Here is a 52,490-nt window from a genome sequence, read left to right on the forward strand (position 1 = left end):
GAGGCGGCGGATTGGCTGGTGGACCGGTTCTCCCGACTGGTACCGGGGCTGCCGGTGACTGCCGACATCGAGCCGGGCGGCGGCCAGTTCCTCGTCATCCTGACCGCCGGCCGCCGCTGACCAGGGATCGGCGGCGCACACGCGCGTCGAGCTGATTTCTCCCGTGCCTGTCCGCGGCCGCCCGATTGCCGGATTCCGGCCCGTTCGACCCCAACGCGGCGAAGAACCAGGGACTATGCTGGCGAACGGACGCCCAGGACCCCGGTGAACGCACGGCCTGCTGACCGCAGTGACATGGGAGCGGATGCTCGTCCGGGCCCATGGCATCTTCGAGGAGGTTCCATCAGGTGCCGATCCTCGGGGCGCGGAACTCCGACCTGGTGACACACTCACGCCCTCGTACACCCTGACCTCGGTCGCACCTCGCCGGGCAGGAAGCCCGTCGCATCGCCTCCGGTGCCCGGTAGCGGTTCCGCGAACGCCTGAACGGCTGGAACAGAGGTGTCATGTCCACTCCGCGGCTGTCCATCCACCCGCAGGGCTCGCGTCCGTTCGCGCCGACGCGTCTCCTGCGGCGGGCGGGGGCGTGCCGTGACCACCCCGCCGGCCGCGCCTTCGCCGGGCTCCTGGCTCACCCGCACGTACGGCACGGGGTTGTGGCTGGTGCATACGGCGGCGAGGGTGGGCGGGCCTGATCGCCGCGACAGGACTCGGTGGCCACCGTGGTCCCCGGTAGCCGCTCGGTACGGACCCAGGCTCTTGTGGTCCCCGGTAGCCGCCCGGCGCGGATCCAGGCTCTTGTGGCCGAGCAGGCGGCCCTGCGCGGCGCCGGGACCGGCCACCGCCACCCCCTTCGCACAGGCACTTGCCGACGTCGCCACCATCGGCCTGCCGCAGCAACGCACCACCGAGCACAGCGCACTCCTCGACGAACGGCCGCAGACCGCCCTCAACAGCCGCGTCCTGATCGAACGGCCAAGGGAAAGCCGGCCGGACGCCGCCACACGGACCGGGAACGGGCCTTCACGACGCCGCGCGCCCACCACCGCCGCCTGGCGCATGCCGCCCGCGCCTTCCTCGACGACACAGCGCGCCTTCCCGGTCCCAGTTCCGGAAGTTCCTGATCAGGCCCCTACAAGAAGGGTTCGTCATGCCATTCGACCCCCCTCCCGCGAACTCCCCCGTCGCTGCCGGCGCCCCCGCCTGCCCGGACCGCCTCGACGGAGAGGAACTGAGCGCGCTGGACGCCCACTGGCGGGCGGCGAACTACCTGGCCGTCGGGCAGATCTACCTCATGTCCAACCCTCTGCTGACCGAGCCATTAGCACCTGAGCACGTCAAGCCGCGCTTGCTGGGGCACTGGGGCACCTCACCGGGCCTGAACCTGGTCCACACCCACCTCAACAGGGTTGCCAAGGCGCGGAACCTGGACGCGATCTGTGTCTGGGGGCCCGGCCACGGCGGGCCGGCCGTGGTGGCGAACTCCTGGCTGGAGGGCAGCTACACCGAGACCTACCCGGACATCACACGGGACGCGGCCGGCATGGCCCGCCTCTTCCGGCAGTTCTCCTTCCCGGGCGGCATCCCCAGTCATGTCGCGCCCGAGACCCCCGGATCGATCCACGAGGGCGGCGAGCTCGGCTACTCCCTCTCGCATGCCTACGGGGCCGCGTTCGACAACCCGGAGCTCCTGGTGGCATGCGTGATCGGCGACGGTGAGGCCGAGACGGGCCCGCTGGCCGCCTCCTGGCACTCGAACAAGTTTCTCGACCCGGTACGGGACGGTGCCGTCCTGCCGATTCTGCACCTCAACGGCTACAAGATCGCCAACCCGACGGTCCTGGCCCGGATACCGGAGCCGGAACTCGACTCCCTGCTCAGGGGATACGGCCACGAGCCCCTCCATGTCACCGGGGACGATCCGTACGCCGTCCACCAGGCGATGGCCCACGCCATGGACGAGGCTCTGGACCGTATTGCCGCCTTCCAGCACGCCGCCCGCACGGAGGGCACCGCCGAACGCCCGCGGTGGCCGGTGATCGTCCTGCGTACGCCCAAGGGCTGGACCGGGCCCGCCGAGGTCGACGGCCTCCCGATGGAGGGCACCTGGCGATCGCACCAGGTGCCGCTGCCGACCGTACGCGAGAACCCGGACCACCTGGGGCAATTGGAGCGATGGCTGCGCTCCTACCGGCCCGAGGAACTCTTCGACGAGCACGGACGCCCCCGGGAACAGGTCCTGGCCTGCATCCCCGACGGCGCACACCGACTGGGCGCCAACCCGCACACCAACGGCGGCCTGCTGCTGCACGACATGCCGCTACCGCCCCTGGAGCGGTTCGCCGTCCCGGTCGACAAACCCGGCGCGACAGCGCATGAGCCGACCCGCGTCCTCGGCGACCTGCTGGCACGGGTGATGGCCGACACCGGCGAGCGGCGCGACTTCCGGCTGGTCGGCCCGGACGAGACGGCCTCCAACCGCCTCCAGTCCGTCTACGAGGCGAGCGGCAAGGCGTGGGAGGCCCAGGTACTGCCCACGGACGAGCACCTGGAGCGCGGTGGCCGGGTGATGGAGATCCTCTCCGAACACACCTGCCAGGGCTGGCTGGAGGGCTATCTCCTCACCGGGCGGCATGGTCTGTTCTCCTGCTACGAGGCATTCGTCCACATCGTCGACTCCATGGCGAATCAGCACATCAAGTGGCTGCGTGTCGCCCGCCGGATCCCCTGGCGCCGCCCGGTCGCCTCCCTCAACTACCTGCTGACCTCGCACGTGTGGCGCCAGGACAACAACGGCTTCTCGCACCAGGACCCCGGTTTCGTCGACCACGTGCTCAACAAGTCGCCGGAGGTCGTGCGGGTCTACTACCCGCCGGATGCCAACACCCTGCTGTCCGTGGCGGATCACGTGCTGCGCAGCCGCGACTACGTCAACGTCGTCGTCGCGGGCAAGCAGCCCTGCTTCGACTGGCTCGACCTCGACGCCGCCCGAGCGCACTGCGCCCGCGGCGCCGGGATCTGGGGCTGGGCCGGCACCGAGTCCGACCGCGGCGAACCCGACGTGGTGCTCGCCTGCGCGGGCGACGTACCCACTCTCGAAGTGCTGGCCGCGGCCTCGCTGCTCCGCCGCCACCTCCCCGAACTCGCGGTACGGGTGGTCAACGTGGTCGACATCGCCCGGCTGCTGCCCGTGGAGGAACACCCGCACGGAATGCCCGACCGTGAGTACGACGCGCTGTTCACCCCCGACAAGCCCGTCGTCTTCGCGTACCACGGCTATCCGTGGCTGATCCACCGGCTCGCCTACCGCCGCGCCAACCACGCGCACCTGCACGTACGCGGTTACAAGGAGGAGGGCACCACCACGACCCCGTTCGACATGGTCGTACGCAACGACCTCGACCGGTACCGGCTGGTCATGGACGTCATCGACCGGGTGCCCGGCCTCGCGGTCCGCGCGGCGGCGCTGCGGCAGCGGATGGTCGATGTCCGCTACCGCCATCACGACTGGATCCGCGCCCACGGGGCGGACCTGCCCGAGGTCGCCGAATGGACCTGGAGTCGGTGACCGCCCGTATGGCAGAGCTGCGGGTGGGGGACGCCGCCGCCGAGGACGCGAAAGCCGTACTGGCCGCGCTGACGAGCAGCCCCGACGGCCTGTCGAGGGGTGAGGCGGCCGAGCGGCTCGCGGCCGTCGGGCCGAACGCCGTACGCACCCACCATGTCCGCGCCCTGGCGGTCCTCGGGCGGCAGCTGCGCAGCGCCCTGCTCATCCTGCTGGCGGTGACGGCCGGGGTCTCGTACTTCTTCGGCGAGCGGACCGGCGCCCTCATCATCGCGGGGATTCTGGTGCTGAGCGTGGCGCTGGGCTTCGTCAACGAGTACCGGGCGGAGAAGGCGGCACAGGCCCTGCACTCGCGGGTGCGGCACACGGCCGTCGTGGTCCGGGACAGCGCGGCCGCCGAGATCGACGTGACCGAGCTGGTGCCGGGCGATGTCGTGCGCCTGACGCTGGGGCAGGTGGTGCCCGCGGACCTGCGTCTGCTGGAGCGCACGGCGTTCGCCTGCGACGAGAGCGTCCTCACCGGTGAGTCCGCCCCCGCCGAGAAGAACCCGGAACCGGTCGCCGCGGGGACGGCGCTGGCCGAGCTGACCTCCTGCGCGCTGATGGGGACGGTGGTGCACGGGGGCAGCGCGACCGGAGTGGTCGTCGCCACCGGGGGCCGTGCCGAGTTCGGGCGGATCGCGCTGGGGCTGGGCGAACGACAGCCGGAGACGGACTTCCAGGCGGGGCTGCGCCGCTTCTCGATGCTGCTCCTCCAGGTCGCCGCCGTCCTCACCACCGGGATCTTCGTCATCAACCTGCTGCTCCATCGCCCGCTGCTCGACGCCCTGCTCTTCTCGCTGGCCATCGCGGTGGGCATCACCCCGCAACTGCTGCCCGCCGTGGTGAGCACGAGCCTGGCCACCGGCTCACGGCGATTGGCGCGGCGCAAGGTCCTCGTCAAACGGCTCGTGTGCATCGAGGACCTGGGAGACATGGACGTCCTGGTCACCGACAAGACCGGCACGCTCACCGAGGGCCGCATCCGTTTCGAGGCGGCCCTGGATCCGGCCGGCACACCCTCCGGCACGGTGCTGCGACTGGGCCTGCTGGCCACCGAGGGCGGCCTCGACCACGTGGGCGGCAACGCGCTGGACAGCGCGCTGTGGCAGGCCGCGGACGCACCCCCGGCCGGACACCACCGGCTCGCGCTGCTGCCCTTCGACCACGAACGGCAGCTGGGCTCCGCGCTCGTCGAGCGTCCGGACGGCAGCCGCCTGATCGTCGCCAAGGGCGCACCCGAGGCGGTCCTGGCCCGTTGCGGTGAGGTAGCGGAGGAGGCCGCCGCGGTGCTCCAGGAGCACTTCGCGGCGGGCAGCCGGGTGGTCGCCGTGGCCACCCGGGACGCGGACGGGCAGACGTCCCTCGCGGCCGCCGACGAGTACCGGCTGCGTCTGGCCGGCTTCCTGGTCTTCCTCGACCCGCCCAAGACGGGCGCCGCCGCCTCACTGCGCCGTCTCGCCGGCCTCGGCATCACCGTCAAGATCTGTACGGGCGACAACGCACTCGTCGCGCAGAAGGTCTGCGCCGACCTCGGGCTGCCGCCCGGCCGCGCCCTGACCGGCCGGGACATCGGTCAGCTGGACGACGACCAGCTGACCAGGGCGGCCGAGACCACCACCGTCTTCGCCCGAGTCTCGCCCCAGGACAAGGCCCGAGTCGTACGGGCGCTGCGGCGCCGGGGCCGGGACATCGGGTTCCTGGGCGACGGCGTGAACGACGCGCTGGCCCTGCACGCCGCCGACGTGGGGCTGTCCGTGGACACCGCGACCGACGTGGCCAAGGACGCGGCCGACGTCCTGCTCCTGGAGAAGGACCTCGGCGTCCTCGCCGACGGGGTCGCCGAGGGCCGCCGGATCTTCGCCAATACCATCAAGTACGTCCTGATGGGCACCTCCAGCAACTTCGGCAACATGTTCAGCGCGGCCGGAGCCTCCCTGGTGCTGCCCTTCCTGCCGATGCTGCCCTCACAGATCCTGCTCAACAACCTCCTCTACGACGCGGGGCAGTTGACCATCCCCACCGACCGCGTCGACCCGGAGCAGACACGCGCGCCCTCGCACTGGGACATCGCCTTCATCCGTCGCTTCATGCTCTTCTTCGGGCCTGTCAGTTCCCTCTTCGACTTCCTCACCTTCGCGGTCATGCTCAAGGTCTTCCACACGGGCGCCGAGCTGTTCCGCTCCGGCTGGTTCGTGGAGTCCCTCGCCACACAGGCGCTGGTCGTCTTCGCGATCCGGACCCGCCGGGTGCCGTTCTACCGCAGCCGGCCCAGCCGCCCCCTGCTGGTCAGCGCCATCGGTGTCATCGCCGTAGGCGTCGCGCTGCCGATGTCCCCGCTCGCGGGGCCGCTCGGTTTCCGGTCCCTGCCCCTCGGACTCGTCCTCGCCCTGGCCCTGATGGCCGTGCTCTACCTGGTGCTGATCGAGGGCGCCAAGCACGTCTTCTACGCCCACGCCGACGCGCGGGCCGCGCTTCCGCCGGTACGCCACCGCACCCTCCGGCATCACGTCCAACGGCGGGCCGGCCGCTTCAGCCACCCCGGGCCGCTGCGCCCCCGGTGACGAACTGTCACGGGGGCCATCGGCAGCGCCGCACCGCACCGCACCGCACCGCACCGCACCGCACCGCACCGAGACGATCGTGCGGCCCCGGGCGGCACAGCGGTCACCGCAGCCGACTGGCGGAAGGAGTACGGTGAAGGCACCGATGGCATCTCGCACACCGGCTTCCACGCCGGGTCGTCCTCGGCGAGAGATGAAACCCGGGCCGTAACCCCAGGGGCAGCCCGGAGACAGGTCCGCATCATGACCGCGACCTCCGAAGCAACCCCGCCGCGGCCCACACCCGTCGCAGCCCTTTCCGCCCGGCTCGCACTGAAGCCGGACGGCCCCTCCCGCGGACTCCTGGACGGCGCCTGGTGGCCGCGCTCGCGCGACCTGCTGCGCGAACTGCCGTCACTGACCGACGCGTTGGCCCCGCGCTGGGGCCGCATCACCCGTATCGCCGTCAACCCCGAGCACTGGCCGGTCATCCCGCGCAAGGTCCCCGTCAACGGGCGTGTCGTGAAGGTCGGCTGGTTCACGCCGGAGATCGATCCGCACAAGCTGCTGCTGCTCTCCTACGGCATCGGACGCTGGGATCTGCTCGTCGTCCCGCCCGAGACCGGGGCGGGATCGGCGGCGGCCCTGATGGCGGCCGCGTCCGACTATGACGGTCCGCCGCTGACGGCGAGCGCGCTCATCGCCGCGGACGGGGCCGGTGCCGGGCGCACAGTCTCCACGGCCGGCCGACCACTCGATCCGGACGAGGCTTGGGAGTACGAGGGCGGTACCTACGCACCAGGTGCAACGGTATCGGCGTCACCGGCGGACGCCGATGATGCCAGCCGCCTGATCATCGGCATGTGAGACGGCCGCTGTGAACGCCTTCTTGACGACCGCCGGCCGATGCACGTGAACGACGGGGACGCTTCGGCGGGCTTCTCGGAACGCGCAGCGCGCGGGTGTCCGCGCTCTGAGCGGCCAGGACACCATCCGGGGTGACGGCGCTGGATCCGTGGATCCGTGACAGGAGTTCGGCCCTGCCGCTCACGCGGCAGAGCCAAGACCCAAGAACTTCATCGGCCTTCTGTACTGAAACCGCACAAGCGGTCCGGGACCCGTTGGCGCACGGTTCGGCCGATGTCTCCACTCGTTCGCCGTAGGTGCGGGCGGGTGCCGGTCAGCCGACGCAACCGGGTACGGCGGGGACGCTGGCAGTGCAGTTGTTGGGTGTATTGGCGGAGATGGGCGAGGTGGTGATCGTCGTGGTTCCGGACTGGCGATAGACGCCGCCGGCGGTCACGGTCGCGATGTTCGCTGTGACCGGGGTGCTGGTCACCGAAAGGATCCCGTTGACCGAGGCGATGCCCCCGCCACGGCTGGCCTTGTTGCCCCCGTTGACGAAGCTGCTGGTGAGTGTGGCGGTGGCGGCGTTGTAGAGGGCGCCGCCGTTGCCGACCGCGGTGTTGCCGGACAAGGTGCTTCCGGTGAAGGTCGCCGCCGCGCCACTGCCGTTGTGGACGCCGCCACCGGTGCCAGTGGCCTTGCTGTTCGTCACGGCGCTGTCGGTGAGCGTCAGCGCGCCGAGGTTGAGGATGCCGCCTCCGTTGGCGGGAAGCAGGCCCAGAAGCCCTTGGGCGGAACCATTGTTCACGGTCACGCCCTTGAGGGTGGCACTGCCGGTGGCTGCGACCCGGATGATGCGGAAGTCAGCGGATCCAGAGCGGGTGATGACGTTGTTGTCGCCCTCGAAGGTGATCGCGGTGGTGATGTGCGGCAGGCCGTCGGCACCGTTGGCGAGGTCGCTCGCGTGCGCCGAGGTCAGGGTGTAGGTGCACCCTGCGGCCAGGGTGATGACCCCGCCCCCGGCGTTGTTGGTGGTGGTGACCGCGGCGACGAGTGCGCTTTCGGTGCAGGCCACCGCGTCGGCTTTCGCCTGCGCGCTGGTGGGCAGGAGCATGCCTGCGCCGACGGCCAGGAATGCCGCCGCGGAGACCACGGCAGGGGTGCGGATACTGCGCATGAGGACCTCTTGCCAAATGGCCGGTGAAAATCCAGTCGCGAGCTCTGGAATTTCCGTTGGGAACGGTCACCGGCAGCCACGTATCGGCTGCCACCGACCCTACTCCAGATAGAGCGATAATCGGGGCGGCGGGCATGGAGGTCGCATTTTGGTGCGATCCGCACAGTAAGAAGTGAGTATTCGGCCACCCAGGAGGGGATTCAGCTCTCTTTTTCCCCTCACTGCCGCCCGTCCCGATATTTCCGCGTTGAGCGCGATCATCTCTCAAAAAGGAGGTACGCAGCACAGGGGCAGACCAGGGCCCTGCGGCGACCCTGCCGGCACGGAGCAGCGGCGTCGGCACCCGTCGCCGCATCCACGTCTCCCGAACCCGTCGCCGCGGCCTTCGTACAGACGATCCCGACCAGCGGGACGCGCCCATCCCGGCGGATTCGATCAGCCTTTTCCAGTGACACATCGCCGAAAAAGGAGACCGGGACAGAGCGAGGCAGCAGCGAGAAATTAACCGTGTACACGACCTTACGGCCATGGTTTGCTCGACGTAGGCCAGTTAAGGACATCGATCGCCCTCCGGAGAATATCCGCTCCATTCCGGTCTAGGCTGCGAGTGTGTCAGTCGAAGAATATCTTCGACTGCACGGACCGAAAGGCATACCTCATGCGCTTCACGCGCACAACCACCGTTCCGCGCACCGTCCTGGTCGCCGCGATAGCCGTAGTCGGCCTCGCAGCCACCCCCGCCCTCGCTTCGGCGTCGGTCCGGGCCGGTGCGGACAGTGCCCGGGCCCACGTCGCGGTCGGCGCCCTCGGCCTCCCCGGTGCGGGCGGTGCCAACGGCGTGGGGAGCAATAGTGGACTCGGTGGGCTCGGGGGCACCGGTGGTGCCGCCGGCGCCAACGGCAACGGCGGCAGTGGAGGCGTCGGCGGTAACGGTGACGGCAGCGGAAGCACCGGCGGCGCGGGTGGTGCGGGCGGTGCGGGTGGCGCCAACGGCAACGGCGGCAGTGGCGGAGCAGGCGGCGCCGCCACTCTCGGTGGCACCGGCGGCAAGGGCGGCGTGGGCGGCGTGGGCGACGCCGGTACCGGTATCGCCGGCGGCAAGGGCGGCAACGGCGGTGCCTCCACGGCCGGAAACGTCCACAAGGGCGGCACTGGCGGGGCCGGTGGCGCTGCCAGCCCGGTGTGTCCCGGCAAGCCCGGCGGTGACGGCACCGCCGCCACGTTCGGTGCGGACGGCATCACCGGCGCCACCGGGGCTGCCGGTCACTCCACTCTCCCCTGCTGAACGAGCCGCCGGACGAGAACCCCGTGGAAGGCCGATGAAGTTCTAGGATTCTGGTTCTGCCGCGTGAACGGCAGAACCGGACTCGTCCAGGAGACCCGCGGCACCGGGGTGACGGGCTCGGCGGGCTCGGCAGGCTCGGCGAGCAGCAACGTCTCGTCGGCGCGCAGAATTTGGCCGTACAGCTTCTGCAACCGGGGGTCGGGGTCCACCCCCAGCTCGTCGCGGAGCAGCCGGCGGCACACCTGATAGAGGGTGATGGCGTCCGCTTGGCGGCCGCACGCTCCAGCAGCGTTATACGGGAGTGCCCCTGGCGGGCCTGCTTCGCCTCGCCTGTAAGGATGACGCCGCCTATGCCGCGCGGTCTCCGGACGACGGAGCAGAGCTAATCTCCCCTCTGCAGTCGACCTCGGGGAAGATCACGGTTCCCGATCCTGCCGCGCAAACCCGGGGTCGATGGCGGGCGGCGTACTACGACGCGCTCCACCACAGGCACGTGCTCACGGGGCACAAGCTGCGGTGGAACGGCCGACATCGCGGCGACTGTGTCTTCACTCTGATTGACGAGGAGGCCGAGAAGGCAGCCCAGCCTCCTCCCGTTCCGGCCGTCGACGTGCCGGAGACCCTCGATTCGCCCTCATCGCCTCGTTCGTGCGACGCGCAAGGCCCTGGGGCGATCCCAGAGGGTGGTCGACACCCGGAGCAAGCCGGAAGTCATCCCGCTGTACCTGTCGCGTTTACTCGCCGACCGGACCCTTCGGATCATGCACGCACTGCTGACGGAAGCAGAAGGCCGGGGCTACGCAGTCGAGGCCCAGAGCGACCCGAAACGCGGTGAAGCCGTACACATGGTCGCGGCCGTGATCCGGCGCCGGGCCCTTCCTCTAGCTCTCACGAAGCGGACGGCCAAGGTCCCGCACGAGCCGACCCCGCAGGAGCTCCGTCAGCAGGAGCACAATCCCTGGACGCGCCTGCCCAAGTACGACGAAGAGTTCAACGGCCGCCTCGCTCTCGGCGCGCCCTCCGGGAGCTGGTACCAGCACTCGTACTCCTACAGCGACGGTGCCCGGTGGACGCTGGAGTCACGGATGGGACATCTACTGCAGGATCTCGAACGCCTTGCGGCGGAAGCCGACCGCCGGGAGCAGGAGAAGCGGCTGCGTGAGTCCGAACAGCGGCGCCGCGGTACGCGGCCGTCGCGAGCAGCAGATCGAGCAGCATCGGGCGACGGTTCTCACCGGGCAGATTCGGGCCTGGCGGCAGGCGTCGGTAATGGACCGAAACGACAACCACCGCCCTCTCCATTCATTGCCGCGGTCGCAGCCAAGGCATGTTGACATTGTCAACAGTACTTCACAGCCCATACCCTCACTTCTGGTGTACCCTCCCCGCTAGATACCTTCCACCACAACGCGAGTAACGGGGGAGCAGCAGTGGCGCTGGAGCAGGTCGGTGGACGTTTCCGGATTACCGGTGACCTGGGTCGCGGAAACATGGGCGAGGTGCACCGGGCCGTGGACCTGGAAGCCGCACCCGCTTCGACGCAGTACGAGGTGGCGCTCAAGACGGTGCTGCGCAACCGCACCGGCCTGCTGGTCGAGGCTGCGGAGGGGAACAAGGAGACACAGCGCTTCCACCGCGAGGTGAAGATCATGCGCATGCTTTCCCAGGGTCACCCCAACCTCACCCATCTGATCGCAGGCGGCGTCGACGACGCACCGGGTGGCAGCGGTCTCCCTTATCTGGCAATGGAGTTGCTCGACGGCCACACCCTGGGCCTGCTCATGGACGAAGAGCCGCAGCTCCCGGTCTCCTGGGTCGCCGCGATCGGCGCGCAGATCGCGTCCGGCCTCGCCGCCGCGCACACGGCCGGCGTCGTCCACCGCGATCTGAAGCCGGCCAACGCGATGCTGCTCCGCGACGGCACCGTGAAGATCCTCGACTTCGGCATGGGCTCGATCGTCGACGACCCCGACCAGACGCGACTGACCAGCACCGGCGTGAGCGTCGGCACGGCACGGTACATGGCGCCCGAGCAGTTCCGCGCCGAGCTGGTCTCCGCCGCGGCCGATCTGTACGCGCTCGGCTGCGTCCTCTACGAGATGCTGATCGGCCGCCCCCCGTTCTCCGCGCGGACCGCCTACGAGCTGTCCGTGCAGCACCAGTACGACCCGCCGCCGCGGCTGACCATCGTCCGGCCCGATCTGCCGCAGGCCCTGGTGCGTCTGGTCTCCCGGCTCCTGGAGAAGGAGCCGGAGAACCGGCCGGAGAACGCCACCCTGGTCCGCGAGGCCCTGATCCCGCACGCGCTCGCCCCCGACGCGACGGTCGACCTGCTCGCCCCGGAGTGGACGGCGATGGACCCGGTGGCCCGGCTCCGCGCCGAGCTGCCGCAGCCCGCCGCCGTGAAGCCGGCCCCGGTACCGCGCCGTTCACCCCGCCTGCCGGAGACCATGGACGTCTTCGGCATCCACAACAATCTGATCGAGGAGTACGAGAGCTTCACGCGGAGCGCCACCGTCATCCGTGACGCCCGGATCGAGAACTTCGTCGAGGACGACCTGGCCTCGAAGTCGCAGTGGCCCGACCCCTGGCTCTCGCTGAATCCGTTCTTCGCCGACGGCGGCCAGGTCACCGATCTGGTCAGGGACGGGCTGCTGCATCCCCGCTGTGCCGAGATCTTCCAGGCCGGCAAGAAGGAGGACGCCCGCCGTCCGGACGGCCGGCCGCTCACCTTCCACCGCCATCAGCGCGAGGCGATCGAGGCGGCCCAGAAAGGCGACTCGTACGTGCTCACCACCGGCACGGGTTCCGGCAAGTCGCTCTCCTACATCGTGCCGATCGTGAACCAGGTGTTGAAGGAGCGGGACGCGGCCGCTCCGGGGGCCCCGCGACGGGTACGGGCGATCGTCGTCTACCCGATGAACGCGCTGGCCAACTCCCAGCTCAAGGAGTTGGAGAAGTACCTGCGGCACGGCTTCGGGGAGGGCCGCGAGCCGGTCACCTTCGCCCGGTACACGGGCCAGGAGGACGACGAGCGGCGCAAGGAGCTACGCCGGAATCCGCCGGACATCCTGCTCACCAACTACGTGATGCTGGAACTGATGCTCACCCGGCCGGACGACCGCGACGGTCTGATCCGGAACGCCGAAGGCTTGCAGTTCCTCGTCTTCGACGAGCTGCACACCTACCGGGGCCGGCAGGGCGCGGACGTCGCACTGCTGATCCGCCGGGTCCGCGAGGCATGCCGTGCGGGGCAGAACCTTCAGTGCGTCGGCACCTCGGCGACCATGTCCACCGAGGGCACCTGGGAGGACCAGCGGCGGGAGGTCGCCCGGGTCGCGGGCCGGCTCTTCGGCACCACGGTGCTGCCCACCCGGGTGATCGGCGAGACGCTGGTCCGGGCCACCGATCAGCCCCCGGCGGCCGTTCCCCCCGAGCGGCTGCGGATGCCCGCGGCGCCCCTCGCGTACGAGGCACTCACCCGGGACCCCCTCGCCCGCTGGGTGGAGTCCCGGTTCGGTCTTGAGGAGGAGCCGGATACCGGGCGGCTGCGCCGCTGTGCGCCGCGCACCATCGAGTCGGCCGCCGAGGAACTGTCCACCGACTCCGGGGTCCCCGCCGACCAGGTCCGGGAGGCGATCCGCGCCACCCTGGAGGCCGGTTCCCAGGCCAAGCACCCGGTGACCGAGCGGCCCCTCTTCGCCTTCCGCCTGCACCAGTTCCTCTCCAAGGGCGACACCGTGTACACGACCCTGGAGAACCCGCTCACCCGCCCGCTGACCCGCACCTTCCAGCTGGAGCAGCCGCACAGCGGCGGCATGCCGCTGTACCCGTTGTCGTTCTGCCGGGAGTGCGGTCAGGAGTACCTCACGGTGTGGCGCACCGAGGGCCGTGACGGTGTCTTCCGTTACGAGCCCCGGCGTGGCACCTCGGCCTCCGGGGGCCGCGAGGGCGAGGGCTGTCTGTACGTCGGGGTGCCGGACGAGGACTACGTCTGGCCCGCCGATCCGCAGCGGGCCGTGGACGACCGGCGCATTCCGGAGTCCTGGCTGGAGCAGGACGCGAACGGTCTGACGGTGGTGAAGAAGACCTACCGGGAGCGGGTGCCCAAGCGCGTCGTCGTCGACCCCTTCGGTATGGAGAGCACGGAGAGCGGCAAGGGTCTTGAGGCGGCGTTCGTCCCGGCGCCGTTCCTGTTCTGTGTGCACTGTCAGGTGTCGTACGAGCAGACCCGCGGCCGTGACTTCGCCAAGCTGGCGACGCTCGACCAGGAGGGCCGCTCCTCGGCCACCTCCCTGATCTCGGCCTCCATCCTGAAGTCGCTGCGCGCGGTGCCGGAGAGGAGCCTGGACAAGGAGGCCCGCAAGCTCCTCACTTTCGTGGACAACCGTCAGGACGCCTCGTTGCAGGCCGGCCACTTCAACGACTTCGCGCAGGTCACCCAGTTGCGCGGGGCTCTGTACACGGCCGTCGTGCGCTCCGGTGAGGAGGGGGTGCGCCACGACGACCTGACGGCGGCGGTGACGGAGGTGATGGGCCTTGCACCGCGCGAGTACACCGGGGTCGCCGACCAGCCGCCGTCCATGGAGCGCCGGGCGACGAAGACCTTCCGGGACGTCGTCGGCTACCGCCTCTACCGCGACCTGGAGCGCGGCTGGCGGATCACCATGCCCAACCTGGAGCAGACGGGCCTGCTGCGCATCGACTACGAGGACCTGGAGTGGGTGGCCGCCCGCGCCGGGCGCTGGGAATCGGCGCACCCGGTGCTCCGCGAGATCGACGCGGAGCTGCGTGCCGAGATCGCCCGCACCCTCCTGGACTTCCTGCGCCGGGGCCTGGCCATCGATGTGCAGTACTTCCGGGACGACTTCGACGCGTTGAAGGGCGCCAGCGAGGAGCGGCTGACCGGCCCTTGGGTCCTCAGTGAAAGCGACAAGCCGAATGTCGGCACGGCCTACCCGTACGGTTCCAAGCCCGGTATGGAGCGCACCGCCCTGTTCCTCTCGCCGCGCGGGAAGTTCGGCAAGTATCTGCGCCGGAACGTCCCCGCGCTGCGGGAGGCCCCGCAGGACGATGTGCAGGGGGTGATCGAGACCCTGCTCATCGTGCTCCGCGACGCCGACCTGGTGCGCGAGGTGGAGGCGGCCCCGGAGCGTTCGGGGCCGGCGTTCCGTCGGCGTGCGGCGGAGAAGCGCACCGGGTACCGGGTGTCGGCCGCCGCGATCGTGTGGCGGGCCGGCACCGGTCAGACGGGGGCGATCGACCCGCTGACCCGCACCTACAGCCACGGCGAGGGGCCACGCGTCAACCCCTTCTTCCGCGATCTGTACCGTGACGCCGCAACCGAGCTGGCGGGGCTCTACGCCCGCGAGCACACCGCGCAGGTGCCGCCGGAGGACCGGCTGCTGCGCGAGGAGGAGTTCCGCACGGCCGAACTGCCGCTGCTCTACTGCTCGCCGACGATGGAGCTGGGCGTCGACATCTCCTCGCTCAACGCGGTGATGATGCGCAACGTGCCGCCGACGCCGGCCAACTACGCCCAGCGTTCCGGCCGTGCGGGCCGTTCGGGGCAGCCGGCGCTGGTGACCACGTACTGCGCGACGGGCAACAGCCATGACCAGTACTACTTCCGCCGCTCGGAGGCGATGGTCTCCGGCCAGGTCGCGCCGCCCCGCCTCGATCTCGCCAACGAGGACCTGGTCCGCTCGCACGTCCAGAGCATCTGGCTGGCGGAGACCGAGATGAAGCTCGGTACGGCCGTACCCGACATCGTCGACGTGGCGTACGACCCGGAGAGCGGGGACCGGCCCGATCCCCGGATGGTGCTGCCGCTGCACACGCACATCCGTGACAGGTCGCTCGACGAGGGGGCCCGGCGCCGCGCGGTCACCGCCGCGTACAGCGTGCTCGCGCCGCTGATCTCGGACTTCCAGGACACGACCTGGTGGTACGACGAGTGGATCGAGGACCGTGTCGAGCGGGCCGCGGACAGGTTCGACGAGTCCTTCGACCGGTGGCGTGAGCTGTTCCGGGCCGCCGTGCTCGACCAGTACGAGCAGAACAAGCGGGTGGTGGACCACACGCTCAGCCAGGGCGAGCAGGGCCGCGCCCGCACCCGCCGCCGGGAGGCCGAGACGCAGACCAATCTGCTGCTCAACCGCTCCACCGACAACAAGTCGGTGATGAGCGACTTCAACCCCTACCGCTATCTGGCCTCCGAGGGCTTCCTCCCCGGCTACAGCTTCCCGCGCCTGCCGCTGGCCGCGTACATCCCGCGTTCGGGCAACCGGCGCAACGCCGACGGCGACTATCTCCAGCGGCCACGGTTCCTGGCGATCCGCGAGTTCGGCCCGGGTGCGCTGATCTACCACGAGGGCGCCCGCTACCAGGTGACCCGCATCCAGCTGCCGCCGGACGCCTCCGGCGATCTGGCGACGGCGGAAGCACGCCGCTGCGACACCTGCGGTTACCATCACCCGGTCCGTCCCGGCCTCGACCGCTGCGCGATGTGCGGCACGGAGCTGACCGGGAAGCGCACCGGCCTGATCCATCTCCACACCGTGTACACCACCCCCCGCGAGCGGATCTCCTCCGACGAGGAGGAGCGACGCCGGGCCGGTTTCCGGCTGGAGACCTCGTACGCCTTCCAGGACCACGGGGTCCGCAAGGGCCGTCTCACCTCGCAGGTGACGGACGGAGAAGGTGCCGCCGTCCTCGCCCTCGACTACGGCGATTCGGCCACGGTCCGGATCACCAACCTGGGCCGGGTCCGCGACAAGGAGGACGTGCAGGACGGCTACTGGCTGGACCTGGGCGACGGCCGCTGGCTCAACGACCGGGCCGCGGCGGACGCCGTGGAGGGCACCGGGATGCCGGTGGTCGACGAGGACGGCAACGAGAAGCGCCGCCGGAAGCGGGTCCTGCCGTACGTGGAGGACCGGCGGAACATCCTGGTGGCGACGCTGGACGAGCCACTGCCGGAGCCGGTCGCCTTCTCCGTCCTGTACGCCCTGGAGCGGGGCATCGAGGCCGCCTTCGAGCTGGAGGACTCCGAGCTGACGGCCGAACTCCTGCCGCCGTCCGAGGGACCGCGCCGCCGGCTGCTCTTCACCGAGGCCGCGGAGGGCGGAGCCGGCGTGCTGCGCCGGTTGCGACAGGAACGAGGGGCGCTGGCGAAGGCCGCCCGCGCCGCCCTGCAGATCTGCCACTTCGACCCGGACACCGACGAGGACCTGGGCGGTCCCGAGGGGGGCGAGGAGTGCGCCCGCGGCTGCTACGCCTGTCTCCTGACGTACGGAAACCAGACCCACCACCGCCTGCTGAGCCGCCTCGCGGCCCGCCCGCTGCTGCTGCGCCTCGCGGGCTCGCAGACCGAACGCGAGGACCGGGGCGAATCCCGGAGCGAGCAGTTCCACCGGCTGGCGACGCCCACCGCGACCGGGTCCGGCGGCCCCGCCCGGACCGGTAGCGATGGCCCCGCCGCGCCCACTCCGCTGGAGGCCGACCTCGAAGCCCTGATCGCCTCGGGTGATCTCCTCGGCTGGCTGAAGGCCAAGGGCTACCGGCTGCCGGACGAGGTCGACGTCCTGGTACCGGAGGCCGCCGCCAAGCCGGACCTGGTGTTCCGTATGGATGGTGCCCATCTCGCGGTCTTCGTCGACCTTCCCGACCACGGTGCCGATTCCACCCGGGACCGCGAGGCCGGCTACCGCCTGGAGGAGGCCGGCTGGGACGTGCTGCGTTTCCGGGCCGGATCCGACTGGGACGCCGTGGCGGACGACAACGCGACGTATTTCCAGACCCGTTGACCATTACGTTCTCCCCGTCGATCCTTACGCTCACCGCCCAGGCCCGACCCCGACCACTCCACCCGCCGACCCCGAAGGAACCGAGAGACCCATGAGCCCCACGTACACGGCCGGTTCGCTGGTGAACGCCCGCGGCCGGGAATGGGTGGTGCTCCCCGAGAGCGCCTCCGGCATGCTGGTGCTGCGCCCGCTGGGCGGCGGCGAGGACGACGTCGCGGCGGTCTTTCCCGCCTTCGAGAAGGTGCGGTGCGCCCAGTTCGCGGCGCCGAGCCCGTCGGACCTGGGTGACCAGCGGGCGGCCGGCCTGCTGCGGACCGCGTTGCGGATCGGTTTCCGTTCCGGGGCCGGGCCCTTCCGCGCGCTGGCGTCGATCGCCGTGGAGCCGCGCGCCTACCAGCTGGTGCCGCTGCTCATGGCGCTGCGGCAGCGCACCGTACGGCTGCTGATCTCGGACGACGTCGGCATCGGCAAGACCGTCGAGGCCGGCCTGATCGTCAAGGAGCTCCTCGCGCAGGGCGAGGCGAGCCGCCTCGCGGTACTCTGCTCCCCCTCGCTCGCCGAGCAGTGGCAGGGGGAACTGCGGGAGAAGTTCGGTATCGACGCCGAGCTGGTCCTCGCCTCCACCGTGTCGCGTCTGGAGCGCGGCCTGGAGCTGGGGCAGTCGCTCTTCGACCGGCACCCGTTCACGATCATCTCGACGGACTTCATCAAGTCGACCCGGCACCGCGAGGACTTCGTACGGCACTGTCCGGACCTGGTGGTGGTGGACGAGGCGCACACCTGCGTCGCGGCCGACGACGCGCAGGGCCCGGCCTCCTCGTCCACCAGTCAGCTCCGCTACGAACTGCTGCGGCGGATCGCCGCTGACGAGGACCGGCATCTGCTGCTGCTCACGGCCACCCCGCACTCCGGCAAGGAGTCCGCGTTCCGCAATCTGCTCGGTCTCGTGCGGCCGGACCTGGCCACAGTCGATCTGGAGAGCCCGGCGGGCCGGGCCCGTCTCGCCGAGCACTTCGTCGCCCGTAAGCGGGCCGACGTGCGCCAGTACCTCACCAAGGAGGACGGCCTCGCCGACGACTCCCTCGTCGAGCGGACCGCGTTCCCCTCCGACCGGTGGACCAAGGACGAGCCGTACAAGCTCACCCCTGCCTACCGGGCGCTGCTCGACGACGCGATCGCCTATGCGGCGGACCGGGTGGAGACCGCGGGTCGCCAGGGCAAGCGGGAGGCCCGTATCGCCTGGTGGTCGGTGATCGCGCTGCTCCGGTCCATGGTGTCCTCGCCCGCCGCCGCGGCCCGCACCCTTCGGACCCGCTCCGAGTCCGCCGCCGCCCGGACCGCCGTCGAGGCGGACGCCCTCGGCGCCCCGCTGACCCGTGACTCCTCGGACAGCGACCGGCTGGAGGGCATGGACGTCGCGCCGGGCGCGGCGGAGAGCGAGCAGGGCGACCCGCGACTGCGTGAACTCGCCGCGCGTGCGGCCGAGTTGTACGGCCCGGCTTCCGACGCCAAGCTCAAGACGCTGACCGCGCATCTCAAGTCGCTGATCGCGGACGGCTACAGCCCGATCGTCTTCTGCCGCTACATCCCCACCGCCGAATATCTGGCGACGCACCTGGAGAAGAAGCTGGGGGCGAAAACGCGGATCGCGGCCGTCACCGGCACGCTCTCCCCGCAGCAACGTCTGGAGCGCATCGAGAAGCTGGCCGCCGAGGACGCCGACGACCCGGCTGTCCGCCGGGTCCTGATCGCCACCGACTGCCTCTCCGAGGGCGTCAACCTCCAGCACGCCTTCGACGCGGTGATCCACTACGACCTGGCGTGGAACCCGACCCGGCACGACCAGCGGGAGGGCCGCGTCGACCGGTACGGGCAGAAGCGCGACCAGGTCCGCGTGATCACCATGTTCGGCGAGGACAACGGCATCGACGGCAAGGTCCTCGAAGTCCTCTTCGCCAAGCACCGGCAGATCAAGAAGGATCTCGGCATCTCGGTCTCCGTGCCGGACGAGACGGCCTCGGGCGTCACCGACGCGGTGGTCGAATGGCTGCTGCTGCACGGCAGGCAGGGCACCCAGGAAGGACTCTTCGACCTCGACGGCCACCAAGAGTCCCTGGACCGGATGGAACGGGAGTGGAACTCGGCCGCCGAGCGCGAGCGGACCTCCCGTTCGAAGTACGCGCAGCGCGCCATCCACCCGGAGGAGGTGGCCCGCGAGGTCACCGCCGTACGGGCCGCGCTCGGCGGCTCCGAGGAGGTCCGCGACTTCGTCCTGGAGGCGCTGCGCGACCTTGACGCCCAGGTCCGCACTGCGACACCCACTGGCCGCGACGGCTCCGGCGACTTCGCCGCGCAGGTCGGCGGTACGCCGGCCGGTGTGCGCGACTCTCTCGCGGCGGTGCTCGGCGGACGGATCGTGGAGGAGGACCGGCAGATCCCGTTCCGCACCTCCCCGGCGATCGGGCGCGGCGAGGCGGCCCTGGTCCGCACCGACCCGGCGGTCGGCGCGCTCGCCGCGTACGTCCTCGACTCGGCCCTCGACGCGAACACTCCGGGCCCACGCCCGGCCCGCCGCTGCGGCGTCGTCACCACGGACGCGGTCACCATCCGCACCACCCTGCTCCTGGTCCGCTACCGCTTCCACCTGACGCTGCCGTCCCGCACCGGGGAGCAGCAGATCGTCGCCGAGGACGCCCGGCTGCTCGCCTTCGAGGGCCTGCCCGCCCGCGCCCGCTGGCTCGACGACGACGCGGCAGCGGCGCTCGTCGGGGCACGGGCCGCCACGAACACCCACGAACAGCTGGCCCGCAACCAGATCACCCGCACCCTGGACGGACTCCCCGAACTGTCCGGCCACATCACCGAGTACGGTGTCGCCCTCGCCGCCGACCTCGACGCCTCGCACCGTCGGGTGCGGAAGGCCGACACCAGCGACCGTGCAGAGATCGTCCGCGGTCTGAAGGTCGTCCCGCAGGAGCCCGCCGACGTCCTCGGTGTGTACGTGTATCTGCCGCAGCAGCCCGCCGCCGTATCCGCCCCTGCTACCTCTTCCGCCTCTACCGTGACCGGAGCCGAAGCCTGATGTCCGCCGCCACCCGCACCGCCCCGGCCTTCACCGCCGTCACCACCGTCGGCGGGCTGCTCCCCGGCGACATGCTCGTCCGCATCGCCGAGGCGAGGAACCTGCCGGGCACCAAGTCGGCGGACTACGGGCTGCCGGGCTCGGTGGCCGTCCGCGACGAGGCCGAGCGCGCCTGGGAATACCTCAAGCCGCTCTGGCGCGAACTGCGCGCCGCGCTGCCCGCCGATCCGAAGACCGGCGCGCCCGCCGCCGACCCGACCGGCCGGGCCTCCTCCGACTGGCTCTCCCAGCTCTTCCGCAAGCTGGACTTCGGAGCGCTGACGGAGGTCGGCCCGGGGGGCATCCCCGCCGACTCCGATACGGAGACCCGGTTCCGTATCTCGCACCGGCACGGGCCCGCGCTGCTCCACCTGATCCCCTGGAACCAGGAACCGGACAAGCGGCCGGCGGCCGGGCAGGTGCCGCCGCAGTCCCTCGTCCAGGACTGCCTCAACCGGACCGAGGCCCACCTCTGGGCGGTCCTCACCAACGGCCGGACGCTGCGGCTGCTGCGCGACTCGTCGTCGTTCGCGACGGCCGCGTACGTCGAGTTCGACCTGGAGGCGATCTTCGACGGTGAACTGTTCAGCGAGTTCGTGCTGTTGTACTGCGTGCTGCACGCGTCGCGGTTCGAGGTGGCGGAGGGGGCGGCGCCGTCCGGGTGCTGGCTGGAGAAGTGGCGGACCGAAGCCGTCACCTCCGGCGCCCGCGCCCTGGACCAGCTGCGGCTCGGTGTCCAGCAGGCACTGACCGTGCTCGGTACGGGGTTCCTGCGGCACCCGGACAACGGGCAGTTGCGCGAGGACACCGACCCGAAGGCGCTCCAGGCGGGGCTCCTCCGGCTCGTCTACCGGCTCCTCTTCGTCTTCGTCGCCGAGGACCGGGACGCGCTGCTCGACCCGGCGGCGGACGACCGGGCCCGCGACGCGTACGCAAAGTACTTCTCCTCGGACCGTCTGCGCAGGCGGGCCCGGCGACGCCAGGGCACCGCGCACGGTGACCAGTACGAGGCGCTGCGCCTGGTCCTCGACGCGCTCGGCACCGAGGGCGGCCGGCCCGAGCTGGGCCTGCCCGGCCTCGGCGGGCTGTTCTCGCGTACGGAGGCGGACGCGCCGCTGGAGGGGCTGAAGCTCTCCAACGAGTCGCTGCTCAAGGCCGTCGGGTACCTGGCTCAGGTCCATGACCCGGGAGCGCGGCGGTGGCGGGCCGTCGACTACCGGCACCTGGACGCCGAGGAGCTCGGTTCGGTGTACGAGTCGCTGCTCGAACTGGAGCCGAAGCACTCGGCGGCGGACCGTTCGTTCGAGCTGGTCGAGGTGGCGGGCAACAGCCGCAAGACGACAGGCAGTTACTACACCCCGTCGTCGCTGATCGAGTGCCTCCTCGACACCACCCTCGACCCGGTCATCGACGACGCGGTCAAGCGCGGCGAGCAGCGGGCCTCGGCGGGTGGCCGCCCCGACCCGGCGGACGACATCGTCGCGGAGCTGCTGGGCCTGACGGTCTGCGACCCGGCGTGCGGTTCCGGGCACTTCCTGGTCGCTTCGGCGCGCCGGATCGCGAAGCGGGTCGCGGCGGTGCGCGAGCACAACCCGGAGCCGACGGTCGACGCGGTACGGCACGCGCTGCGGGAGGTCGTGGCGCGGTGCATCTACGGCGTCGACCTCAACCCGATGGCAGTGGAACTGGCAAAGGTGTCGCTGTGGCTGGAGGCGATGGAGCCGGGGAAGGCGCTGGGGTTCCTGGACGCGCATGTCCGGTACGGCAACGCGCTGCTCGGCACGACGCCGTCACTCCTCGCGGGCGGAGTGCCCGACGAGGCGTTCGACGCGATCGAGGGCGACGACAAGAAGTACGCGGCCGCGCTCAAGAAGCGCAACAAGGCGCAACGCGGCGGCCAGGGCGACCTGTTCGCCGAGTCCGAGGTCACGGTGCCGAGCAACGCACGTCTCGCGGCTCAGCTCAGCCTCATCACCAACGCTCCGTCCGACGACCTCACTGAGGTCAACGCCCAGGAGGCTGCGTACGAGGCGTACGTGAGCTCCACCGCGTACACGCGCGACCGTGAGACGGCGGACGCGTGGTGTGCCGCCTTCGTCTGGCCGAAGCAGCCGGGCGCGCCGGAGGCGCCGACGCACGACGTCGTACGGGGCCTGCTCGCCGGGGACACGGCGGCGGTGAACGACGCGACGCTGACGGAGGTACTCGCGCTGAGCGAGCGGTACCGGTTCTTCCACTGGCATCTGGAGTTCCCGGAGGTGTTCGCCGTCCCGGAGTCGGGGGCGGGCGTCGATCCGGCGACGGGGTGGGCCGGGGGGTTCGACGCGGTGGTGGGGAATCCGCCGTGGGACAGCGTGAACCTTCCGGAGGTCGAGTTCTTCGCGGTGCGGGCGCCGGAGATCGCAGCCACGAACAACACGGCCGCGCGCAAGAAGAAGATCGAGGCACTCAAGGACGATCCGGACACGCTGGATCTGTACAACGAGCATGAGGCGGCAAAGCGCACAGTGCTGGGTGCGAGCCACTTCCTGCGCAACTCTCACCGCTATCCCCTCACAGGGCAGGGCAACCTGAACCTGTACGCGCTGTTCGCCGAGGCCGATCGCATCCTGACCGGCGGCCGGGGGCGGACCGGTGTCATCGTGCCGACGGGTATCGCGACGGACGCGCGGACGCAGTATTTCTTCAAGGACCTGGTGTCGGCAGGGTCGCTGGCAGCGCTGTTCGACTTCGAGAACCGCAGCGGACTCTTCCCGGCGGTCGACTCTCGCATGAAGTTCTGCGTGCTGTCCCTCGCAGGACGCTCACTGCATGAACCAGTAGCCCGATTCGCTTTCTTCGTCCACGACCCAGCGGAACTGGACACCCCCGACAAGGTCTTCACCCTTTCCCCCGAGGAAATCACCCTTCTCAACCCCAACACCGGCACCTGCCCGGTCTTCCGCTCCCGCCGCGACGCCGAGATCACTCTCGGCATCTACCGCCGGGTTCCGGTCCTACTCAACGAGTCGGACAAGGCGAACGGCAACCCGTGGGGTGTGTCGTTTATGCAGGGCCTTTTCAACATGTCCCACGACTCCCACCTCTTCCGCCCCTCGCCCTCCAACAGCGAAACCCTCGACTCGATGCTCGCGGACGGATGGAGTCTCGACGGGAACGTGCTGGTGCGGGGGAAGGAGCGGCTGCTACCGCTGTACGAGGCGAAGATGCTCGACTTCTTCAACCATCGCGCTGCCGATGTCGTTAAGAGCGCAACAGCGGTGCAGCGTCAGAATCAGCCTCGCTATCTGACGCCTGAGGAACTGGACGATCCTCGCCGATCACCGGTTCCGAGCAACTGGGTTGCCGAGGCTGACACGCTCTCGGACAGGCTCGATAAGCAGGGGCACAAGGTCAAGATTCCCGGCGTAACAGCCCGCCTATCGGCGCGGCATTGGGAACACAAGTGGATCCTTGGCTTCTGCGACATCACAAGCGCAACAAACATGCGCACCATGATTCCCTCGATGGTGCCAGCCTATGGAGTTGGGCACCCATTCCCGTTGGTGCTGATCGGTGACGCAACAAGCGCGCCCCTCTTGTACAGCGCGTTGGCTTCGTTCGCGTACGACTACGTCGCTCGACAGAAAGTCGGCGGCATCCATCTCACCTTTAGTAGCGTCAATCAGCTCCCTGTACCAGCGCCTGCTCAGCTCGTTACCCATGCGGACTTCATCCTCCCTCGTATCCTCGAACTCACCCACACTTCCTATGACATGACCCACTTCGCCCGCGACCTCGGCGACACCAACACCCCCTTCCGCTGGGAGGAATCCCGCCGCACAGTCATCCGTATCGAGCTTGACGCCCTCTTCTTCCACCTCTACGGCATCACTCGCGATGACGTGTCGTACATCCTCGACACCTTCCCCATCGTGAAACGCAAGGACGAAGCGGCCCACGGCACCTACCGCACCAAGGACCTGATCCTCGCCGAGTACGACCGCATGGCCGCCGCCGGTCTCACCCTGGAGACCCCGCTCGACGAGAGCGACTCCGGCACGTACCGGTCCACGCTCACCCCGCCCCCGGGGCAGGGCCCGCGCCACCCGGCCCGGCAGGACGACTGACGTCCGGACAACGCAAGGGGTGCCGCCCGCTGCATCAGCGGACGGCGCCCCTCGGCGTATCAGCGCTCCGAAGCGAACCGTACGAACCGACCCCACCCGTCGCGGTCGACGGCGAAAGCCGGACGCGCCACGTCCTTGGAGTCCCGTACATAGATGGCCTGTTCGGCGATCGCCACCTCAATGCAGCTGTCGCCTTGCGTCCCGCTGTAGCTGGACTTGAACCAGGCGAGTCCCGTCATGTCGCTACTCATGCTCTAGATCTCCTCGGAGTCGCTCCAACAGGTCCCTGGATTCCTTCGGGTTCAGGGCCTGCGAGCGCAGTGTGTCATAGCGCTGACAGAGGAGAGCCACCTCTTTCGGGTCCGAGATCAGCCGCCCGTTCTGCTGCCCCTCGGAGTATCCGAGCCTCCGATTGTCCGGCGTCTCCAGGATCTGTACCGGCCCGTCCAGGCACCCGTGGAACTCCGTCTCCGTAGGCATCACTTGCAGCGTGACGTTGCGCGGCGCCGTGAGTTCCAGCACGTGCTCCAACATGCTCGCCTGCACCTCTGACCCACCCAGCTTCCGCCGGAACACCGACTCCTCCACGATGAACCCGAACGGCACGGTGGGCCGCTCCCGAAGCATCGCCTGCCGCGCCATCCGCGCCGCGAGCTGCGCCTCCAGCTGCTCGTCCGTCAGCAGCGGAATGCTGTTGTCGAACACCGCCCGCGCATACGCCTCCGACTGCAACAACCCCGGCACCAGCCTGCACTCGTACGTACACAGACTCACTGCCGTCCGCTCCAGCCGCGCCCACTCCCGGAACCACGCCGCCAGCCCCGCCTCTCCCCGCGACAGATACGGTGCCGACCTCCGCAACGCCCCCGTGTTCCCCGTCGCTTCCTCCCCGCGCTCCACGAACAACTCGTCCGGCATCCGCCGCCCCAGCTCCACCGACTCCACGGTGTGCTTCGAGAACCGCACCCGCTCGCCGAACTCCACCCGACTCAGCCCCGCATGCTCGCGCAGCGCCTGCACGACCGCACCGAACGTCCGCAGACTGTCCGACGGATGCGGTTCCCGTTCCCCTTCCGGGAACGCACCAGCCCCTTCTCCGACAATGGCCATCCGCCGCCCTTCCTCCCGCACGATCACATGCACCCAGAGTGACGCCGCAGACCCCGTACCGTCCACCCTGCGTGCCCATACGGTGACTCACCGTACGGGGTTTCCCTCTCGCCGCCCCACCCCCGCGCGGGTCACGCTGACCCCATGAACCACACCGCACCCCAACTCACGCCCTCCACCAGCACCAGGACGTTCAGGCGACAGCTGCCCTCCACCCGTCGCGGCGCACGTCTCGCCCGACTCCTCGCCGTCACCGAACTCCACGCCTGGGACCTTCCCCCGGATATCACGGAACGTGCCGAACTCGTCGTCGCCGAACTCGCCGCCAACGCCGCCCTGCACGGCCACGTCCCGGGCCGCGATTTCGAACTCGCCCTGACCTACATCCCGCTGCCCCGCCCCGGCCGCCTCCTGATCGAGGTCGCCGACGCCCGCGGCGAACGCCTCCCCCAAACCGCCGGCGAGGTCCCCGACCTCTCCACCGGCGGCCGGGGCCTGACCCTCGTCGCCCTCCTCGCCGACCGCTGGGAGACCGTCCCACGCCCGCCGGGTGGCAAGACCGTACGAGCGGAACTGGCCACACCGTCCGGTATCTGAAGGCCCGTTGACCGAGCAAATCGACGCCACATAAGGTCAACCGTGCACCACGTGCACATGGGGGACCTGCTTGAACACCACCGACACCACCCACATGCTCCGTCAGGCCGAACACGCCTACGGCACGGGAAATTTCGCGCGCACGCTCAACCTGCTGGACCGGATCTCCACAGACCGCCCCGCCTTCCCCGTGGACGACCGCGCCTCCTACGACGCCCTGCGCGCCCTGCTCGCCGAACGCGCGGGCAACTGGCCCGAGGCGGTCCACCGCTGGCTCGCGCTGTTCGGCACCACTCCGCCCGCGAGCGGCGAGGACCAGCCCTGCGACCTCGGCTGCGCCTGCGACGTCCGCACCGTACTCGACGCTCCGGATGCCACGTCCGGCGAGACGCCTTGCCTCTGCTGCCCGGCACACGCGCTGTGGCGCCTGGTGTGGCAGGCGGCCCGCCAGGGCGCGATCGGCGAGGTCCTCGACGCCGTCCCCGACCCGTCCGGGAACCGCCGCACCGCCCTGGTGCACGCGCTCGCAATCGGCACGCTGAGGTCGCTCGCCCAGAGCGAGAAGGTCGATCCGGCTCACGCGGTCTTCGCCATCGCCGTCTGGCACCTGCTGCTCGACGACGAGGACCCGCTCGGTTTCAAAGACATGGTGACCGCGCGGCGGGGCGCTCCCCTCGGCGCCGAGGACTGGCGGTCCGCACGCGACACCCTGGCGGACCGAATCCGTAGGGCACTCCGCTCGGTCGACGAACGCGACGGCCGCGACGTCCTCGACGCCTGGGACACCGTCTGGAACGTCGAAGAGTACGAGTACAGCGGCGAGCTCGTCCGCGGCGAACGTGCCTACCTGCGGGTGGAGGAGCGCTTCGGCACCTGCGACGACGGCCGGGAAGACAACCAGGGCGGCAGCACCGGCAGCTGCCGGTGCGACGTCGACACCTGGCAGCCACCCACCCCCGACACCGCTCCCCCGTGCCTGGGGCTGCTGCTCGGCGGCCGGTCCTGGACCGGCTCCCCCGTAACCGTGGACACCGCCGCCGACCACCTGGAGGCATACGGTGAACACCGCGCCCTGCTCACCTCGTACACCCGCCGTCACGGCGAACCCGCCACCTGGCAGGCGGACTCCGACACCCACCGGGCCTGCGCGCCGTACCTCGCCAGAGCCCTGGCCACCAGGGCCCGCGAGCAGTTCGCGAAGGGCGAGTGGCAGGACACCCTCACCGACCTCACCTCGGCCGCCCACCTCGACCTCGACTTCGACCGGCGCCACCACGAGATGGCGCGCAAAGCCGGACTGAGCGCCGGCCGGAACGGCAACGGCTACCAGCGGGCCACGCTCGTTCAGCGCATCCTCTGGCTGGAGTCCGCGCACGCGCTCGCTCCCGATGACACCGCCCTCGCCAAGGAGCTGGCAGCCGCCCTGGTCCGGCGCGGCACCGAAGCGCTGGGGACGAAGGACAGGAATCAGGGCCGTGCCCGCTTCCAGCGGGCGCTGTGCGTACGCCCCGGCGACCCGGCGGCACAGAACGCGCTGGACGCGCTGGATCTCGCCGACATCGCTTCCGTCATCACGGGAAACAGGCGGGGCAAACAGCCCGGCCTGCAACGGGTCGGGGAACTTCTGCACCGCGGGTTCCGTGCGGAGAACCCGGCCGAGGATCTGCACAAGGTGTACTCCTGGTACTGCGACCGGATGATCGAACGGACCGTAAAGAAGGCGCTCGCCAGGAAGAAGAGCGAGGCCCGTCGAGTCCTGCGGCAACTGGCGGAGGTCAGTCCCTCCGAGGACGAGTGGGGAGCACAGGCCGACGACGGTGACATCGCCCGCCTCCTGCACGACACGGCCGTCCGGCAGCTCGGAGCACGGTCCGGCGACTACACCCGGCAGGTCCCTCTGCTGCTCTCCGCCGCCGCGTCCTTCGCACAGCTCACCGGGGCGGAGGCGGAGTGGCAGGCACTGGAGACCGTCGTGCCGTTCGCCGGGGAACTGGTCGACACCGGACGCTTCTCCGAGCTGATCGCCCTTCAGGGCGGGCTGCTGATCACTCCAGGCCGCTCCGCGGCGTACGACCAGCTCGTCGCCGTCGCGTACCACCGGCGCGCCCGCGCCCGCCAGGCCGACGACGACCCCGCCGGTGCCGTACGCGACGAACGCGCCGCGTCCGCGCTGGGGTTGGCGACCGGGTGTCAGACCTCGCTCCCGCTCGAACCGATGATGTTCCCCGGCCTCTTCGACTCACCTGGAACACCGGACCCGGACGACCCGCCGTACATCCAGGAGCCCCTGTGACCGCGCACCCCCGCACACCGATGCCCTTTTTCGGCCCCACCGTGTTCGAGCTCCTTCCGCAGGCCCGGCCGGGCATCGGCCAGGGAGACCTCGCGAAGGCGGCGGGCGTGGCGGTCTCCCGGGCCCGCCGCGCACGGGACACGGACCGCGAACGCGTCCTGAAGGCCGCCCACGACGCGGCCCGCACCCCGGGCGACGCCCTCGTCAGTGAACTGCTCACACCGCCCCTCCCGGCGTCCGCCGCTCCGAAAGGTCCCGCATCCAAGTGACCACTCCCCCGCCCGGCACCGACGAGCTGCGCAAACTGCGCGTCCGCGTCGCGGCCCTCTCCCGCAAACGCGAGGAGGCCGTGGCCCAACTGACCGATCTCCTCACCGCGTTGCTGCCACTCGACGACCTCCTCGCCGACACGGCACACCGGTCCGAGCAGTTCGGCCGCTCCGGAGCAGGCCGGACCGGACAGGTCGCAGCCGCCGTGCAACAGCAGACGGACGCCGCCCACCGGATGCTCCGGGCCGAACTCGCCCGCCACGGCGTGCATCCGATGGACCTCATCGGGAAGATCCCCGACCCGGTGGAGGCACGGGCGACGGGCGTCGAACCGCATCCGATCGCTCCCGAGGGAACCGTCCTGCGGGAGACCGTCACCGGCTTCCGCCACGGGACCGACTGCCTGCGCCGTGCCGATGTCGTCCTGGCCGTACCCGGGCCCGCGCCGGCCACCGAACAGGGGGTACCCGCCAGGACCTCCGAGGGCGGGGCCACGTGGGAGCGCCGGAACCAGCCGCGCCGCACCAGCCGCGCCCGGCGCCGGCAGCCGCTGCCTCGCAAGACTTCCAAGCGCCGCCGCTGAACCCGCTCCACACCACCCTTCCCGTCCCTGCCACCCGAAGGCCACGTCATGCCGTACCGCACACTCGGAATCGATCTCGGCACCACCAACTCCGTCACCGTCTGGATGGACGGCGGCGTGCCGGTGGTCCTCCCCAACCGCCACGGCGAGCGGGCCACGGTGTCCGCCGTCGGTACAGGCGCCGACGGGTCCCTCCTGGTGGGCAGCGAGGCGCTCGGCGTGCGCGACCACCTGCCCGGCTCCGTGATCACCGAGGTGAAGCGGCTGATCGGCCGCCGCCACGCCGACGCCGACGTCCAGCGGCTGCTCGACGAGCGGCCCGCGGACGCACCGCAGGTACGGGAGTCCACGGACGGCGGGGTCGAGATCCAGCTCGGCGCCCACTGGCTGACGCCCGTACAGATCTCGGCGATCCTGCTGCGACGGCTGCGCACGGACGCCGAGAACACCGCCGGCGAACCCTTCCCACGAGCCGTGATCACCGTCCCGGCGTACTTCACGGAACCGCAGTACGCGGCGGTGCGGGAAGCCGGGGAGCTTGCGGGCTTCACCGTCGCACGGATCCTGCCCGAACCGACCGCGGCGGCCCACGCCTTCGGGGTGGAGCGCCTCGTCGAGGGTGACGACGACATGTGCTCGGTGCTCGTGTACGACCTCGGCGGCGGTACCTTCGACGTGTCCGTGCTGGTCATCGGGGCGGGGTACTTCCAGGTGTACAAGCTCGGCGGGGACAAGTCGCTCGGCGGGGCCGACTTCGACTCCGCGCTGTGCCGGATGCTCACCGACAAGCGACTCGGCGGCCGTGACCTCTCCGGGACCGGCGACGCGGCACGTATCCGCGCCGCCGCCGAACGCACCAAGATCGAACTCTCGGATGTCACCGCAGCGGAGATCATCCTCGCGCCGCTCGGAAAGAACGGCGGCTCCTGGACGGGAAAGGTCACCCGCGACGACTTCGAGGAGCTGATCGGCACCCAGATCGACCGCACGCTGGAGCTCACCCGTGGCGTGTTGCGCGACGCGTCCAGGACGACCGCGGACATCGACAAGGTCCTGCTCGTCGGCGGCTCGACCCGCATCCCGCTGGTCCGCCGCCGTCTGGCCGAACTGTTCGGCGAGGAGAAGGTGCACAGCGGAATCGACCCCATGTCCGCCGTCGCGCTGGGCGCCGGCATCGAGGCCGGGCTCGCGTCCGCTCTCGCCTGCCCCTCCGAGCCGTGCCTGACCACCGAGATCCCGCTCACCGAGAGCGTCTGCCCCGACTGCGACACCTCTCTGCTCGGCACGGCGACGGTTGACTGTCCCGGCTGCTATGTGCCCGCCGCCGAGGGGACCGCGAGCTGTCCGGTCTGTGCGGTCAGCCTCTCCGGGCTGCGGGCGGCCGCCCCCGTCGCATCCCGAGCATCGTGCCCACACTGCGGCGAGCAGAACTCCACCTCATCCACCGTGTGCAGGCTCTGTGACGAACCGCTGGACGCGGGCGGACTGAAGTGCCCCGACCCCGAGTGCCAGATGGTCAACGCCACCGGCCTGACAGCATGTTCGGCCTGCGGCACATTGTTCCGGACCGACCGACCGGAGCAGGTCACCGCCCAGAACCTGGGACTGGCACTCGACGACGGCGCCGTCGCGGTCCTCTTCAGCGCCGGAACGCCGTACCCGACCGACTGGCAGAACATCGAGAACCTTCAGATCCGGCCGGACGGCACCACCGCGCTGACCTTCCGGATCGTCGAAGGACCGCACGAGAAGTCCCATGCCCGCAACGAGTTCTGCGGGGAGCACACGCATGTCTTCGACAGGGGCACCGGCAGCGTGGAGCGGCTCACACTCCGGGTACAGCTGGACGAGAACCGCACCGTGAACCTCGCCTACCGCATCGGCGACGGCGAGGAGCTGGGCGCGCGGCTGCGCCGCAGCGCCGTCGCCGACGGCATCGGCCGCGACGCCTCTCGGCTCCTCGACGAGATCCGTACCCATATCGCCCATTTCGGCGGCGGGCTGACGGCGGCGGAGCACGGCGTCTTCACCGAACTGACAGAACAGCTCACCGCGATCGTGCGCGGTGAACCCCTCGGCCGGTCCCTCGACGGATTCCTCGACGAGGCTCGCGACACGGTGGAGACGTGCCGGGACGCCCGCGGCTGGTCGGCCAACGCGTCCGTCGCCGCACGCCGGGGCCGGGAGCTGGGCCTCGACGCGCCGGCCGAAGAGCTGGCCGACGCCCGGCGCGCCCTGGACGCGGCACGCGAGCGGCTGGATCTGCCCGCGATGCGGGCAGCGACGGAGCACGCCCGCAGCCTGTGGCGGCAGCTCGACACCACCACCTGGCGGTCCATGCTCGCCGCCCACGACGCCGAGCTCGGCCGGTTCCCGGAGTCCGTACGCCGTCCCATCCTGACCGCCTGGGACGACCTGTGCGCCGCGGCCTCTCGCGGGGACTACGCCACCCAGGACGCGCTGCACGTGAAATTGAACGAGCTCGCCGGTCACTCGCAGGCGCCTGCCCCCGCGGCGCGCAAGCAGCGGGACAGCGCCCAGGTGTTCCCCGAGCGCCGGTAGCCGAACGGGCGCGGGTGAGCGTCCAGCCACCGAACATACCGATTGACACCGTCAACACGTAGGCTGGACGCGCTTCGTGCCACCTGAACCACCCTCGTCCCGGAAGGTCCCCATGCCGCAGCTCCCCGACCGTCTTCCCGGCTTCCCGGACTTCCGGATCACCCTGCCCAAGGACGCCGGGGAAGCCCACGGCTTCCTGCTCACCGAGCCCGGCGACAACGGCTCGCACAAGTTCCTGGTGAGCGCGGGGTCGGCGGTGTCGGCAGAGGACTGGCCGGGGCTGAGCGACTTCGCACGCCGGCTCCGTTCCGGACTGCGGGAGAAAGGGACGCTGGCCGACGGCCCCCGCCCCGGCACCTGGACCGCGTCCCGCGACATCGTGTGCAACTCGCCGTCCGCCGCGGCCGCCCTGGTCCTCGGCTACGGAGCCACCGGCCCCGGCACCTGGCGCAGCACCGAGGACGGGCACCGCCTGGGCGACTTCCTGCCGCTGAGCTGGCGGGCCCCGCAGAAGGCCTGGCTGGTGCGGGGGAACAACGTCTCCGGCCACAACCTGGTCCGTCGGCTCTGGCTGAAGGAGGACTTGGTCTCGCTCGACGCACCCCACCTGCCGCGGGTGGACGAGCCCGACCCGACCAAGAGCGTGCTGCGCCGCTTCGTCGAGGAGGGTTACGAGGGCTCGGCGACGTACCACCAGAAGCGCGGTCTCGTCGACGAACTGCACGCCTTCTTCACCCAGATGCGGATCGGGGACACCGTCGCCACCCTCAGCGACGGCCTGCTCCACCTCGGGCGGATCACCGGCGACCTGGTGCAGACGGGGCCTGCCGACGAGCTCTCCAACCTGCGGCGCCCGGTGGCCTGGCAGGAGACGGCCCATCCGTACGAGGATCTGCCGGAGGAGGTGCAGCAGAAGCTCTCCGCCCAGCACGACGTGGTCGACCTGACCCCCGTCCTGGAACAGCTCACCGCGCTCACCGGCGGCCCGGTGACCGCGCCGGAGACGGCCGGGCAGGTCCTGGAATCCTCCGAGCAGCGCGTGCTGACCTTCCCCGAGGTCACCGACGAGTTCGCCCGGAAGCTCCTCGTCCACGACCGCTCCTTCCTCGACGAACTGCGTGAACTCCTTCTCGACGAGCGGCAGATGGTCCTCTACGGACCGCCCGGCACCGGAAAGACGTATCTGGCGCTGAAGCTCGCCGAGTACTTCGGTGGCGGCCCGGAGCAGGTCAAGATCGTCCAGTTCCATCCCTCGTACGCGTACGAAGACTTCTTCGAGGGTTTCCGGCCGGTCGAGGACCCCGAGACACGGGAGGTCGCCTTTCGGCTGACGGCGGGGCCGCTACGAGAGCTCGCCGACACCGCCTCGCAGGAGGGCAACCGGCACGTACCGCACTTCCTGATCATCGACGAGATCAACCGGGCCAATCTGGCGAAGGTCTTCGGCGAGCTGTACTTCCTCCTGGAGTACCGCAAGCGCTCGGTGCGCCTGACCTACTCCGGGGACGACTTCGGGCTGCCGCCGAACCTGTACGTGATCGGCACCATGAACACCGCGGACCGGTCGATCGCGCTGGTGGACGCGGCGATGCGGCGCCGTTTCGCCTTCGTGGAGCTCTCCCCCCGCGTGGAGCCCACCGCAGGCCTCCTCACCCGCTGGCTGAAGCGCGAGGGCAAGGACCCCGAGCCGGCCCGCCTGCTCGACGCCCTCAACACGGCGATCGACGAACCCGACTTCGCCATAGGCCCGTCCTACCTGATGAAGCCCGGCGTATACCGCGAGGGCGGCCTCGACCGGACCTGGCGCACCAAGATCCTCCCCCTCCTTGAGGAGCACCACTACGGCGAGGGCATCGACATCGACGCCCGCTACGGCCTGGACGCGCTGCGCGAGCGGACCCGGCGGTCATGAGCGGGAACGCGGCGGGCGCCGCCCTGGCGCACGGTGACATCCCGGCCGCGACCGCCGACGGCAACGCGGCAGACGACGCGGGCCCAGCATGCAGTTACACCCCGGGCGAGATCACGCTGCGGGAGTACGGCGCCGCCTTGTCCGTACCGCTCGACGCGGCCACCGGACGGGCACTCGTCGCGTCGAAGTTCCTCGACAGTGCCGCGCCGGACCCCGAGCGGCCCGGCCACTGGCGGCTGCGGGCGGGCAGCCAGGTCGGCGCGGTCCGGCTGCCGGGCGGGACGGTCCTGCGGATCGCGCCCAAGACACCAGTGGGGCGGCTGTTCTTCCTGCTCGGCTTCAGCCTCGACCCGGGTGGCGCCTGGCGCGACAGCCGTGAGGGCACGGTCAGCACCGGTGCGCACGACGACGTGGTGCCCGCGCTCGCGTACGCGGTGGAACGGCAGATCGACGGCGCGCTGCGGCAGGGGGTCCTCCAGGGCTACCGGGAGGTGGCGGAGTCCGCGCTGGTGGTACGGGGCCGACTGCGGGAGGCCGAGCAGATCCGCCTCCACTTCGGCCGCATGCCGCCCGCCGAGATCGTCTACGACGCGTACACCGCCGACACAGCCGAGAACCGCATCCTGCGCGCCGCGGTGGAACGGCTGCTGCGGCTGCCGTCCGTTCCTGGGCCGGTACGGCGGCGTCTCGCCCACCAGCGAATCCGCCTCGCGGACGCCGGTCCCCTGGTCCGCGGCCAGGACCTGCCGCACTGGCAGCCGTCCCGTCTCAACTCCCGCTACCAGCCCGCCCTGCGGCTCGCCGAGGCCGTACTGCGCTCCACCTCGCCGGAGCACCGGACCGGCCCGCTCGCCCTGGACGGCTTTCTGCTCGACATGAACCAGCTCTTCGAGGACTTCGTAACGGTCGCACTGCGCGAGGCCCTCCGGGAGTACGGCCTGACTGCGCGGCTGCAGGACGTACACGCTCTCGACCCGGGCGGCCAGATTCGGATGAAGCCAGATCTGGTGGTGTACGGCGTGGACGGCCGTACACCGGTCGCCGTCGTCGACGCCAAGTACAAGACCGAGAAGTCCCCCCGGGCCCACGGCTACCCGAACTCCGACCTGTACCAGGCGCTCGCCTATGCCACCGTGCTCGGCCTGCGCGAGGCGCATCTGGTGTACGCGGCGGGCCGCTTGCCCGAGCGGACGACCGAGGTCCGCGGCGCCGGCGGTCTGCGGCTGTTCCAGCACAGCCTCGACCTCACCTCGGAACCCGCGGCGCTGCTGCGGACCTTCCGGGAACTCGCCGCCCGCCTGGCCGGGCCCACCGTCTGACACCCGCGGAAAGGGGGCCCACGGCCCATGCCCCGACTCGCCTTCGCCCAGAGCTTCTGGGACGGATTCGACACCCTGGAGAAGCCGGTCAGAGCCGGCGTCCGCAAGGCCATGACGAAGTTCCAGGCCCTGACCGTGGCCGAGCTCAACGCTGACAAAGGTCTGCATCTGGAGTCCGTGGAGAACGCCCGTGACCGGCGGATGCGCACCATACGGATCACCGACTTCTGGCGCGGCGTGGTTCTCTCGCCGGACGACGGCAGCGATCTCTTCCTCCTCGTCCATGTGCTGCCGCACGACGACGCGTACACCTGGGCGGCGAAACGCCTGTACAGCGCGAACAGCGCCACCCGCGGCCTGGAGGTACGCGACGCGGTCGCACTGGACGAGCTGACACCGCTGTACGAGACGGCCTCCCGCAAGGCGCCAAAGCTGCTGTTCTCCGGCGTCTCCGATGGAGTCCTGCGCGAACTGGGCATCGACGCCCAGGTGTTGCGTGCAGCGCGCTCGATGGCGGACAAGGCGCAGCTGGAGGCGTTCGCCACGCTGCTGCCCGAGGACCAGCTGGAGGTCCTCCAGTACCTCGCGGAAGGATTCTCGCCGGAGGAGGTCTACCGGGACGTGGTGGCCGTGCGCCGCCCGGTGGACGCGCCGCCCGAGCCGGACGAGGACCTGGCCACCGTCATCAGCAACACCACCGCCCGGATCCGTCTCGTCACCGGCCCGCACGAGCTGGAGGAGATCCTGGCGAAACCGTTCGCGGCCTGGCGGGTCTTCCTGCACCCTTCCCAACGGCGAGTCGCCCACCGCACCTCGTACGGCGGTCCGGTGCAGGTCACCGGCGGCCCGGGGACGGGGAAGACGGTGGCCGCGCTGCACCGGGTCCGGCACCTGCTGGGACGGTCGCCGGACAGCCGGATCCTGCTGACGACATACACCAACGCGCTGGCCGCCGGACTGCGCGACATGCTCGGTCTTCTCCTCCAAGGCGACGAACTCCTCCTCTCCCGGGTCGATGTCACGACCGTCGACGCCTATGCCAACGGCGTGGTGCGGCAGCACACCGGCGTCACCCCGAAGCCCGTGGACGACCGCGACCAGCGGCAGCTCTGGGAGAAGGCGGTCAAGCAGCTGGATCTGCCGTTCCAGGCCCGCTTCCTGGCGCAGGAGTACCGTCACGTGGTGCTCGGCCAGGACATCCGTGATCTGGACGGCTATCTCGCGGCGAGCCGGCGCGGACGCGGCACCGGCCTCGGAGCGGCCAGGCGCGGGCTCGTATGGAACGGCGTCGAATGGTTCGAGAAGTTGCTGCTGGAGCGCGGTGCCACTACCCACCTGCGGGTCTGTGCCCGGGCGGCCGACCTGCTCGCCGCCGGCCCGGCCCCGTACGACCATGTCGTGGTGGACGAGGCACAGGACCTGCACCCCGCGCAGTGGCGGGTGCTCCGGGCCGCCGTCACCCCCGGCCCCGACGATCTGTTCCTCACCGGCGACCCGCACCAGCGGATCTACGACTCCCGGGTGTCGCTCGGCTCGCTGGGGATCGCCACCGCCGGCCGCAGCTTCCGGCTGCGTCTCAACTACCGCTCCACCGAGGAGATCCTGGTCTGGTCGGCACGCCTGCTCGCACCGGTCAGCGTGGACGCTCTGGAGGGCGATGGAACCGACTCCCTGGCCGGCTACCGCTCGCTGCTGCGCGGCCGCCGACCCGAGGCCGGCGGGTACACCACCCAGCCGGAGGAGTACGCCGCCCTCGTGGACCGGGTGCGGGCATGGATCGGCGAAGGGCTCGCACCTCACGAGATCGGGGTGTGCGCCCGGTTCAATTTGGCACTGGACGCGGCGGAGTCCCGGCTGAAGGACGCCGGGATCCCGGTGGTGCGAGTGAAGGGGCAGGTCGCCGCGGAGACGCCCGGAGTCCGGCTGGCCACGATGCACGCCATGAAGGGGCTGGAGTTCAGGGCGGTCTCCGTGCTCGGGGTCACGAAGGGAACGGTGCCCTTCGCCCGCGAGATCACCCCGCTGGAGACGGATGCACCGCAGCACGGAGCCGACCTCCTGCGCGAGCGCTGCCTGCTCTTCGTCGCCTGCACCAGGGCGCGCGAGGCACTGAGCGTGTCCTGGACCGGAAGACCGAGCGAGTTCCTGCCGACCCAGGTGTGAACGGGTGGCTGCGGGGCGGCTCTGGGAGACGGGGCCCCGGCACTGCGGCGGCTCCGCCTCCCAGGGCCGCCCCGCCGGATGTCCTCAGTCCTCCGGGGCCAGAGCGCCGGTGGCGAGTCCGTCGCGGGCCAGCTCGGCGAGCCGGCGACTGAGCTCGGACACGGCCCGCATCGTCGCCTCGAATTCGGTGAGCTCCCGGAAGGCCGCACCGTAGCGGCGCTGTTCCTCGATGGCCAGCTGCGGGATCCTGGCGCCCTTGGCCTCCAGCCGGTAGGTGCCGGAGGCACTGGTGGCACGGCGGGTGTTGGCCGGGCTGCGCAGGAAACCCTGGAGGTAATCGGTGTCGAGCTGGTCGCTGGCTGAGACCGGCTCCGGGCCTTCGTAGGTCACGAGGCCTGCCCGGAGGAGTTCGGCGACGCCCGCCGTGGCACCGTCGAGCGAGCCTGCCCCCGTACCGGGCCGTAGCTGAGGCAGCAGTGCGGCCAGCCGATGCAGCTGCCCCTCCAGATCGCCACGGAGGGCCGTGAACTCGCCGGAGTAGTCGCGGTGCACGGCCTGGAGGTGGCTGCCCGGGGTGAGGTCGACCAGGTCGTCGAGGAGACTGATCGAAGGGACGTCCACGATCTGCTCTGGGCGGGGGGCGAGGCTGCCGTCAGGGTCGTTGGCGGTGAGGTCCACCATCCGCACCGTGGTCGGGGGGATGTCGGCCGGCCCGGGACGACGCAAAGTCCAGAGGTGAACGGGGAGGGCGTGCGAGGAGGCCGTGCCCGGCGGCAGGGCGACAACCTGGGTGAGGATGCCCCTGCGGACCAGCTCGGCCCTGATCCTTCGCCCGGCCTTGCGGTAGGCGACCGAGGCGGGCAGCACGATCAGAACGTGCCCGCCCGGCGCGGTATGTGCGTAGGCGTGCTGCAACCAGGCGAGTTCGCCCTCCGCCTTGGACGGGGTGCCGAGTTCCCAGCGTGGATCGAGAAGGAGTTCCTCGCGGCCCCATCCGGTGACGCCCACCGGAGGATCACAGACCACGAGTTCGGCCCGGAGGTCGGGCCATCGGTCGTCGCGGAGCGAGTCGCCCGTCTCGATCCGGGTGTCGGGCATCGAGGACAGGGCGGCGCGGAGCCTGGCGAGCCGCGCGGAGTCGGCATCGGCCTCCTGCCCGCGGCAGAGCGCCCCGGTCTGCCCGGCGACGGAGAAGAGCATCAGACCGATGCCGCAGGCAGGATCGAAGACCGTCGCCCCGGGAGGCAGCGGCGGCGCGAAGTGTCGTACGGCGAGGGCCAGGCGGGAGGGCGTCACCTGATCCGACCCGGCGCGCCGTACGGCGTCGGCGAACCGTTCGGTCAGTGCGTTCACGACGTCAACGGGCCGCTCGGTTTCGGCGAGTGAACGGACGCGCGCCACGGCTTCTCGCGGCAGGCGCAACCCCGGCAGCCGTCGACCGTGCGCTTCGGAGAGCAGCTCGGCCACATCTGCGAGTCCGGCGATCATGTCCTCTCCGTAGGCGGCCCGCAGCTCCTGCCAGACCTGGACCTCGACCGAGACCTCCTGCCCTTTCCGCTGCTTCTCCAGCCACACCTGGACTTCGGTCAGCGCGAACAGGGGGCTGCTCGCCCCACCTCCCGAGGGCGCGGGGAAGTCCTCGTAGCGGCGCCGCCAGTTGGACACGGCGGCGCGGGTGACGCCGGCCAGTCTCGCGATCTCTGATCCGGTGACGAGGGGGCCGGTGGCGGGGACAGCTTGGTCCGACATGCGACCACCGTACACGCAGTGGCACGACCACAGGAATACCAGCATCACGTTGACAACGTACACATGGCACTGTCATTGTTCTGTGTGTACAGGTGAGGCTTCGTCAGCCTTCTTGCACCACCCCCGCAGACGCTCGGAGAACTTCCCATGGCCACCCACACCGCAGTCCGCACCGTCTATCGACTCCCCACCGTCTCCCCGACCCCCGAGGCGATGTTCGAGGCCCTCGACCACGAACAGCTCGACCGGCTGGAAGCCGAACTGCACCACCCCGTGGTCCTCGGCGTGCCCGCGATCTACCTCACCTACGGCAAGCAGGAGGCCGCCGACACCTGGTGCGCCCCCAACGCCCGTACCACCGGAATCACGGTCTTCGAACCCGTCCGCCGCACCGGAGCCCTGCTGCTCCTCGCCGTCAACGGCCAGGTCTACGCCGTGACCTGCGGCAACGGCTACCGCCTGGTTCCCGATGTCCTCAAGGACAAGAGGTTCGGCCTCTGCTTCGCCATCCGCACGATCGACCCCCGGCACATCAGCGGCGCTGTCACCAAAGCGCTCGGCCGGCCGCGCACCGACATCTCCCTGGTAGCCGCCGGCACCTCCGTCCCGGCACTCGGCATTCGCGACCAGGCACGGGTGGTCCGCCACCTCGGCGGCCACCTCGACGACGTCCCGCTCACCCGAAGCCGCCACGCCAACGGCCGGGCCTGCACCGCCCAAGGCGGTGTCGGCCTGCGGCTCCCGCTCGGCATCGAGCCGGCCGACCTGGTCGAGGACCTGCGCACGATCACCCGGGCCTGCCAGGACGACATCCCGCACCCCGAGCTGGAATTCGTCGACCACATCGTCCCGGTCACCGACACCGTCACCCGCGCTGCACTCGAAGTCGCCCTCGACCGTCTGCTCGGCGCCCCCGCCGACGGACGGATCTCGTTCTCCGTACCCCTCGACCTGCACGAGACGTACGCCGAGGCCACCGCATACCGGACCTGCATCGGCAGCACTGAGGCATACCTCTGCGACGACTTCGACCTGGAGTACGTCCTCACCCGGGCCAGGATCCACCTCCCCGGCACCCGTATCGCCGCCCTGCGCGACGGCACGGTGACCCTTCACCGCGACCCGTCGCCCAGATCCTCCGTCCCGCTGGCGACCACCCACGCCCTGGACTGGATCCAGGCCGATGTCTCCCTCGGTCCGCAGACGTACTGCCTTCTGGACGGCGACTGGTACGAGCTCGGCGCCTGCTACATCGACTTCGTCCGAGACAACCTGCGACGGTTGTTCATCGATGCCGCCGTGTACGGCCTGCCGCACTGGCCCGAAGGCGCGAACGAACGCGCCTACAACCGAGCGGTCTCAAAGGCCCGCCCCGAATGGCTATTCCTCGACGGCGAGTTCATCAATAACCCCCTCAAGCGCACCGACCGGGTCGAAATCTGCGACCTGCTGACTCCGGACGGCACCCTTGTCCTGGTCAAGCAGTCCGGCTCCTCCGACTCCTTCAGCCACCTCCTCGGGCAAGCACAGGTCGCCGTCGAACTCCTCGTCAACTCACCTGAGGCGCGCCGCCAGTTCGTCCGCCGGGTCGCACGGGACAGCGAAGGGAGAATCAGGCTGGCCGAGGACTTCACACCTCGTCGGCTGGTCCTTGCGGTCCGGCACAAGTCCGGAGCCACCTTCACGCCCGACTCGCTTTTCGCCTTCTCCCAGATCACGCTCCACCAGACAGCAAGGGAGCTCACCACACGCGGGGTAAGTATCGAGGTCGTTCCCGTGCCGACGGCAGCCGAGATCGCTCGGACCACCGCGGCGTAACGGCACCCCGCGCCAACGGTCCATCGAGGCTCGCCGAAGCAGGCGTGCACTGCGTGCCGAAAACCTGCTCGTCGGGCTCACCCGGGGCACGAATCGTCTGGAGCCCTCCGAGAACAGGGCTGTGACGTCGGCGGTGAGGACTGCACGGCGATTGCCCTCTGAGCGCCTTAACCGGCATCCCCCTTGGGGGTCCCTGGGCTGGCCAGCACAGACAGGAATGCGCCCCGTCCTTTGGTGGCGGGTCGTTTCACGACCTCGACGTCGAATCCTCGGGCGACTCCGTGCTGGAAGACGCTGCGCTGGTGCCACTGTCGGCCCAGACCTTCGTTACGCTGGGATGCGAGACTGCGGGCTCGTCGAACAGGCTTCTCACTCCCAGGCCGGTCCCGGCGGCTCGACAGATCGCGCACATAGGCTCGGTCAACGTTCGTGGGTATCCGAGATGTCACTGCGATACGCGCGTCGAAAACTCATGAAGCACGCCACGATCCACCCTCGCCTCGGTCACCGCTAATAGCTCAGGCAGTCTGCAATACAGATCAGTTGCCCCCGTGGGGAACGCCTGGCCAGTCGGAATCAGCGTCCCGAACGCTCAGCGTCGCCTACCTGTAGCGCCGCGTCGATACCGGCCACCTCAACGGCGCCTGGCCTGCCAAATAGAGCACCTGACACCCCATCAGAACGAGCGTCAAATGAGCGTCATGAGCGTCATTTCAGCGTCAAGATAACGCCTGTAACGCCCACACCGCCCATAATGCGCACGGGTGAAACCGCAGATCAGACGCCCTTTGCCACCGGCTTCAGGATCGCCACGCACTCCACATGGTGCGTCATCGGGAAAAGGTCGAACGCCCGCAGCGTGACCGGCCGGTACCCCTCTGCCGCGAAGTACTCCAGGTCGCGGGCCAGGGCCGCCGGGTCGCAGGCGACGTAGGCGATGCGGCGGGCGCCCAGGGAGGCGAGCCGGCGGACGGTCTGCTTGCCCGCTCCCGCGCGCGGGGGGTCGAGGACGATGAGGTCGGCCTCTTCGATGCGGGTGCGGGGCAGGACCTGTTCGACCTTGCCGTGTTCGATGCGGACGCGGTCCAGGTCCTGCAAGTTGTGGCGGGCGTCTTCCACCGCGCGCTTGCCGGATTCGATGCCCAGGACGGCGCCCTTGTCGCCGATGCGCTCGGCCAGGGCGCCCGCGAAGAGGCCCACGCCGCAGTACAGGTCGAGCGCCATGTCGCCCTTGCGCGGCATCAGGCCCTGCATGACGGCCTTGATCAGCGTGTCGGCGGCCTGGGGGTGGACCTGCCAGAAGCCGCCTTCGCCCACGCGGTACGTGCGCTCGTCGGCGCGTTCGCGTACGTAGGGGCGGCCGTGGACGCGGTGGACGGCCTTGTCGCGTTCGCCCACGCGCAGGACCGAGACCGGCTTGTCCAGTTCGACGATGGGGAGGCGGCCGCCGGGCTGCGGGGTGAGGATGACCTGGCGGTCGCCGGAGCCGGTCGCCGCGATGGCCTCCACCGAGGCGATCTGGGGCCACTCGCGCTTCTCGATGCCCAGCTCCGTGACGGCCGGAGCCGCGATCAGGCAGCGGTCGATGATCTCGACCTCGTGCGAGCGGTGCTTGCGCAGGCCGGCGCGGCCCTCGGCGTCCACCGCGTACTGGACGCGGGTGCGCCACGCGGGGACCTCGCCCGCCGGGAGCTTGTCGCCCTCCGCCGGCATGACCGTGCCGTCCCAGCCCGCCTCCTCGGGGGTCAGGCCCGCGAGCCGCATCAGCTGTTCGGCGATGACCTCGCCCTTGAGGCGGCGCTGCGCGCCCGGCTTGGCGTGCTGCCAGTCGCAGCCGCCGCACTTGCCGGGGCCGGAGAACGGGCACGGCGCCTCGACCCGGTCCTTCGACGCGTCGAGGATCTCCACGGCGTCCGCGCGCAGGAAGCGGGAGGTCTCCTCGCCGTCCGTGACGCGGGCGACCACGCGCTCGCCGGGCAGCGCGTGCCGTACGAACAGCACGCGGCCCCCGTCCGTACGGGCGACGCAGTGTCCGCCGTGCGCGACGGGGCCGACCTCTACCTCGTACTCCTCGCCTACCAGCGATGCTTCGGTCTCTTGCGGCATGGCGGGTGGCTCCTGAAGCTGGGGTGTGGTGTGCGGCGGGACGAGAACAGGACGAGAAAGTGTGCGGCGGGGCAGCAGCCGACCAGTCTACGTCCCGACCGGCCTCCGCCCTTACCGCTACTTCTTCGTGCCCGTCTTCTCCCTCTTGGGCTGGGTCACGGGGCCCCGCCGGACCGAGCCCGGCGCGTTCCACTCCGCGCGCCTGCGCGCCCGTTTCTTGGCCGCCTCCGAGGAGTCGAGCTGCCAGGGGACCGAGGTGACCATCACCCCGGGCGTGAAGAGCAGCCGCCCCTTGAGGCGCAGGGCGCTCTGGTTGTGCAGCAGGTGCTCGTACCAGTGGCCGACCACGTACTCCGGGATGTAGACGCTGACCGCGTCGCGCGGGCTCTCCTTGCGGAGGCTCTTGACGTAGTCGATGATCGGCCGGGTGATCTCGCGGTAGGGCGAGTCGAGGACCTTGAGCGGTACGTCCATGCCGCGCCGCGACCACTCCTCCTGGAGCGCCTTCGTCTCGGCGGCGTCGACGCTGATGCTCAGCGCTTCGAGCGAGTCGGAGCGCATGAGCTTGGCGTACGCGAGGGCGCGCAGCGTCGGCTTGTGGACCTTGGACACGAGGACGATGGAGTGCACCCGGGACGGGCGGACCATCTCGTCGTCCGGGTCGTCCTCGACCGCGATCTCCTCGGCGACCCGGTCGTAGTGCTTGCGGATCGCGGTCATCGTCGCGTAGAAGATCACCATCCCGAGCAGGGCGACCCACGCTCCGTGCGTGAACTTCGTCAGCAGTACGACGACCAGGACCAGCCCGGTCAGGAACGCGCCGAAGGTGTTGATCGCGCGGGAGCGCACCATGTGGCGGCGCTTGGCCGGGTCGCCCTCGGTCCGCAGATGGCGGTTCCAGTGCCGCACCATGCCGATCTGGCTGAGGGTGAAGGAGACGAAGACGCCGACGATGTAGAGCTGGATCAGCCGGGTCGAGTCGGCGCCGTAGATGTAGGTGAGCACGGCGGCGGCGCCGGCCAGCAGCACGATGCCGTTGGAGAAGGCGAGCCGGTCGCCCCGGGTGTGCAGCTGGCGCGGCAGGTAGCGGTCCTGGGCGAGGATCGAGCCGAGCAGCGGGAAGCCGTTGTACGCGGTGTTGGCGGCCAGGAACAGGACGAGCGCGGTGGCGGCGGCCAGGATGACGAACAGCAGTGAGCCGTGGCCGAAGACCGCCTCGGCGACCTGTGAGATGACGGGGTTCTGGGTGTAGCCGGAGCCGACCGGCTTGCCGTTGTTGAGCAGGTCGGTGGCGGGGTGCTCCGCCATCCGCACCTTGGTGGTCATGGCCAGCGCGATGATGCCGCAGAACATGGTGACGGCGAGGCCGCCCATCAGCGCCAGCGTGGACGCCGCGTTCTTGCTCTTCGGTTTGCGGAACGCGGGCACGCCGTTGCTGATCGCCTCGACGCCGGTGAGCGCCGCGCACCCCGAGGAGAAGGCGCGCAGCAGCAGGAAGACCAGGGCGAACCCGGCCAGCCCCTGGTGTTCGGCGTGGATGGTGTAGTCGGCGGTGGGGGCCTTCATGGTGTCGCCGAGGATCAGGCCGCGGACGACGCCCCACAGGATCATCAGGAAGACGCCGCCCACGAAGACGTAGGTGGGGATGGCGAAGAGCTTCCCGGACTCCTTGACGCCGCGCAGGTTCATCACCGTGAGCAGCACGATGACGGTGACCGCGCAGAGCGTCTTGTGCTCGGCGACGAAGGGGATGGCGGAGCCGAGGTTCTCGATGCCGGAGGCGATGGAGACCGCGACGGTCAGCACGTAGTCGACGAGCAGGGCGCTGGCGACGGTGAGTCCGGCCTTGGCGCCGAGGTTCGTGGTGGCGACCTCGTAGTCGCCGCCGCCGCTCGGGTAGGCGTGCACGTTCTGGCGGTAGGAGGCGACCACCGTGAACATCAGCACGACGACCGCGACGGCGATCCACGGGCTGAAGTGGTAGGCCGACACGCCCGCCACGGACAGCACGAGGAGCACTTCGCCCGGCGCGTAGGCCACGGAGGACAGCGGGTCGGAGGCGAAGACGGGGAGCGCGACGCGCTTGGGGAGGAGGGTCTCCCCCAGCTTGTCGCTGCGCAGCGCTCGGCCGATGAGGATCCGTTTCGGCACGTCGGTCAGTTTGGACACGGAGAGGATCGTAAGCGCTGGCGAATACGGTCGCCCACCCGCCACCCATGGGCCATCTCACGTGGATTGTTTTCGGTGTCCGTACGGGTCCCGCCCGGGGCGGGACAAAGCTCCCTCGCGCGCCCCGTACGCCTCGCGGCGCAGCCGCGGGCCCAGCCGTGGCATCGGCCGGGCCCGCGGGTCACGGAATCAGACGGCCACCGTGGCGTGCAGTCGCGCGGGCAGGCTGCGGTGCCCGTTGGAGATGAAGGACTCCACCGGGCGCAGCCCCTCCGGCGGACAGTCGAGGGCGAGGTCGGGGAAGCGCTCGAACAGGGCGGGCAGCGCGATCTCGGCCTCCAGCCGGGCCAGCGGCGCGCCGAGGCAGAAGTGGACGCCGTGGCCGAAGGCGAGGTGCTCCTTGTCGGCGCGGGTGAGGTCGAAGCGGTCGGCGTCGGCGCCGTGCTGCTTCGGGTCGCGGCCGGCCGCGGCGTAGGCGGCGACGATGGCGTCGCCCTTGCGCAGGGTGATGCCGCCGTCGAGTTCGATGTCCTCGACCGCGTAGCGCAGCGGCAGGTTGGCGACGGGTGCCTCGACGCGCAGCGCCTCCTCGATCACGTCTCCCCAGCCGGCCTTGGACTCGCGGATGAGGGCGAGCTGGTCGGGGTGGGTGAGCAGCAGGTGGATGGCGTTGTCGAGGAGGTTGACGGTGGTCTCGTGGCCGGCGCTGATGACCAGCAGCAGGGTGTCGGCGAGCTCCTGCTCGCTGAGGCCGGCGCCGTCGTTCTCGTCGCGTGCGGAGATCAGCACGCTGGTCATGTCGTCGCCGGGCCGCTCGCGCTTGGCGGCGATGAGGCCGCCGAGGAGCTCGTAGATACGGGCGTAGGTGGCGGTGACCTCGGCCGGGTCGGCGGAGGTGTGGAAGACGGAGTCGACGCACTCGCGCAGGCCCTCGCGGGTGGCCTCGTCCTCGATGCCGAACAGGTCGCAGATGACCTGGATCGGGATCGGGTAGGCGTAGCCCTCCCGGAGGTCCACGGTCTCGCCGCGCGGGGTCGCGGCGAGCGAGTCGAGGAGGCCGTTCGCGATCTCCTCGATGCGGGGGCGCAGGGCGGCCGTGCGGCGGGCGGTGAACGCCTTGGCGACCAGCTTGCGCAACCGCCGGTGGTCGCTGCCGTAGGCGGTGAACATGTTCTGCACCGCGACCCAGGTGAACAGCGGCCACTCGGGGGATATCTCACCGTTGATCCACGCGGGCCAGTGCTGCCGGGGGTCCTTGGAGACGCGCGGGTCGGTGAGGAGCTGTTTGAGCAGGGCCGGGCTGCTTACTGCCCACGCCACCACGCCGTCAGGAAGCTCCACACGCGCCGCGGGCCCCTGCTCGCGGATTCGGGTGGCTTCGGCGTGGATGTCGTGGCCGGCGGGGTCGATTGCGACAGGGCAGGTCTGACGTTCCATCGGCTGTCTCCAGGTGTCTCGTCGAACTGGTCGCGTACCGGGGCGGGCATGGGCACCGGTACTGGGGGAAACCGGACGGGGAGCGCGGTGAGGGCGCGGTGGAAGGGGCCGGGGCGCCAGACGAGCCGGTCGGCGGGCACGGCGAGTTCGAGGTCGGGGATGCGGTCGAGGAGCTTCTCGACGGCGACGGCGGCGATCAGCCGGGCGGAGTCCTTGGCCGGGCAGGTGTGCGGGCCGGCGCTCCACGCGAGGTGGGCGCGGTTGCCGCCGCGGTGGTCGGACAGGAGGTGGGGGTCGTTGTTGGCGGCGGCGTAGCTGATGACGACGGGTTCGCCCTCGCGCAGCCGGACGCCGCCGAAGTCGAGGTCGTGCACGGGGTAGTGGACGCCGTAGTTGGCCATCGGCGGGTCGAGCCAGAGCACCTCGTCGAGGGCGTCCTCCACGGGCATGGAGCCGCCGGAGAGGTCGCCCGCGAACCGGTCGTCGGAGAGCAGCAGCCGCAGCCCGTTGGCGATGAGGTTCTGCTGGGGCTGGGTGCCCGCGCCCATCAGCACGACGAGCTGGTGGATCATCTCCTCGTCGCTGAGGTTCGCGGGGTGGGCCAGCAGCCAGGAGGTGACGTCCGCGCCGGGCTGTTCGCGCTTGAGGCCGATGAGCTCGATGAAGCTCTGGGTGGCCTGTGCGTTGGCGCGCTCGGCGTCGACCCCGTCGAAGATCGCGGACATGGCCCCGACGAGCCGTTCGCCGAGGGCGGGCGGGCAGCCGAAGAGCTGGTTGAAGACCAGCAGCGGCAGGACCTTGGCGTACGAGCCGAGGAGGTCGGCCTCTCCGTACGGCGAGAACCGGTCGATGAGCGTGTCGGAGCTGCGCTCGACGTAGCCGCGCAGGGCGGTGGGGTCGACGCGGCCGAGGCTGTCGGTGACGGCCTGGCGGAGCCGCCGGTGGGCCTCGCCGTCGGAGAAGAGGCAGTTGGGCCGGTAGCCCATCATCGGCACGACGGGGTTGTCGGGGCCGACCCGGCCGTCGGCGAGGGCGCGCCAGCGGCGGGCGTCCTTGGCGAACTTCTCGGGGCTGCGCAGCACTTCGAGTGCGGCCCGGTAGTCGGTGACCAGGGTGGCGTGCACGCCGGGCGAGAGTTCGACGGGGGCCGTCGGCCCGTACCGGCGCAGCCGCTCGTAGACGGCGGACGGGTCGGCGGCGAAGTCGGGCCCGTACATCGGGGTGGGTCCCGGCTGGGCGAGCCCGGGGAGCGGGCCGCCGCCGGCGTGGGCGGGGCAGCCCGGTGGCGGTGCGGCGCCGGTGTCGGGGCTGTAGGTCACGCGTACTCCTGGGCGGTACGGGTCTGCAGGTATTCGACGAGCGATATGAGCGCGCGGGTGGAGGAGATCCGGTCCCGGGCGTCACAGGTGATCAGGGGGGTCTCGGGGAGCAGGTCGAGGGCCTCGCGGATCTCTTCCTCGGGGAAGGCGGGCGCGCCGTCGAAGTGGTTGACGGCGACGGCGTAGGGCAGGCCGTGTTCCTCCAGCAGCCCCATGACGTCGAAGGACTGCTCCAGGCGGCGGGTGTCGGCGAGTACGAGCGCGCCGAGGGCGCCCCGGGTCATGTCCTGCCAGAGCCGGGTGAAGCGCTGCTGTCCGGGCGCGCCGAACAGGTAGAGGACGAGGCTGTCGCTGAGCGTGAGGCGGCCGAAGTCCATGGCGACCGTGGTGGTGGTCTTGGACTCGGTGCCGGCGAGGTCGTCGACGAACGCCCCGGCCTGGGTCATCGTCTCCTCGGTGCGCAGCGGCCGGATCTCGGAGAGCGCGCCGACGAACGTGGTCTTGCCGACCGCGAAGTGCCCCACGACCAGGAGCTTCGCCGCGGTCCGCACACTCTGCCGCAGATAGACGTCTGAGTCAGAGGCGAGCGCGGAGTCCATCGAGCACCTCCTGAAGGAGCTGGGCCTCGGGCAACTGGGCCGAGGGGATGGGGGACCTGGTGGTGATATGCCCGCTGTCCACGAGGTCACCGAGCAGGACCTTGACGACGCTGACGGGCAGCATCAGGTGTCCGGAGACCTCCGCGACCGACAGGGCGCCGCCGAGGCAGAGGTCCATGAGCCCGCGCTTCTCGGGGCTGAGGCCGCCGAGCGGCCGGTCGCCCTGCGCCATGACCAGCGTGACGAGGTCGAAGGTGTTGCGGGTCGGGTAGGCGCGGCCGTCGGTGACGACGTACGGCCGCACCAGTCCCTTGTCGCGCCCTGGGTCGCGCCGCGGCGGGGTCATGCCGGGCTGCCGGTACCCAGCCAGGGGGCGTCCTGCCGGGGCGGACTGGTGAGTTCCTTGCCGAGCCGGTCGACCAGCTTCTGCATGCGGTAGGTGACGGCCTCCATGTCGACCTCGTCGGTGGCGGAGACCGCGAGGTAGGCGCCGGGGCCCGCGGCGATCAGGAAGACGTAGCCGTGCGCGAACTCCACGAGCGTCTGCCGCCAGGGGCTCTCCTCGTGGGAGCAGAACTCCCCGGTGGAGCGGCTGATCGACTGGAGGCCGGAGAGGCCGGCGGCCTGCCGCTCGGCCTCGTCGCGGCCGATGCCCTGGGAGTGGGCGCGGAGCATGCCGTCGGCGGAGAGCAGGATCGCGTGCCGGGCTTCCGGCATCTTCACGACCTCGTCGAGCATCCAGCCGAGCTCGTTGTTCATGTGGTCGTTCACGCGTGGGGGTTCCCTTCGTCTTCGGTGGCGTCGGCGGCGCTGCGGCCGAACCTCGTGCCGCGGGCGAACGCGCCCATGCGGCGGGCGGTCTCCTCCGCGGTCCGTTCCTGCGGGTGGTCCGCGATGGGTGCCTCGCCGTAGCCGGCGCCGGGCCCGTCCGTCTGCTCGGTCACGGCCTGTCTGCGGCGGCGCTTGGGCAGGCCGCCCGCGGTGGCGCCGGCCCCGGTGCCGGGGATGCCCGCCAGGGGTGCCTGGGGCGGTGCCGGGCGGTCGCGCGGGGGCTCCTGCGCCTCGGGCGCCGGGGCCGGTACGCGCCGGGGCGGGCGCTGCCGCGCGGGCGGGGTCAGCGGGGTGGTGCCCGGCCCGTCCAGGTCGAGGTGGGTCAGGAGGGCGCTGGGCAGGAAGAGCACCGCCCGTACGCCGCCGTAGGGCGAGCGGGTGTCGACGGAGACGCTGAAGCCGTAGCGGGCGGCGAGCACGCCGATGACGGCGAAGCCGAACTGCGGCGGGTCGCCGAGCCGGGAGACGTCCGCGACGCGCTCGCCGCTGAGCAGTGACGCGGCCTGCTGCACCTCGTGGCCGTCCATGCCGACGCCGGCGTCGTCGATGACGACGCAGGCGCCGTTGTGCACCGGCTGGAGGCTGACCTCGACCGTGGTGTTGGGCTGCGAGTGGCGGGCCGCGTTGTCGAGCAGCTCGGCGACGGCCAGCACCACGGGCTCCACGGCCCGGCTGATGACGGCGATGTCGGCCTGGCTGTGGACCTGGACGCGGCGGTAGTCGCGGATGCGGGACTTCGCGCCGCGCACCACGTCGGTCATGGCGGAGGCGGTGCGCTGGCGGCCGGGCCAGGAGCCGCAGAGCACGGCGATGGCCTGGGCGCGGCGGCCGAACTGGGAGTTGGCGTGGTCGATCTCCAGCAGGTCGCGGAGCACGTCGGGGTTGTCGTGCCGGTCCTGCATCTCGGAGATGGACAGCTGCTGCTCGTGGGCGAGCCCCTGGAGGGCGCGCATCGACGCCTTCAGGGCCGCCTTGGCCGACTGCTCGGCGCGGGCCTTGGCCTTGTCCCCGGCCCGGTGGAAGAGGTCCATCACGGTCTGCAGGCTGTGCGCGTACGCGGTGCCGGTGAGCCGCTGGTCGAGCAGGCCGGGCGGGGGCACCGGCTGGTTCGCGGAGTCCTCGATCGCGGCGAGCCGGACCGTGGCCAGGTGGTGCATCTCCTCGTCCCGCGCCCGCAGGCTGCTCTCCAGAGCGGCGACGCGCTTGCGGGCGCCCGCGGTGATCTGCCGTTGGCGTACCAGCAGGACGAGGGTCACCGCCAGTGCGGCCGCCAGACACCAGATCACCGCCGCCGGTATGTGATCAGTCATCAATTCCTCAGGAGCAAAGGGGGCATGAACGAGTGGAGAGACGGGTCGGCGTCCCGGCGTCCGCCCATAAGCGGAACGCGGTGATCATCCTAACCACCCCCGTGACCGTGCGTCCGAGTCTCGTCACAACGATCGGATGGAGGCAGCGGCCCCGATCCCAGGTAGCGTGGTCGCCGCAACGGCACGGCCGACCGGCACTGCCCCGTGGTGGCCCCGGCAGGGGCTCGGAAGGATGATGAACGATGGCTGCCCACATCACAGCACTCAGGGAAGGTGCGAGGTAAGGGCGTATGCACATCGTCATCATGGGCTGCGGCCGCGTGGGCTCCGCCCTCGCACAGACCCTTGAGCAGCAGGGTCACACCGTCGCGGTGGTCGACCAGGACCCGACGGCGTTCCGTCGGCTGGGCGCGGGCTTCGGCGGGCGGCGGGTGACCGGCATCGGCTTCGACCAGGACACCCTGCGCGAGGCGGGCATCGAGGAGGCCGGGGCCTTCGCCGCGGTCTCCAGCGGCGACAACTCCAACATCATCGCGGCCCGGGTGGCGCGCGAGATGTTCTCCGTCGAGAACGTCGCGGCCCGTATCTACGACCCGCGCCGCGCCGAGGTCTACCAGCGCCTGGGCATCCCGACGGTGGCCACCGTGCGGTGGACCGCCGACCAGATGCTGCGGCGGCTGCTGCCGTCCGGCGCGGAGCCGCTGTGGCGGGACCCGAGCGGCGGCGTGCAGCTCGCCGAGGTGCCCACCTCCGACGCGTGGGTGGGCCACAAGGTCAGCAAGCTCCAGGAGGAGACCGGGGTGCGCGTCGCGTTCATCACCCGGTTGGGCGAGGCGATCCTGCCGACCTCACAGACGGTCCTCCAGGAGGGCGACCTGGTGCACGTGATGATGCGCACCGACGAGGTCGGACAGGTCGAGGCGGCGTTCTCCGAGGGGCCCGAGGAGGGGCACCGGTGAACGGCGTGCACGACGCGGCCGCCGGGCCGCAGGCCACCGGCGCGTGCCCGCGCCGGGTGCGCCCACAAGCGAACGGAGAGGTGCTGTGAGGGTCGCTATTGCCGGTGCCGGAGCGGTGGGCCGCTCCATCGCGGGCGAGCTGCTGGAGAACGGGCACGAGGTGCTGCTCATCGACAAGACGCCGACCGCCATCTCGGTGGAGCGGGTGCCGCAGGCGGAGTGGCTGCTGGCCGACGCCTGCGAGATCACCTCGCTGGACGAGGCGGCGCTGCAGCGCTGCAACGTGGTGATCGCGGCGACCGGCGACGACAAGGTGAACCTGGTCGTCTCGCTGCTCGCCAAGACGGAGTACGGCGTGCCGCGGGTGGTGGCGCGTGTGAACAACCCGAAGAACGAGTGGCTGTTCAACGAGTCCTGGGGCGTCGACGTCGCGGTCTCCACGCCGCGGCTGATGTCCGCGCTGGTCGAGGAGGCCGTGAGCGTCGGCGACCTGGTGCGGCTGATGCGTTTCAGCCAGGGCGACGCCAACCTCGTCGAGCTGACGCTGCCTCCCGAGGCGGCGCTGGTCGGCACTCGCGTCGGCGACGTGGACTGGCCGGAGGACACCTCGCTGGTCACGATCATCCGCGGCACCCGGGTGCTCACGCCGAGCCAGGAGGACGCGCTGGAGGCCGGCGACGAGCTGCTCTTCGTGGCCGCGCCCGCGCGTGAGGAGCAGCTGGAGGACCTGCTGTCGGTCCGCAGGGAGGACGCCTCCGCCTGAGGCTCCGCGCTTGTACGTACCAAAGGGGGGGGGGGAAGGGGTTGTTCTTCGTTCTCCCTTGTCCGTTATAGGCTCTACCTCCTCGGCCCGCTTGGTTCTAGGATCCCAGTCTCGCGTCCTTTGTTCCT

Annotated in this window: 33 protein-coding genes (1 of these 33 running past the window's edge); 20 read left to right on the forward strand and 13 right to left on the reverse strand. The window is 70.6% G+C overall.

Going from position 1 to position 52,490, the window contains the following annotated elements; all coding sequences use genetic code 11:
* From AC07AB_RS13585 to AC07AB_RS13600, 4 genes are all read left to right on the forward strand, one after another.
* Window positions 1–120: the end of a hypothetical protein gene (locus AC07AB_RS13585; protein ID WP_478564952.1), read on the forward strand. Its footprint begins 321 nt before the window's first position; 120 of the gene's 441 nt are visible here — the last part of the coding sequence; the start codon falls outside the window, past its left edge; the stop codon is at window positions 118–120.
* A 1,030-nt stretch (window positions 121–1,150) separates the two neighbouring features.
* Window positions 1,151–3,568 (forward strand): phosphoketolase family protein, encoded by a 2,418-nt coding sequence (locus tag AC07AB_RS13590; RefSeq protein WP_478564955.1) that lies wholly within the window; start codon window positions 1,151–1,153, stop codon window positions 3,566–3,568.
* The gene (gene mgtA / locus AC07AB_RS13595; RefSeq protein WP_478564958.1) at window positions 3,550–6,168 is read left to right on the forward strand and encodes a magnesium-translocating P-type ATPase; all 2,619 of its coding nucleotides are present in this window, start codon (window positions 3,550–3,552) and stop codon (window positions 6,166–6,168) included. Before AC07AB_RS13590 ends, mgtA begins: the two co-directional genes overlap by 19 nt.
* A 243-nt stretch (window positions 6,169–6,411) precedes the next feature.
* The gene (locus AC07AB_RS13600; RefSeq protein ID WP_478564961.1) at window positions 6,412–7,014 is read left to right on the forward strand and encodes a DUF5994 family protein; all 603 of its coding nucleotides are present in this window, start codon (window positions 6,412–6,414) and stop codon (window positions 7,012–7,014) included.
* Between the two features lie 313 nt (window positions 7,015–7,327).
* On the opposite strand, the gene AC07AB_RS13605 is transcribed toward AC07AB_RS13600, so the two are convergent.
* Complete coding sequence (locus AC07AB_RS13605) at window positions 7,328–8,170, reverse strand: hypothetical protein (RefSeq protein ID WP_478564963.1); 843 nt, start codon at window positions 8,168–8,170, stop codon at window positions 7,328–7,330.
* Between the two features lie 658 nt (window positions 8,171–8,828).
* Here AC07AB_RS13605 and AC07AB_RS13610 point away from each other — a divergent pair.
* Window positions 8,829–9,455, forward strand: a complete 627-nt coding sequence (locus AC07AB_RS13610; RefSeq protein WP_478564966.1) for a hypothetical protein — start codon at window positions 8,829–8,831, stop codon at window positions 9,453–9,455.
* Here AC07AB_RS13610 and AC07AB_RS13615 read toward each other — a convergent pair.
* Window positions 9,434–9,835, reverse strand: a complete 402-nt coding sequence (locus AC07AB_RS13615; protein WP_478565442.1) for an AfsR/SARP family transcriptional regulator — start codon at window positions 9,833–9,835, stop codon at window positions 9,434–9,436. The genes AC07AB_RS13610 and AC07AB_RS13615 overlap by 22 nt on opposite strands.
* Before the next feature lie 303 nt (window positions 9,836–10,138).
* Between AC07AB_RS13615 and AC07AB_RS13620 the strand changes: the two genes are divergently transcribed.
* The 4 genes from AC07AB_RS13620 (at window position 10,139) to AC07AB_RS13635 (ending at window position 24,493) form a co-directional block, all read left to right on the forward strand.
* Window positions 10,139–10,789 carry a hypothetical protein gene (locus AC07AB_RS13620; RefSeq protein WP_478564969.1) on the forward strand — a complete coding sequence of 217 codons (651 nt, stop codon included), beginning with the start codon at window positions 10,139–10,141 and terminating at the stop codon, window positions 10,787–10,789.
* A 156-nt stretch (window positions 10,790–10,945) separates the two neighbouring features.
* Window positions 10,946–17,263, forward strand: a complete 6,318-nt coding sequence (locus tag AC07AB_RS13625; RefSeq protein ID WP_478564972.1) for a protein kinase domain-containing protein — start codon at window positions 10,946–10,948, stop codon at window positions 17,261–17,263.
* A gap of 91 nt (window positions 17,264–17,354) precedes the next feature.
* The gene (locus AC07AB_RS13630) at window positions 17,355–20,345 is read left to right on the forward strand and encodes a helicase-related protein (RefSeq protein WP_478564975.1); all 2,991 of its coding nucleotides are present in this window, start codon (window positions 17,355–17,357) and stop codon (window positions 20,343–20,345) included.
* On the forward strand, window positions 20,345–24,493 hold the full coding sequence (locus AC07AB_RS13635; RefSeq protein ID WP_478564978.1) for an Eco57I restriction-modification methylase domain-containing protein: 4,149 nt from the start codon (window positions 20,345–20,347) through the stop codon (window positions 24,491–24,493). Before AC07AB_RS13630 ends, AC07AB_RS13635 begins: the two co-directional genes overlap by 1 nt.
* A 59-nt stretch (window positions 24,494–24,552) precedes the next feature.
* On the opposite strand, the gene AC07AB_RS13640 is transcribed toward AC07AB_RS13635, so the two are convergent.
* Window positions 24,553–24,744 (reverse strand): DUF397 domain-containing protein, encoded by a 192-nt coding sequence (locus AC07AB_RS13640; RefSeq protein ID WP_478564981.1) that lies wholly within the window; start codon window positions 24,742–24,744, stop codon window positions 24,553–24,555.
* The gene (locus AC07AB_RS13645; RefSeq protein ID WP_478564984.1) at window positions 24,737–25,603 is read right to left on the reverse strand and encodes a helix-turn-helix domain-containing protein; all 867 of its coding nucleotides are present in this window, start codon (window positions 25,601–25,603) and stop codon (window positions 24,737–24,739) included. Before AC07AB_RS13645 ends, AC07AB_RS13640 begins: the two co-directional genes overlap by 8 nt.
* Before the next feature lie 144 nt (window positions 25,604–25,747).
* On the opposite strand from AC07AB_RS13645, the gene AC07AB_RS13650 reads away from it, so the two are divergent.
* The 8 genes from AC07AB_RS13650 (at window position 25,748) to AC07AB_RS13685 (ending at window position 37,302) form a co-directional block, all read left to right on the forward strand.
* Entirely contained in the window at window positions 25,748–26,200 is a 453-nt protein-coding gene (locus tag AC07AB_RS13650) for an ATP-binding protein (protein WP_478564987.1), read from the forward strand.
* A 70-nt stretch (window positions 26,201–26,270) separates the two neighbouring features.
* Window positions 26,271–28,493 (forward strand): hypothetical protein, encoded by a 2,223-nt coding sequence (locus tag AC07AB_RS13655; RefSeq protein ID WP_478564990.1) that lies wholly within the window; start codon window positions 26,271–26,273, stop codon window positions 28,491–28,493.
* A complete protein-coding gene (locus AC07AB_RS13660) occupies window positions 28,490–28,762 on the forward strand; it encodes a hypothetical protein (protein ID WP_478564993.1) in 273 nt (90 codons plus the stop codon). The genes AC07AB_RS13655 and AC07AB_RS13660 overlap by 4 nt, the downstream gene beginning before the upstream one ends.
* Entirely contained in the window at window positions 28,759–29,346 is a 588-nt protein-coding gene (gene grpE / locus AC07AB_RS13665; protein WP_478564996.1) for a nucleotide exchange factor GrpE, read from the forward strand. The genes AC07AB_RS13660 and grpE overlap by 4 nt, the downstream gene beginning before the upstream one ends.
* Window positions 29,347–29,394: 48 nt before the next feature.
* Window positions 29,395–31,908: an Hsp70 family protein gene (locus AC07AB_RS13670; RefSeq protein WP_478564999.1), complete on the forward strand. Its 2,514-nt coding sequence runs from the start codon at window positions 29,395–29,397 to the stop codon at window positions 31,906–31,908.
* Between the two features lie 112 nt (window positions 31,909–32,020).
* Complete coding sequence (locus AC07AB_RS13675; protein ID WP_478565002.1) at window positions 32,021–33,820, forward strand: DUF4357 domain-containing protein; 1,800 nt, start codon at window positions 32,021–32,023, stop codon at window positions 33,818–33,820.
* Complete coding sequence (locus AC07AB_RS13680; RefSeq protein WP_478565005.1) at window positions 33,817–35,139, forward strand: McrC family protein; 1,323 nt, start codon at window positions 33,817–33,819, stop codon at window positions 35,137–35,139. Before AC07AB_RS13675 ends, AC07AB_RS13680 begins: the two co-directional genes overlap by 4 nt.
* Before the next feature lie 27 nt (window positions 35,140–35,166).
* Window positions 35,167–37,302 (forward strand): UvrD-helicase domain-containing protein, encoded by a 2,136-nt coding sequence (locus tag AC07AB_RS13685; RefSeq protein WP_478565008.1) that lies wholly within the window; start codon window positions 35,167–35,169, stop codon window positions 37,300–37,302.
* 84 nt (window positions 37,303–37,386) lie between these two features.
* Here the strand turns inward: AC07AB_RS13685 and AC07AB_RS13690 are convergent, their stop codons facing one another.
* The gene (locus AC07AB_RS13690; RefSeq protein ID WP_478565011.1) at window positions 37,387–39,051 is read right to left on the reverse strand and encodes an N-6 DNA methylase; all 1,665 of its coding nucleotides are present in this window, start codon (window positions 39,049–39,051) and stop codon (window positions 37,387–37,389) included.
* 147 nt (window positions 39,052–39,198) lie between these two features.
* Here AC07AB_RS13690 and AC07AB_RS13695 point away from each other — a divergent pair, with 147 nt between their 5' ends.
* Complete coding sequence (locus AC07AB_RS13695) at window positions 39,199–40,869, forward strand: TIGR04141 family sporadically distributed protein (protein WP_478565014.1); 1,671 nt, start codon at window positions 39,199–39,201, stop codon at window positions 40,867–40,869.
* Between the two features lie 777 nt (window positions 40,870–41,646).
* Here the strand turns inward: AC07AB_RS13695 and AC07AB_RS13700 are convergent.
* The 8 genes from AC07AB_RS13700 to AC07AB_RS13735 all read right to left on the reverse strand — a co-directional run bounded on the left by AC07AB_RS13700 (window position 41,647) and on the right by AC07AB_RS13735 (window position 50,640).
* The gene (locus tag AC07AB_RS13700) at window positions 41,647–42,975 is read right to left on the reverse strand and encodes a class I SAM-dependent RNA methyltransferase (RefSeq protein WP_478565017.1); all 1,329 of its coding nucleotides are present in this window, start codon (window positions 42,973–42,975) and stop codon (window positions 41,647–41,649) included.
* Window positions 42,976–43,092: 117 nt separating this feature from the next.
* A complete protein-coding gene (locus AC07AB_RS13705; RefSeq protein ID WP_478565020.1) occupies window positions 43,093–45,144 on the reverse strand; it encodes an APC family permease in 2,052 nt (683 codons plus the stop codon).
* A 189-nt stretch (window positions 45,145–45,333) separates the two neighbouring features.
* A complete protein-coding gene (locus AC07AB_RS13710) occupies window positions 45,334–46,485 on the reverse strand; it encodes a cytochrome P450 family protein (protein ID WP_478565023.1) in 1,152 nt (383 codons plus the stop codon).
* On the reverse strand, window positions 46,449–47,798 hold the full coding sequence (locus AC07AB_RS13715; protein WP_478565445.1) for a cytochrome P450: 1,350 nt from the start codon (window positions 47,796–47,798) through the stop codon (window positions 46,449–46,451). Before AC07AB_RS13715 ends, AC07AB_RS13710 begins: the two co-directional genes overlap by 37 nt.
* A 98-nt stretch (window positions 47,799–47,896) precedes the next feature.
* Window positions 47,897–48,499 (reverse strand): GTP-binding protein, encoded by a 603-nt coding sequence (locus AC07AB_RS13720; RefSeq protein WP_478565026.1) that lies wholly within the window; start codon window positions 48,497–48,499, stop codon window positions 47,897–47,899.
* A complete protein-coding gene (locus AC07AB_RS13725; protein ID WP_478565029.1) occupies window positions 48,477–48,845 on the reverse strand; it encodes a DUF742 domain-containing protein in 369 nt (122 codons plus the stop codon). The genes AC07AB_RS13720 and AC07AB_RS13725 overlap by 23 nt, the downstream gene beginning before the upstream one ends.
* Entirely contained in the window at window positions 48,842–49,270 is a 429-nt protein-coding gene (locus AC07AB_RS13730) for a roadblock/LC7 domain-containing protein (RefSeq protein WP_363131033.1), read from the reverse strand. Before AC07AB_RS13730 ends, AC07AB_RS13725 begins: the two co-directional genes overlap by 4 nt.
* A complete protein-coding gene (locus AC07AB_RS13735) occupies window positions 49,267–50,640 on the reverse strand; it encodes an ATP-binding protein (RefSeq protein WP_478565032.1) in 1,374 nt (457 codons plus the stop codon). Before AC07AB_RS13735 ends, AC07AB_RS13730 begins: the two co-directional genes overlap by 4 nt.
* 290 nt (window positions 50,641–50,930) lie before the next feature.
* Between AC07AB_RS13735 and AC07AB_RS13740 the strand changes: the two genes are divergently transcribed.
* Window positions 50,931–51,599, forward strand: a complete 669-nt coding sequence (locus AC07AB_RS13740; RefSeq protein WP_478565035.1) for a potassium channel family protein — start codon at window positions 50,931–50,933, stop codon at window positions 51,597–51,599.
* Window positions 51,600–51,684: 85 nt separating this feature from the next.
* Window positions 51,685–52,362 carry a potassium channel family protein gene (locus tag AC07AB_RS13745; protein WP_478565038.1) on the forward strand — a complete coding sequence of 226 codons (678 nt, stop codon included), beginning with the start codon at window positions 51,685–51,687 and terminating at the stop codon, window positions 52,360–52,362.
* The last annotated feature ends 128 nt before the right edge of the window (window positions 52,363–52,490 follow it).

This window comes from Streptomyces sp. NPDC044033 (assembly GCF_056434425.1).

Excerpts from the sequence above, each read along its gene's own strand:
- AC07AB_RS13590 (WP_478564955.1), top strand. The coding sequence starts at position 1,151 with ATGCCATTCGACCCCCCTCCCGCGAACTCCCCCGTCGCTGCCGGCGCC.
- mgtA (WP_478564958.1), top strand. The coding sequence starts at position 3,550 with ATGGACCTGGAGTCGGTGACCGCCCGTATGGCAGAGCTGCGGGTGGGG.
- AC07AB_RS13600 (WP_478564961.1), top strand. The coding sequence starts at position 6,412 with ATGACCGCGACCTCCGAAGCAACCCCGCCGCGGCCCACACCCGTCGCA.
- AC07AB_RS13605 (WP_478564963.1), bottom strand. The coding sequence starts at position 8,170 with ATGCGCAGTATCCGCACCCCTGCCGTGGTCTCCGCGGCGGCATTCCTG.
- AC07AB_RS13610 (WP_478564966.1), top strand. The coding sequence starts at position 8,829 with ATGCGCTTCACGCGCACAACCACCGTTCCGCGCACCGTCCTGGTCGCC.
- AC07AB_RS13625 (WP_478564972.1), top strand. The coding sequence starts at position 10,946 with ATGGGCGAGGTGCACCGGGCCGTGGACCTGGAAGCCGCACCCGCTTCG.
- AC07AB_RS13630 (WP_478564975.1), top strand. The coding sequence starts at position 17,355 with ATGAGCCCCACGTACACGGCCGGTTCGCTGGTGAACGCCCGCGGCCGG.
- AC07AB_RS13635 (WP_478564978.1), top strand. The coding sequence starts at position 20,345 with ATGTCCGCCGCCACCCGCACCGCCCCGGCCTTCACCGCCGTCACCACC.
- AC07AB_RS13640 (WP_478564981.1), bottom strand. The coding sequence starts at position 24,744 with ATGAGTAGCGACATGACGGGACTCGCCTGGTTCAAGTCCAGCTACAGC.
- AC07AB_RS13645 (WP_478564984.1), bottom strand. The coding sequence starts at position 25,603 with ATGGCCATTGTCGGAGAAGGGGCTGGTGCGTTCCCGGAAGGGGAACGG.
- AC07AB_RS13650 (WP_478564987.1), top strand. The coding sequence starts at position 25,748 with ATGAACCACACCGCACCCCAACTCACGCCCTCCACCAGCACCAGGACG.
- AC07AB_RS13670 (WP_478564999.1), top strand. The coding sequence starts at position 29,395 with ATGCCGTACCGCACACTCGGAATCGATCTCGGCACCACCAACTCCGTC.
- AC07AB_RS13675 (WP_478565002.1), top strand. The coding sequence starts at position 32,021 with ATGCCGCAGCTCCCCGACCGTCTTCCCGGCTTCCCGGACTTCCGGATC.
- AC07AB_RS13680 (WP_478565005.1), top strand. The coding sequence starts at position 33,817 with ATGAGCGGGAACGCGGCGGGCGCCGCCCTGGCGCACGGTGACATCCCG.
- AC07AB_RS13685 (WP_478565008.1), top strand. The coding sequence starts at position 35,167 with ATGCCCCGACTCGCCTTCGCCCAGAGCTTCTGGGACGGATTCGACACC.
- AC07AB_RS13690 (WP_478565011.1), bottom strand. The coding sequence starts at position 39,051 with ATGTCGGACCAAGCTGTCCCCGCCACCGGCCCCCTCGTCACCGGATCA.
- AC07AB_RS13695 (WP_478565014.1), top strand. The coding sequence starts at position 39,199 with ATGGCCACCCACACCGCAGTCCGCACCGTCTATCGACTCCCCACCGTC.
- AC07AB_RS13700 (WP_478565017.1), bottom strand. The coding sequence starts at position 42,975 with ATGCCGCAAGAGACCGAAGCATCGCTGGTAGGCGAGGAGTACGAGGTA.
- AC07AB_RS13715 (WP_478565445.1), bottom strand. The coding sequence starts at position 47,798 with ATGTACGGGCCCGACTTCGCCGCCGACCCGTCCGCCGTCTACGAGCGG.
- AC07AB_RS13720 (WP_478565026.1), bottom strand. The coding sequence starts at position 48,499 with ATGGACTCCGCGCTCGCCTCTGACTCAGACGTCTATCTGCGGCAGAGT.
- AC07AB_RS13725 (WP_478565029.1), bottom strand. The coding sequence starts at position 48,845 with ATGACCCCGCCGCGGCGCGACCCAGGGCGCGACAAGGGACTGGTGCGG.
- AC07AB_RS13735 (WP_478565032.1), bottom strand. The coding sequence starts at position 50,640 with ATGACTGATCACATACCGGCGGCGGTGATCTGGTGTCTGGCGGCCGCA.
- AC07AB_RS13740 (WP_478565035.1), top strand. The coding sequence starts at position 50,931 with ATGCACATCGTCATCATGGGCTGCGGCCGCGTGGGCTCCGCCCTCGCA.